Raw genomic sequence first — 55766 nt, 5'->3', positions numbered from 1 at the left:
GCAGGTGCCGGTCCCCCTCGACGGTCAGCAGGCCGTCCCGCTCCATCCGGGCGACCGTCTGGCTCACCGTCGGGCCGCTCTGGTGCAGCCGCTCGGCGATGCGGGCGCGGAGGGGGACGATCCCCTCCTCCTCCAGCTCGAAGATCGTCCGGAGGTACATCTCGGTGGTGTCGATGAGGTCGTTCACAGGTCTCCTCCGTGTCGAAACCCATGGTACGGGGGGAGAGCGCGTGCGCCCGCTCACGCGGCGGCACCGTCGTCGGCACGGCACCACCGTCCCGGCGGTAGCGTCGCCCGCGACATCGCCGTCGGCGTCGAGGAGTGTCCCGTGAGTGACTCGGTCGCGGTCGTCTGGGACGACGCGCTGCTCGGCTACACGATGGGCGGGGACCACCCGCTGCACCCGGTCCGGCTGGACCTCACCATGCGGCTGGCCGACAGCCTCGGCGTCCTGGCCACCGACCGGCTGCAGGTGCTGCGGCCCACGGCCGCCGACGTGGAGCTGCTCACCCGCGTGCACGACCCCGCCTACCTGGACGCGGTCAAGCGCGCGCCGTCCGACCCGGACGTCGGCCACGGTCTCGGGACGGCCGACAACCCGGTCTTCGAGGGCATGTACGACGCCGCGGCGTTGATCACCGGCGGCAGCGTGCTCGCCGCGGAGCAGGTGCACAGCGGGCGGGCGCAGCACGCGGTCAACATCTCCGGCGGGCTGCACCACGCGATGCGCGACCGCGCCTCGGGCTTCTGCGTCTTCAACGACGCCGCGGTGGCGATCCAGTGGCTGCTGGACCAGGGGCACCAGCGCATCGCCTACGTCGACCTCGACGTCCACCACGGGGACGGCGTGCAGGCGGCGTTCTACGAGGACCCGCGGGTGCTGACGGTGAGCGTCCACCAGACGCCGCTCACCCTCTTCCCCGGAACCGGCTTCCCCGAGGAGACCGGCGACCCGGACAAGGCGCTGGGCAGCGCGGTCAACCTCGCCCTGCCCAACGGCACCGACGACTCCGGCTGGCTGCGGGCCTTCCACGCGGTCGTGCCCAGCGTGCTCAAGGCCTTCCGGCCCGAGATCCTGGTGACCCAGTGCGGCTGCGACGCCCACCACGAGGACCCGCTCGCCGACCTCGCGCTCACCATCGACGGGCAGCGAGCCAGCTACAAGGCGGTGCACGACCTCGCCCACGAGATCTGCGACGGCCGCTGGATCGCTCTCGGCGGCGGCGGGTACGGCCTGGTGCGCTGCGTGCCCCGGGCCTGGACCCACCTCATCGCGGAGGCGGCCGACGCCCGGCTGGACCCGCAGACCGAGATCCCCGAGTCCTGGCGGGAGGACGTCGTCCGCCGCGGGCTGCGGGCGCGGCCGCCCACGCACATGACCGAGGGTGGCTACACCGGCTTCGCGCACTGGGACCCGTTCACCGAGTCCCGCGTGGACCGGGCCGTCACGCGGACCCGCACCGCCTCGTTCCCCTACTTCGGCCTGGATCCGGACGACCCCCGTGACTGAGCAGAGCACCCGGCCGGCGCCGCCGGAGGACGGTCCGCCGCCCCAGCCGCCCGCGCACTGGGAGGCCGACATCATCGCCGCCGACGGCGGCACGGTGCACCTGCGCCCGATCTGTCCCGAGGACGCCGAGGGCCTGGTCGGGCTGATGGACCGCAGCTCGGATCAGACCCGCTACTACCGGTTCTTCGGGCCGATGAAGCGGCTGTCGGACAAGGACCTGTACCGCTTCACCCACGTCGACCACGACGCCCGCGTCGCCTTCGTGCTGGTGCTCGGCGACCAGGTCATCGGCGTCGGCCGGTACGACCGCTATCCCGGCACCGACGACGCCGAGGTCGCCTTCCTCATCGAGGACGCCCACCAGGGCCGCGGGCTGGGCTCGGTGCTGCTCGAGCACCTGGCCGCGGCCGCGCGGGAGCGGGGGATCGAGAACTTCGTCGCCGAGGTGCTGGCGCAGAACAACCGGATGGTGCGGGTCTTCCTGGACGCCGGGTACACCCCGAGGCGGTCCTACGAGGAGGGCGTCGTCCACCTCACCTTCCCGATCGCGCCGACCGAGACGGCCCTGCAGGTCGCCTACGAGCGCGAGCAGCGCAGCGAGTCCCGGTCCATCGCGCGGCTGCTCACGCCGTCGTCGGTCGCCGTGGTGGGCGCCAGCAACGACGATGGCAAGATCGGCAACGCCGTCCTGCGGCACCTGCTGGACCTGGGCTTCGAGGGCCCGGTCTACCCGGTCAACCCGGGCACCCGGCACGTGCGCGGGGTGCCGGCCTACGCCGGCATCGAGGACATCCCCGTCGACGTCGACCTCGCCGTCCTGGCCGTGCCCGCCGACGAGGTGGCCGAGGTCGTGGAGGCGTGCCGGCGCAAGCGGGTCCGGGGGCTGGTGGTGATCTCCGGCGGGTTCGGCGAGTCCGGCCCCGAGGGGCGGGTCCGCGAGCGGCAGCTGGTCGCCGCGGCGCGCGCCTCGGGCATGCGGGTGGTCGGCCCGAACTGCCTGGGCATCGTCAACACCGACCCGGCGGTGCGCTTGAACGCCAGCCTGGCGCCCCGGGTGCCCGGCCGCGGGCGGGTGGGCTTCTTCGCGCAGTCCGGCGCGCTGGGCTCGGCGCTGCTGGAGCAGGCGCGCACCCGCAACATCGGCCTGTCCAGCTTCGTCTCGGCCGGCAACCGCGCCGACGTCAGCGGCAACGACCTGCTGCAGTACTGGGCCACCGACCCGGCCACGGAGGTGGTGCTGCTGCACCTGGAGAGCTTCGGCAACCCGCGCAAGTTCGCCCGGCTAGCCCGCCGGGTCGGCCGCACCAAGCCGGTGGCCGCGGTGAAGAGCGGCCGGCACGTGCGGATGACCGAGGGGCTGGCCGGCACGTCGGTCGCCGTGCCCGAGGAATCGGTGGCGGCGCTGTTCGCCTCGGCCGGCGTCATCCGGGTGGAGACACTGGCGCAGCTGTTCGACGTCGGCACGCTGCTGGCCCACCAGCCGCTGCCGGCCGGCGACCGGGTCGCGGTGGTCGGCAACTCCACCGCGATGGGTTGGCTGGTCAGCGACGCGGTCCTCGAGCAGGGGCTCGAGCTGGCCCACGAGGCGCCGACCGACATCGGCGCGGACGGGACGGCGGAGGAGTTCCGCGCCGCCCTGCAGGGCGCGGTGGACGACGACGGCGTGGACGCCGTTGTCGCGGTGTTCCTGCCGCCGCTGTCCCGCGGCTCGGCGGAGTTCGGCCGGGCGCTGCGGGAGGTGGCCGCCCCGGCGGACAAGCCGATCGTCGCGACGTTCCTCTCCAACGAGGGCGTCCCCGCCGAATTGGCCCTGATCGGGGAGGACGGCACGCCGGCCCGCGGCTCGGTGCCGTCGTTCTCCACACCCGAGCGGGCGGTGATCGCGCTGGCCAAGGTGGCGCGGTACGCCGCCTGGCGGCGCCGTCCGGTCGGTGAGGTGCCGGAGCTGGAGGGGATCGACGAGCAGGCCGGACGGGACGTCGTCCGGTCGGCGCTGGCGTCGGCACCCGAGGGGCGGGCGCTGACCGACGACGAGCTCATCGCGCTGCTGGCCGCCTACGGCATCCCGCTGCTGGGCACCCGCACGGTCACCGACGTGGAGGCCGCGGTCGCCGCGGCCGAGGAGATCGGCTACCCGGTGGTGCTCAAGTCGACGGCTCCCTGGCTGCGGCACCGCTCCGACCTCGGCGGCGTGCGGCTGGACCTCGCCGACGCCGAGGCGGTGCGCGCGGCGTTCGCGGCCATCCCGGCGGGCGACCCGGTGATCGTGCAGGAGATGGCCGCGCCCGGGGTCGCCACGGTCGTAGGGATCGTCGACGACCCGTCCTTCGGCGCGCTGGTCAGCTTCGGCCTGGGCGGCGTGGCCACGGACCTGCTGGGCGACCGCGCGTACCGGGCCCTGCCGCTGACCGACCTGGACGCCGCCGAGCTGGTGCGTTCGCCGCGGGCGTGGCCGCTGCTCGACGGCTACCGCGGCTCGGAGCCGGCCGACGTCGCCGCCCTGGAGGACCTGCTGCTGCGCGTCGCCGCGCTGGCCGACGACCTGCCCGAGGTGCTGCAGCTGTCCCTGGAGCCGGTGATCGTCGGGCCGCCCAACCCCTGGCACGGCGGCCGGTCGCTGGTCGTCGCCGGCGCCGCCGCCCGCATCGGCCCGCCCACCGCCCGCGTCGACCCCGGGCCCCGCCGGATGCGCACGCCCGGGGTCTAGGGACGCCGGGGGACCCGTCCTGCGACCAGGTGCCCGCGCAACGGGGCGAGGAGGGCGCCCGTGGCATCGGTGAAGGGCCCCAGCACCTCCCGGGCACCCGCCCGGATCCGGGCGTACACGTCCTGGGGCAGCAGCTCCGCCAGTGGCGACGCCTCGACCTCGGTCGCCGCGAGGTCCTCGGGGGAGTCGAAGCGGGCGGTGCCCAGGTGGGTCCACGTGTCGGTGACGGCGAGGCCGGCTCCGGTGAGCCAGGCGACGAGTTCCCGGACGTCACCGCACGACCAGTAGCTGCCGAGGAGCGACCGGGCGGTCGGGCCGGCGTGCCCCACCGCCATCTCCACGAAGGGCCCGTAGGCGGGCTGGGCGTCCAGTGCCGCGGGGACGCAGACGGCCACGGTGCCGCCCGGCCGGGTCACCCGGGCCATCTCGCGGAGCGCCGCGGCCCGGTCCGGGAAGAACATCAGCGCCATCTGGCACAGGACCGTGTCGAAGGTCCCGTCGGGGAAGGGCAGCTCGGCGGCGTCCGCACGGCGCCACTCCAGCTCCGGCCGGATCCGCCGGGCGACGGCGAGCATCCCGTCGTTGAGGTCCACGCCGACGACCCGGCCGTCGCCGCCCTGCCGGTCCGCCACGGTCCGGGCGACGACGCCGGTGCCGCAGGCGACGTCGAGGACGGACTGCCCCGGGGCGACGCCCGCGACGGTGACGAGCAGCGGAGCCCACTCGGCGAAGATCGCGGGCACGAACCGGGACTCGTAGACCTCGGCGGCCTCGGTGGACACCTGGAAGCGCTCGGCCTCGTCCGCGGTGGTGCGCCGGGTGCTGGTCATGGCCTCTCCCTCCGTTGCCGACGTCCCGGAGCCTCCTGCGGCGCCCTCCACGGGTCATGGGTGCACGCACCCAGGGCCACACGTGAGTACGGGGGCAGCGGGAGGGACGGCGGACGGGGCCGGGGTGGGATCCTGGGGACATGGCGGCAGGGATCCCTGCTCTGCTGACCGACGGCGAGGCGGCGCTCGAGCGCGGCGACTGGTCGACCGCCCGGTCGGTGTTCTCCGGTGCCGTGGCACTGGACGACACGCCGGACGCCTGTCATGGCCTGGCGCGGGCGCTGGAGTGGGCGGGCGACTTCGAGGCGGCCATCCACTGGTACGAGCGGGCCTACGCCGGCTACCGGGCGCGCGGCGAGACGCGGCGTCCAGCCCTCATCGCGGGCCGCGAGCTGGCCTTCCTGCACGCCGCCGTCCGCGGGAACGGGGCGGCCGCTGGAGGGTGGCTGGCCCGGGCGAGGAGCCTGGCCGCGGAGGCGGGGAACTGCTCCGAGGTGGGCTGGGTCCGGCTCGCCGAGGCGCTGGCCACGGACGACCCGGACCAGGTCGACGCGCACGCGCGGGCGGCGGCCCGCATCGCCCGGCGCCTCGGGGACGAGGACCTGTGGTTCTGTGCGCTGGCCTACCGCGGGATGGGGCTCGTCCTCAGGGGACGGGTCCCCGAGGGCATGCGGTGCGTGGACGAGGCCGCGGTCGCCGCCACCAACGGCGAGGTGCGCGACCACCTGGTGATCGGCGAGATCTTCTGCAAGATGCTGCTCTGCTGCGAGGTGGCCCTGGACGTCCGCCGGGCCCAGCAGTGGCTGGCCGTCGGCGACGCGGCCGGGCGCGCCTCGAACGACCTGTGGGTCTCGGCGATCTGTCTGATGCACCACGCCGGCGTCCTCATCGCTGCGGGGCGGTGGCCCGAGGCGGAGCAGGAGCTGATGACGGCGCTGCGGATCCACGAGACCGGGATGCGCGCCCTGCGCTCCGGGGTGTGCGTACGGCTGGCGGACCTGCGGGTCCGGCAGGGGCGGCCCGCGGAGGCGGCCGAGCTCCTGGTCGGCAACGAGTTCGACGTCCAGGCGGTCCTGCCCCTGGCCCGGATCCACATGGTCCGGGGGGAGCGGGAGATGGCCGCCGCCGTCCTGCGCCGGTCGCTCGACGGCGGGACGGTCCTGCAGGTGCCGGGCCTGGCGCTGCTCGCCGAGGTCCAGGCCGACTACGGACGGCCTGCGGAGGCCGAGGCGGTGCGGGACCGGCTCCGCGCCCTGGCCGCCGGGAGCCGGCTCCCGCACGTCGCCGCCTTCGCCGAGCAGGTGGCGGCGGTGCTCGCACGCCCGGACGGCCGGACCGCCGTCCTGCCGCACCTGGAGGCCGCACTGGTCGGCTTCGCACGGGCCGGGTTGCCGTGGGAGGCCGCGCGGGCCCGGCTGGCCATCGCCCGCGAGGTCTGCGGCACCGCGCCGGAGGTGGCCGTCGCCGAGGCGCGGGCCGCGCTCGGCGTGTTCCGCGGGCTCGGCGCCCGGCACGATGCGGACGAGGCCGCCGAGCTGCTGCGCAACCTGGGCACCCGCACCGCGGCCGGCCGGCAGCCCGGTGGTCCGCTGACCGAGCGGGAGCGGGAGGTGCTGCAGCTGGTGGTCGAGGGGTTGTCGAACCAGGAGATCGCCGCCCGGCTGTTCCTCAGCAAGCGGACCGTGGAGCACCACGTCGGGAGCATCCTGGCCAAGCTCGGCGTGGCCACCCGGGCCGAGGCCATGGCCCGCGTCGCCCGGTCCGGGATCCCGTGACACGGTGACGTCGCGGCACGCCGGACACGCCGAGAGCCGGCCACCCGGAGGTGACCGGCTCTCGTCCTCGGCCCCTGCAGAGGGGGCCTTGATCAGGCGAGGTAGTCGCGCAGGGCGTCGGCGCGCTGCGGGTCGCGCAGCTTGGCCATCGTCTCGCGCTCGATCTGGCGCACCCGCTCGCGGGACAGACCGAACTGCTTGCCGATCTGCTCCAGCGTCCGCGGCTGGCCGCCGTCCAGGCCGAAGCGCAGCACGACCACGTCGCGCTCCCGGTCCTCCAGCGTGGAGAGCACGGTCCGCACGTCGCCCTTCATCATCTGGAAGGCCACGGCGTCCTCGGCGACCGCGGCGTCGGCGTCCTCGATGAAGTCGCCGAGCCGGGACTCCTCGTCGGCACCGACCGTCTGGTCCAGCGACACCAGGTCGCGCGAGTACTCCAGCAGCTCGGTGATCCGCTCCGGGGTCATGTCGAGCTCGAGGCCCAGCTCCTCGGCGGTGGGCTCGCGCTCCAGCTCCTGGTGGATCCGGCGCCGGGTGCGCACCACCTTGTTGACCTGCTCGGCGAGGTGCACGGGCAGCCGGATGGTGCGGCCGGAGTCGGCCATCGCCCGGGTGATGGCCTGGCGGATCCACCACGTCGCGTAGGTCGAGAACTTGAAGCCCTTGGTGTAGTCGAACTTCTCGACGGCGCGGATCAGGCCGACGTTGCCCTCCTGGATGAGGTCCAGGAACGTCATGCCGTGACCGGTGTAGCGCTTGGCCACCGAGACGACCAGGCGCAGGTTGGCCTCGAGCAGGTGCCGCTTGGCGGCCTTGCCGTCGGCGGCCAGCGCCTTGTAGTCCCGCTGGAGGGCCGGGGTCAGCTGTCGCTCGGACAGCAGGCGCTCGGCGTACAGACCGGCCTCGATGCGCTTGGAGAGCTCGACCTCCTGCTCGGCGGTGAGCAGCGCCGTCTTGCCGATGGTGTTGAGGTACACCCGGACGAGGTCGGTCGAGACCAGCCCGCTGGTGTCCGGCTCGCGCCGCGGCGAGCGGACCTCGAGGGTGTCGGTGGTGGAAGACTGCAGCAGCGTCACGATCTGTCTTCGTCCTTGCCTTCGGGTCGGATGCACACCGTCGGTGGTCGATGGGCGACGGTGCACCCGGGCGTCGGGGGGTCGGGCCGCTCCTCCGGCTCTGGTCAGCCGATGAGCCCCCGCTCTGTGTGTCCCTGTGGTACGCCCTGTCCAACGGCCCCGAGGGGGCCGGGTGTTCCTCGGATGCCCGTTTCACAGCAAAAGCACAGGGCGTGTGTCGCGTCACGCTCGTGTACCCAGCCCGGAGGCGGCTCAGACCTCGAGCAGCAAGGTCATCGGGCCCTCGTTCACCGACGAGACGAGCATGCGCGCCCCGAACACGCCCGTGGCCACCTCGCTGCCGCGCCGCCGCAGCTCGGCGACCACCTCCGCGACCAGGGGCTCGGCCAGCTCGCCCGGCGCCGCGTCGGACCAGGAGGGACGGCGGCCCTTGCGGGTGTCGGCGTAGAGCGTGAACTGGCTGACGACGAGCACCGGCAGGCCCAGGTCGCCCACCGAGCGGGCGCCGTCCTCGGTGGGGAAGACCCGCAGTTCGTGCACCTTGCGCGCCAGCGTCCGGGCCCGCTGCGCGTCGTCCTCGAGGCCCACCCCGACCAGCGCCAGCAGGCCGCGGCCGATCTCGCCGACGACCGCGCCGTCCACCGTCACCGCCGCCGTCGTGACCCTGCTGACCACCGCGCGCACCGGACCATCCTCCGGCCGGGCAGGACGGGCGTCGGCGCAGGGTGTGCCGGGTCCGGCCCGGCTCAGGACAGCTGCTCGGCGAGGTCGGTCAGGCCGGTGGCGCGCAGCGAGGGCGGGGTGAGGGACTCGGGGTAGGGCGCGCCGGTGCGGTTGATCCACGCGGTGGTGAGCCCGGCGCGGGCGGCGCCGTCGATGTCCCACGGGTGCACGGCGACCATCAGCATGTCGGCCGGGTCGGTGCCGCAGGTCCGGACGGCGTACTCGTAGGCGGTGCGCGCCGGCTTCCAGGCGCCGGCGTCCTCCACCGACAGCAGCGCCTCGAACCGGTCGCGGATGCCCGCGCCGCCCAGCAGCCGCTCCGGGACCTGGACCGATCCGTTGGTGAGGGTGACCAGGCGCCGTCCGGAGGCGTGCAGCGCCCGGACCCCGTCGGGCACGTCGGGGTGGACCGCCAGTTCGGCGAAGCCGCTCATGACGTGCTCGACGGCCGCGTCGGTGTCGCGGTCCAGGTCCACGCCGTGGAGCACGGCGCGCAGCGCGTCCCTCGCGAGCCCGGCGAAGGGGCGGGAGGCGCCGGCGGCGGTGAGGGCGAACCCGTCCCGGAGCAGGGTGGCGAACCATGTCGTGGCCAGGTGCGCGGGGGCTCCGACGTCGGCGAAGCGACCGGCCATCGGGCTCATGTCGGACAGGGTCTCGTTGACGTCGAAGACGATCACGGACGGGGAGGTGGCCATCGCGGGCTCCCGGGAGGTCGGTGGTGGCGGAGGGGCACGGTCGTCACGCGTCTTGCGCTGGTCGGATCCTGCTCGGTGTCGTGCCCGGCCGGCCGCCGGACGACGCCCGGGGCATCTCCGGCGGCCGACCGGGACGTCCGGATCGGATCGCAGGCGCGGCCGGGAGGTCCAGCTCGGTCTGGACCGGGTGGTTGACGTGGTTGGTGAACAGGTTGAGCGCGATGTGCACCGACGCCTCGGTCAGCTCGGTGTCGCTCCAGCCGGCGTCCAGCGCGGCCTGCCAGCTGCGGTCCCCGACCGGTCCGACGGCGCCCGCGGACTCCCGGACCAGCGTCAGGAGCGCGGCCAGCTCTGGGTCGTCCCGGTACGAGCCGCTCCTGATGGCCAAGGTCTGCTCGGTCGTCGGGCCGGCCGCCTGCGCTCCCAGGGTGGGCGGACTGGCAGGAGGAGCACCGGTCGACGTTCCCACCACGAGGGCGATGGCCTCGCGGGTCGCCGCGTCGAGGGTGCCGTCCTCGGCGATCACCCGCTGGAGCGCGGCACAGGCGTTGAGGACGACGGGGGAGTGCGCCAACTCGCCGTGGGTGTTGAGGACCGTGCCGAACTGCTCCTGCAGGGCCTTCAGCGCGTCCCGGCTGGGCTCCGGAGGCGCTGTCGACGGTGGGGACGGGGATGCGGGCCATGCGGTCTCCTCGGTCTCGGGAGGTCAGGAGGGGAGGGCAACCCGGCGAGGGGTGCCGGTTCATCCCGGCGCACGAGGGGAGCCGGTCGGGAAGCCGTGACGGTGGTCACCGGGATCCCGAACCGGACGGCGCCCCGCCGGCCCAGGACGGAAGACCGGGATGCGGATGCGGGCGGTGCGGGAACGCTGGGACCGGCTCACCCGGCTCGTGCACCCGGAGACCGAGCGGGTGCTCCACGAGCGGTGGGCGTAGCTGCCCGAGGCCGTGCGGACGCCGGCACAGCTGCTCGGCCGACACGCGGTCGGCTGCGAGGGCACGCACGGCGTCTTCCCGCGGTGCAACCCCACCTGTACCACTCCGCGGACGCCAACAAGGTCCGGGTGGACGGCGGCCACACGGTCGCCGAGGTCGACGCGCAGATGGCCTACCTGCGGCAGCGGCGGGGCCCGTACGCGCACGCCCAACTGATCGGGGGGCGAGGTGAGTCTGCTGCACCCGGACGACTACGCCGCGGCGCTGCTGCGGATGCGGGGTCCGGCCGGCGACGTCCACCACCGCGCCGGCCGCGCATCCGCACGTCGACGTGCGCGGCGAAGCTGACCCGCTGCAGGCGCAGCCGCCGCCGGTCGCCGAGCAGGAGGGCCCCGGCGGCACTGTCAGCTCGGTGACAGAGCTGCGCTCCGGGGGTGAGCCGGCCGATCTGTCACGCCGCTGACACCCGAGGGCGCGGGGTTCCGGTGCCGGGGGAGACGCTGGCCGCACCGACGACCAGCACGGACAGGAGCCCCTGATGGCAACGCTGCGCACCGACATCACCATCGACCGCCCCGCCGCCGACGTGTGGTCCGTGGTCAGCGACGCCGGCCGGATCTCGGCGTGGTTCCCGGCCGTGCTCACGTCCTCGGCGAGCGGGAACGGGCGCAGCTGCGAGCTGCAGGGCGGGGTCCCGCTGGAGGAGGAGATCGTCGCCAACGACCCGGCCCTCCGCCGGTTCCAATACCGCATCGTCGGCGGCGGGGTGCCGGCCGAGTCGCACCTTGGCACCGTCGACGTGCTGGAGCTCGACGACGGTCGGAGCCTCGTCGTCTACAGCACCGAGATCACGCCCGACGAGCTGGCCGGCACGATGGGACCGGCCATCGAGGGCGGGGTCCGGGGGCTGAAGGAGTACTGCGAGAGCCGCTGAGCTCGGACGTCCAGAGGTACCGGCAGGCGCCGACGGTCTCACTTGGGGCGCGGCGTGGCAGCGTCGTCGTGGTGGGCCCGGCACCGGGTGCCGAGGTGAGCGGCGAGGGTGGCGGCGAAGCCCTCGGCAACGGCGAGCTGCTCGCGGAGCGCGGTGACGCGGGCGGTGGCGGCCTCGTGGAACATGCGCAGCCGGTCGAGCAGCTGGGCCGGGTCACCGGCCCCCGCGTCCAGGTCGGCGAGCAGGGTGAGCAGCTCGCGCATCTCCTCGAGCGTGAAGCCCAGCGGCTTCATCCGCTTGATCACCTCGAGGCGGGCGACGTCGTCATGGCTGTAGAGGCGGAACCCGCCCTCGCTGCGGGCGGTGGGGACGACCAGCCCGTTCTCCTCGTAGAAACGGATGGTGCGCAAGCTCAGCCCGGTGCGCTCGGCGACCTGGCCGATCTGCAGGAGCCCGGTGCGCGTCATCGGCATCAGTGCGCCCTGGCCAGCTGGCCGGTGTGCCGCTCGTACCGGTCGGCGGAGTGCCCGCTCAGGCCGACGATCCTGACGGTCTTGCCGCGGGTCTCGTACTTGTGGGTGATGGCGTCGAGGGTGGCGACGGTGGAGGCGTCCCAGACGTGGGCGTCGGAGAGGTCGATGACCACGTCGTCGGGGTCGTTCGCGTAGTCGAACTGGGTGTAGAGGTCGTTGCTGGAGGCGAAGAACAGAGCGCCGGTCACCGAGTAGACCCGGGAGCCGCCGTCGGGGCCGGTGACGCTGGTGACCTCGGCCAGGTGGGCCACGCGGCGGGCAAAGAGCACGCACGCGACCAGCACGCCCGCGCCGACCCCGATCGCGAGGTTGTGGGTGAGCAGCGTGCCGGCCACGGTCGTGAGCATCACCGCGGTCTCGCTCCTCGGCATCCGGTGGATGGTCCGCAGGCTGTGCCAGTCGAAGGTGGCGATCGACACGAAGACCATCACCGCGACCAGGGCGGCCATCGGGATGATCGCGACGACGTCGCCGAGCGCGACGACCAGCACGAGGAGGAAGGCCCCGCTCAAGAAGGTGGACAGCCGGGTGCGGGCGCCGGACTTCACGTTGATCATGGTCTGGCCGATCATGGCGCAGCCGCCCATGCCGCCGGAGAAGCCGGAGGCGATGTTGGCGACACCCTGGCCCCAGGACTCGCGGGTCTTGTCCGAGTGGGTGTCGGTGAGGTCATCGACGAGCTTCGCGGTCATCAGCGACTCCATCAGCCCCACGAAGGCGATACCCAGCGCATACGGGGCGATGACCGTCATCGTCTCCCAGGTGAAGGGCACCTCGGGGAGGGCGAGGAACGGCAGGCTGTCGGGGAGCTCGCCCTGGTCGCCGACGTCCGGGATGGCGATGCCGGCGGCCACCGTCAGGCCGGTGAGCACGAGGATCGACACCAGCGGCGCCGGGACGACGGTGGTCAGCTTCGGCAGCGCGAAGATCGCGACCAGGCCGGCGATGACCAGCGGGTAGACCAGCCGGGGCACATCGATCAGGTGCGGCAGCTGCGCGGTGAAGATCAGGATCGCCAGTGCGTTGACAAAGCCCACCATCACGCTGCGCGGGATGAAACGCATCAGCCGGGCGACACCGGCCGCGGCCAGCAGCACCTGGAACACCCCGCCGAGGACGACCGCGGCGAGCAGGTACTCCAGACCGTGCTCACGAGCGAGCGGCGCGACGACGAGCGCGATGGCGCCGGTGGCCGCAGTGATCATGGCCGGGCGACCACCGGTGAAGGCAATGACGACGGCCATGACGAACGAGGAGAACAGGCCCACCCGCGGGTCCACCCCGGCGAGGATGGAGAAGCTGATCGCCTCGGGGATCAGCGCCAGCGCGACGACCAGGCCGGCGAGGACCTCGGTGCGGGCCGCCGTCGGGGACAGCCAGGCGGGGCGGCGCAGGCGCGGCTCGGGCAGGGCGGGCAGGACTGAGGACATGGATCCGTCTCGTTCGGCGCCTGTGGGCGCAGATGGGTGGCACTGGAGGCAGGGCTGGGTCAGGGGCGGGGCACCGGTGCGCCTGCGGGGAGTGGCGCGCTGGTCCGGCAGCGGGTCCCGTGGGGATGCGCCCATCGGAGATCCTCGGCACTGGTGACCGCATCACCGCTGTCGCCGACAGTCTGCCGGAACTCATCCCTGACGTGAGGGTCGGGTGGTGAGCCGTTCGTCACTGTGGCGGAGGCGTCCGGTGGGACGGGGCCGTCGGCTCCGGTGGCTCCAGCACGCCCCATGAGGGGGCAGGTCGGTCCGCGGCACCGTCGGCAACCGTGCCCCACTGCAGCGGAGGACACCAGCAGCAGGCTGCGACGTCGACCGCCGGCGGCCGGACGATGGAGGACGGCCGCCCGACAGTCGGTACCCACGGCAGGCTCACCGGTCGGCGCCCGGACCTGCCCGGCCGGTGGCGTGCACGGGAGGGCGGTGCGTCTCGTACATGCGCACGGCCACCACGGCGCCGGAGGCGGCGGTGAGGGCGGCGACGGTCCAGATGGCGGTGAGCATGCCGTAGGCGTCGGCGAGGACCCCGGCGAGCAGCGCACCGACGGCGAACCCTCCGTCGCGCCAGAGCCGGTAGACGCCCACGGAGCGGGCCCGCCAGGCCGGATGGGCGACGTCGCCGATGACCGCCAGCAGCGTCGGGTACACCATGGCGGTGCCGACGCCGAGCAGCACGGCGGCGAGCGCCCAGATGCCGACGGTGGTGCCGAGGGCGATCAGGCCGATGGCGGCGGCCTGCACCCACATGCCGGTGACGATGAGCCACTTCCGGCCGACCCGGTCCGACAGTGCCCCGGTGACCAGTTGCCCGACACCCCACACGGCCGGGTACAGCGCGGCCAGCGCACCGATCTGGCCCACGGTGAGACCGTGACCGGCGAACAACAGGGGAACGAGGCCCCAGGCCAGCCCGTCGTTGAGGTTGTTGACCAGGCCGGCCTGGCTGGCCGCCGACAGCGCCCTCTCCCGGAACGAGGTGAGGACGGCGACCTGCCGGGTGGACAGCTTCCCGTGCAGGTCGCCGGTGGAGACGTGCTGTGCCACCTCGAGCCGGGCGTGGCCGCGGGTCTCCTCCACCGCCAGGCCGGACAGGCCCAGCCCGAGGGCGATCACTGCCGCGCCGAACAGGAACGGCGCCGGGCGCAGCCCGTGGGCCGCGGCCAGCCAGCCGGTGACCAGCGCCGCGACGGCGACGGCGCCGTAGCCGGCGGCCTCGTTCAGACCCATCGCCAGCCCACGCCGGGCGGGGCCGACCAGGTCGATCTTCATGATCACCGTCGTGGACCAGGTCAGCCCCTGGTTCACGCCGAGCAGCACGTTGGCCGCGACGATCCACCACCAGCTCGGGCCCCAGATGAGCATGGCCGGCACCGGCAGCGCGATGAGCCATCCGGCGACCAGCACCGGCTTGCGGCCGAACCGGTCCGACCACGTGCCGGCGAAGAAGTTCGTGCCCGCCTTGACCGCGCCGAACGCCACGATGAACAGCAGCCCGGAGCTGAACCCCGACAGGCCGAACGTCCGCTCGGCCAGCAGCGGCACCACGGTGCGCTCCTGACCGAGCGTCGCACCCACGAGCGCGTTGACCGCGACGAGCAGGGAGAACTGGGCGAGGTTCGCGCGCAGCCCCAGCCGCACCGCCGGCGCGCCGCCCGCCGTCGAGGCGACAGCGGCGTCGCCGGCGGAGGCCGTCATGCGGTCGTCTCGAGGGCGTTGCCGGTGGCCTTCGCCCAGTCCTCGGCGCCGCCGGTGAGCACCGCGACGCCGCGGTGGCCGGCGCGTTCCAGCACGCTGGCGGCCGTGGTGGCGCGCTCGCCGTGCGCGCACATCGTCACCACCGGCCCGGTCGGCAGGTCGGCGCTCGGCAGCGCGCCCAGCTCGACGTTGCGGGCAGCCGGCAGGTGTCCGCGCGTGTACTCACCGGTCTGCCGCACGTCGACCACCCGGGCGGGATCGACGTGCTCGGCGTCCAGCAGGGACGTGGTGGCGACCGGGTGTCCGGCGGCGGCCCAGGCCGCGACGCCGCCGGCCAGCTCGCCGAGCAGGGTGTCGTAGCCGATCTTGCGGGCCTGCCAGACGATCTCGTCGGGGTCCTGGTCGTCGTTGCGGACGACGATCAGCGGCGTGGCCGGGTCCGGGACCAGCCAGCCCAGCCAGGTCGCGAACACCGACCGCAGCGGGATGGCCAGCGCGCCGGGGAGGTGCCCGGCGGCGTAGTCGGCGGGCGGGCGGACGTCGACGACGTCGGCGCCGGCTGCCTGGGCCACCTGGTCGGCGGTCAGCGGCGGCAGGGCGGCGTCGGTCGGGGGCAGGGCCGGGCCGCGCCGGTTGACCTCGGCCAGGCGCAGGAAGTACGGCGGGAAGCTGCCGAGGCCGGACAGCAGCCGGGCGACGAAGGTGTCCTCGTCGGCGGCGGCCAGCAGCGGGTTGGTGGCCTTCTCCCGGCCGATGGTGGTGGTCCGCTCCGCGCCGGGCGGTGCGGAGCAGAAGGAGCCGGCCCCGTGCGTGGGCCACACCGCCGTGTCCTCGGGCAGCGTCGCGAGCCGCCTCAGCGAGGCGTACTGGGCGCGGGCCAGCGGCTCGGTCTGCTCCGGGGAGACGAGGTCGGTGCGCGCGGCGGCGCCGACGAGGAGCGAGCCGCCGGTGAACACGCCCAGCGTCCGGTCGCCGTCGGCCAGCAGGTAGGCGACGTGCTCCCCGGTGTGCCCGGGCGTCGCCCACGCCCGCAGCGTCAGCCCACCCAGGTCGACCTCGTCGCCGTCGTGCAGGCCGGTGTGCGGGAACTCCCGGCCGCCGGTCGCCGAGGCGAACACCGTGGCGCCGTCGCGGGCGGCGAGACGGGTGGCGCCGGACAGGAAGTCGGCGTGCAGATGGGTGTCGGCCGCGGCGACCACCTTCAGTCCGCGCTTCGCCGTGGCGGCGTCGACCGCCCGCAGGTCCCGGCTGGCGTCGACCGCGAGCGCGCGGCCGTCGCCGAGGTCGATCAGGTAGCTGCTGTTGCCCAGGCCGTCGTCGACGACGGGGACGACCGGGACGGCCGCGTCGGACATGGACGGACTCCTTCCCGAGTGGATGGACCTACGTGGGGTCAGTGGGCTTGCGGGCCAGGAAGGAGTAGCCGTGGACCGCGTACGCGCGGGCATTCGGCTCTCCTCCGGCGCCGCCGAAGGTGTCGACGGGGTCGCCGATGGCGATGTCGGTGAAGCCGGTGTCGGTCAGCATCTCCTGCCAGCCCGCACGGGGCAGCCCGCCGGCTATCTAGCCGGTCCACAGGTCGATGTCCCGCAACGCCCCTTCTGGTACCGGCCGGCCGTTGGCGATGTCGGCGAACTGCAGGCGGCCTCCGGGCCGGAGCACCCGGCGGATCTCGGAGAGGACGGCGTGCTTGTCGGCGCAGAGGTTGATGACGCCGTTGGCGATGACGACGTCGGCCCACGAGTCCTCGACGGGCAGCGACTCGGCCAGGCCGGTGCGGAACTCGACGTGGTCCAGGCCGAGGGCGGCGGCGGTCCCGGTCGCCTTCTCGAGCATCTCCGGGGTCATGTCCACGCCGACGACCCGACCGCCGGGGCCGACCTGCCCGGCGGCGAGGAAGGAGTCGAACCCGGCGCCGCAACCGACGTCCACGACCCGTTCGCCGGCAGCGAGCGGTCGCAGCGCGAAGGGGTTGGCCACGCCGGCGAACGACTCGACGGCCCGGTCGGGCAGGGCGGCCACGGCGTCTTCGTCGTAGCCGAGCCGCCGCGCCAGTCCCCGTCCGGTGTGGAAGTGGAAGGTCCGCGTCGGATCGGTGGCGACCTCCCGGTACTTGTCCCTGACCTGTTCGCGCAGGGCGACGGGATCCACCAGCAGATCCGGTGTGGTCGACATGGCCAGCCCCATCTCCGGCCGACCCGGACGGGCCGGTGCCGGCGCCTTCCTCAAGCGATGGCTTGAATGGTTCTCCGGCTGGGTACGCTCGTCAAGCGTTCGTTTGAGGAAGGTGGGTGCCGTGGGTGACCGGGCGGCGAAGGACGCGCTCTTCGACGGGCTCTCCGCGCCGGCGAGAGCGCTCGGAAACGGCCGCCGGGCCGAGATCGTCGACCTGCTGGCCCAGGGGGAACGGTCGGTCGAGGAGATCGCCGAGCAGATCGGGCAGAGCGTCGCCAACACCAGCCACCACCTGCAGCAGCTGCTGCGCGGCGGTCTGGTGCGCACCCGCCGGGCCGGCACCCGGATCTACTACCGGCTCACCAGCGACGCCGTGGCTGCGCTCTGGGCGGCACTGCGGGAGGTCGCCGCGGCCCACCGGACCGAGATCGACCGGCTCGCCGAGGCGTACCTCGGCGACCGCGCCGAGCTGGAGACCATGACCCGAGCCGAGCTGCGTCGGCGGCTGCGCGACCAGGACGTCGTCGTCCTCGACGTCCGCCCGGCGCCCGAGTTCGCCGCGGGCCACATCCCCGGGGCGTGGTCGATCCCGATCTCGGACCTGCGGCACCGGCTGCGGGAGATCCCGACCGACACCGAGGTGGTCGCCTACTGCCGGGGCCCGTACTGCGCCTACGCCGACGAGGCGGTCCGGCTGCTGCACCACCGCGGACGGCGTGCCCTGCGACTGGAGGACGGGTTCCCCGAGTGGGCGCGCGACGGCATGCCCGTCGAGGGCCAGGGCGTCGGGTAGGGCCCCGTGTGCGCTCTCCTGCGGGGCTCGACCTAGCGGGACGGGTGACCGGTCCTCGCGGCGCGGTGCGTGACGGCGGGCCCGCGCTCGCCGGTACCGCTCACCAGCACACCCGCCCGGGGTCCGATGAGGCGGGATGGCGCGGGTGCCGACCCTCCGCATCGCGCAGGACACCGCCGCCGACGAACTGCTCGGCCGCGACCCGCTCGCCCTGCTGCTCGGGATGTCGTTCGGCCGGCACCTGGGCCAACGGAGCAGCTGAGGTCGTCCGCGCCGGCGCCTGCACCCGGCAGGGCGCGCCGCGAAACGCCTGTCAGAGGCCGAGATACCGGGCGACGGCGGCCTCGACCTCCTCGAGTTCGTCGCGATGGAGGAAGAACGCGGGCTCGGCGTGGGCGAAGCGGACGTCGATGCTGCGCAGCTGATCCACCAGGAACCGTGTGGGGACCCCGCCCAGCTCGATCTCGGGCCGGAAGACGGCCGGCTGGGCCTGCGTCGACGTCGGGACGATCGTGGCGACGTTCCACGCCATGTCGGTCGGACTCAGGACCAGGCCGTACCGCCGACCGCGTTGCTCGTGGCCGCGACGGGCTTCGCCGAGGCCGACCCGGTAGACGGCGCCGCGGATCACCAGGCGTCGGTCTCGTCGGACAGATCCTCGTCCACCAACCGCTCGGCATCGGCACGCGCGCGCGCGAGCCACGCTTCACGGTCCAGCAGGCGCAGTGCGCGGCGGATGACGTCCGCCGTGCGCTCGTCGCCCCGCATCGCCTCCCGGATGATCCGCTCGTCGTCCTCCGTCGGGCGGAATCCGATGGTCTTGCTCACGCGGCGATGTTAGACATCTGTCTCACTGCAGTGCAACAGGCTCCGGCGACCGCAGCCCAGCGCAGGACGGCAAAGGCCTCGTCGAGCGGGTCGGCGAGCGGCATGGCGCGGTCGGAGGCACCCACTCCCCGAGGGCGATGTCCAGGCAGGCGAGGGCGCCGTGCACGAGCACCTGCGCACTGCCAATCCCGGAGGAGCTGGGCATCGGGCTGGTCGCCTGTTCGCCGCTGGCTCGGGGCTTCCTCAGCGGCGCGGTCCGGTCGCGGGAGCACTACGCCGCGGACGACTTCCGGCAGCGGCTCGCGTGGTGGAAGCCGGAGAACGTCGGCACCGACGTCGAGCTCGTCCGGGAGCTCACCGAGCTAGCGGCGAGCAAGGGCGCCACGCTGTCGCAGCTCGCGCTGGCGTGGCTGCTGGCCCGCAAGCCCTACATCGTGCCGATCCCGGGATCGCGCAACCCCGTCCGCGTCGCGGACAACACCGCCGCCGCCGAACCCGCACTCGCCGACGACGACCTGGCCCGCATCGACCAGATCGCGCCGAACGGAGGTGTGGGCGGCCGCCGGCGTGAGCACCTCCACGGTCGCCAGAAGGCGCCCGAGGAGGGTGCGGTGGAGGTCCCACCTCGTGCCGCCGGGTGCTGACCGGGTCCGGCCGGGAAGGGCCCGAGCGTGCGGCGGACCGTGGGCCGTGGGATCGGACCCGCTGGACGATCGAGCCCGGATGGCTCTGCGACACGATGTGGGCGTGCCGACCCTGCCCCTCACCCGGGACACCGCCGCCGACGAGGTGCTGGGCCGGGACCCGCTCGCGCTGCTCCCGGGCATGCGCGTCGACCAGCACATGCGTCGACGAAGCGGTGACGCCCGACGCTGACCGGCCTGCCGGCGCCCCTGCTGATGATCGCGGGGTGGTGACCGCACGGGGCCGCGCGGCGACCCGCACGTCGCGACAGGCAGGGAAGTCGGCGTGAGCACCAGCGGCTCTCCGACTCCCTACCGACCTGTCGATCCAGCCCCGACGGTGCTCCTCCTGCGCGAGGGCGCGGCGCGACGGAATCCACTCCGCTCGATCACCGGCGGATGTCGCTCGGCCCGGCCGAGGTGGTGACGGCTGACAGCAGTGCGCGGATGCCGCGGCCGACGTGACCCACGTACCCACGACCGCCGGGGTCGTTGGCGATCTGCTCGGAGGCGAGGCCACTGATCAGTCCGCGGACGAGAGCGATGTCGGCCGGGTCGCTGACGCCGGCCGCCAGGAGCCGGTCGACCAGCGTGCCGAGGACGCCGAGTGCCACGTCGTGGCTGGCGTCGCTGGGCGCGAAGCCGGGAACGGTCCGCTGCAGCATCAGGTGGTAGCGGGCGGGGTGCTCGACGCAGTACCCGACCACGGCCTCCGCCACCGAGACGACTGCGTCGATCGGGTCCTCGCGCCTCGGCACGCGATCGAGGACGGCGCGCAGGTCGGAGAACCCGTCGGCGAACAGTGCGTCCAGCAGTGCCTGCTTGGTCGGGAAGTAGTAGGTCAACGACTGCTGGCGCAACCCGACCGACCGCGCCACCTCACGCACGCTGAGCGCCGCGGCGCCCTCACGCGCCATCACCGACCACGCCGCGTCGAGGATCTGGCGCTCGACCGCCGCGCGCCGGTCCGCCATCCGGCTCACGTGCGTATCTGTCATTGACAGGTGATCCTGTCAGTGACAGAGTCCTCGGTCAATCCCGGCTCGTCGAGCGTGAGGAGATCCCGATGAGCGTCGTGCCCGAGCAGGACACGGACGGCACGCCCGTCGCCGCCCCGCTCACCCCGCTCCTGCGGGAGGCGATGGTGAGCTGGGAGGTGCTCGAGGAGCAGTACCGCCCGCTGCTGAAGCTGGTGGACACCGTTCTCGGGGTCGTGCCGAACTGCGACCGCTATCTGGAGATCTGGCCACCCGCGTTCCGCACCTACAACATCCTGGTGCCGAACTTCCTCAATCTGCCGGTGCCCGTCATGGGGCTGGGCGGGCCACCTCCGGCGGTCGTGGGCCTGGCGATGTACGTCGCGAGCCGCACCGCGGAGTGCCCTTACTGCTCGGCGCACAGCTGCTCGTTCGCGATGCGTCGTGGGGCCTCGCCGGAGCAGGTCGCGGCTGCTCTCCTCCCCGAGGCCGCGTCCTTCGATCGCGGGGAGCTCGCGACGATCGCCGTGGCCCGGTCACTCGCACGCATCCCCTGTGAGCTGACCGCCGAGGAGCGAGCCGAGCTGCTCGACGTCTACGGCGAGCGGAACGCCGAGTGGATCGTGCTCGGCGCGGCCATGATGGGCTTCCTCAACAAGTTCATGGACGCCATCGGCGTCGAACTCGAGGAGTCGGTCGTCGCCGAGGTCGCGCACACGCTGGGCCCCCACTGGTCGCCCGGCAAGGCAGGTGCGCTGCTCGACCCCACCATCCCTCCCCGTCCCGCGCCGCCGGTCGACGGGTGGGGGACCAAGCTGCGGCTGCTGCCGTTGCTGCCCGGCGCCATCCGGCTCGATCGCCGGTGGCAGCGTGGGGTGCCGAGCCGGTGGCCGGCGGTCGGCGAGTTCCTCCGGGAGCGGACCGGGCACGAGTTCCCCGTGCTGGCGCGCCTCCGGTCCGGCCGTGTCCGCCGGAGCATCGCCTCGATGCTGCGGGAGAACCTCGACCCTGCGACGTCCGTCGTCGGCATCGACGCCAAAGTGCTCGTCGGAGCCGTCTTCGCCGAGATCGTCCAGGACGAGCACCTCGCAGTCGGCATCCGCGCTCTGGGCCACCGCGCCGACGTCGGTGGTCAGCGACTCGCCGACGCAGTTGCCATCGCGCGCGGCGACGACACGAGGCTCCCTGCGGGTGACCGGACGACGGCGGCGGTGCTGAGGTTGGCCCGGGCGGCCTCGTCCAGCCCCGCGTCCGTCGATGCGGCGACCGTCGCGGCTTGTCGGGACGGCGGGCTGTCGGCGGAGGCCGTCGTCGAGGTCGTCACCTGGATGTCGGTGTTGCAGATGCTGCACCGGGTCACCTGCTTCGCCATGGACGCCGACTGACACGTGCGGTGTCGCCGAGGCGCACACGTCCCTGAATGGCGACGAACTCCGCAACGCTGCACGCCCATCGCACCGGCGCCGGCCGACACTGCCGGCTCGACGGGAGGAGACCGCTGTGGCCGAGCGTCGACGCCACGACTCGGTGACCGTGACCATCGCGGCGCCACCGGACGAGGTGTACGAGCTGGTGGCCGACATCTCCCGTATGGGGGAGTGGAGCCCCGAGTGTCGCCAGTGCGCCTGGACCGGCGGCGCGACGGGCCCGGCCGTCGGTGCCCGGTTCAAGGCCCGCAACAAGGGCCGCCGCGGTCCCGGGTGGTTCAACACGCCGGTGGTCATCGTCGCCGAGGTGGGCCGTGAGTTCGCGTTCAACCGGAACGGGCCGGGCATCGGCTCCTACACCTGGCGGTACGTGCTCGAGCCGACCCCGAGCGGAACGCGGCTGACCGAGTCCTACGAGGTGGAGCGCCCGCTGCCGAAGGCGATGTCCTGGCTGACGGAGAAGTGGACCGGCAGCGCGGACCGCGATGCGGACCTGCATGAGGGCATGCAGACAACGCTCTCCCGCATCAAGGCGGCCGCCGAAGCGCGCTGACCCGGAGTGCACACCCGTGGCGACCCTGCCAGCTCCCGCCCTCCCGCGAATGTGCAGTGGCGGAGCCCGCGCACCGTCACCGTCATGACGACGAGGACATCCCGGGGACGACGGGACGCCCATCGACGGCCGCGACCCGCTCGCCCTGCTGCTCGGGATGCTGTCCGACCAGCACGTGCGTCGACGAAGCAGCTGAACGCAGGAGCACCTACGCCCACATCCACCGCATCCGGCGTCCCCTCGTGGGCTCTCGTGTCACCTGCGCCAGAACAGGTGGTGCGTCACGCCGCTCGGGCTGGGCACGACGTCGAGGTGGAAGCGGTCGAGCAGCTCGTCGGGTGAGGTCCAGAGCCGGACGCCGGCGCCGAGCTCCACCGGCGAGACCGCCACGTGCATGGTGTCGACGAGGTCGGCGTCGAGGAACTGCCGGATGACGGTGGCCCCGCCGCCGAGTCGGACGTCCCGGCCCTGGGCCGCCTCCCGTGCCAGGTCGAGGACCGTGGCCGGGTCGGCGTCGACGAAGTGGAACGTGGTGTCGGAGAGCGTGAACGACGGGCGCGGGTGGTGGGTCATCACGAACACAGGGGTGTGGAACGGCGGCTCGGCGCCCCACCAGCCCTGCCACTCGTGGTCCTCCCAGGGGCCACGCTGGGGACCGAACTTGTTGCGACCCATGATCTCGGCGCCGATGTTGTGGGCGAAGTCCCGGGTGAAGTAGTCGTCGAGCCCGCGGCTGCCTCCGGGATCGGTGCGGTTGGGCCAGCTCGCCGTGGCGCCGGCCCAGGCGAACAGGTCCCCGGGGTCGGCGTGGCCGAACGGTCTCTCCAGGCTCTGGTGTTCACCGGCCCCGAATCCGTCACTCGAGACGGTGAAGTTCTGGACTCTGAGCAGCTGGTCCACGTGGCTCCTCCTCGTGCGGCCGATGACAGGTGGACCGTCGGTCAGCGGGGAACTCATCGCCGGGCGGGGATGCGGTTCGCAGGGGTACCGGGCTGCGGCCGGCGATGGCGGAGCGGAGAGCTCAGGATGCGGCCTGCACGGCGGGAGAGACGCCGTGTCGGCCGCTGGAACTGTCCGGCCGTCCGGCCTGCACCTCGACCGGACCGCGTGGCAGCGGTGGCCGTCGTCCGCGACCGGGCGGTGCGCTCCGGTCCGCGGCCATCGCAGCCACCGTGTCGGCGGCGGAGGGGTGGGCTGCGCCTGAGCGCTCCAGTACCCGGCCCGCGCGGCGAAGCGGTCGGATCGGCGCCGGCGCGGACCGGGTGCTGGTGTGCCCGGACGGGTTGGGCCGCTCGGACGTGCGCGCCACGATGCAGACCGACGAGGGGGCTCCACCTACGCCCAGCACTCCGGCCTGGTGAGCTCACCCCGGCGATCCTCGCGAGCATGGGCGGCGGGGCGCCGACGAACTCGGACGAGCACTACCAGTCCTCGACCGATCCCCGCTTGGAGACAGGGGACGAGCGCTACGCGGGGTCGACCAGGCCGTGTTCCTGGCCGGCGGGTCCTGCCCGGAGCCCGGGTGCAGTACCGGGTCCACCGGGTCACGAACGTGAACCGACGACCGGGCCCACGGGCGTTGCGGCGCTCGGCAGCACGCGTCGGCGTCTCGGACCACCGCATGGTCCGCGGTCGAGCTCGTTCCTGCCCGGTGGAACCGGGGGACGAACGGGGGGCGTTGGTCCCTACACCGCACAGGCCCTGCGGGCCACAGTCGGCGGAGCGAGCAGCTGACGACCGTCTCGTCCGACCAGAGTCCGACAGCGCCGATCGGAGCCAGCCATGCCCACGACGATGCGGAGAGCGACCGGCCACCTCCGGGCGATGGCACTGGTCAGCTGCGTGGTCGGCCTGGTGGTCACGGGCATCCCGTCCGCCGCGGCGACGGCGCCGGAGGTCATCGTCCTGCCGGGCGCCACCTCGGCGGAGGGCATCGCACACGGCGGGGGCAGCACGTTCTACGCGGGCGACCTGTTCGCCGGCGACGTGTTCCGCGGCGACCTGGAGAAGGGGACCGCCGAGCTCTTCATCGACGCGCCGGAGGGGCGGTGGGCGGTCGGCATGGACGCCGACACCCGGCACGACCTGCTGTACGTGGCGGGCGGCGGCACCGGTCAGGCGTACGTCTACGACCTGCGGACCGGGGTCACCGTCGCCACCTACCAGTTCGCTCCGCCGTCCCCACCGGACGCCGATCCCCCCACCACAGTGGTCAACGACGTCACCCTCACCGAGTCGGGCGCGTGGTTCACCGAGAGCCGCCGGGGCGTCCTGTACTTCGTGCCGATCGACCGCCACGGCCGACCGGGAGCAGAGTTCCGCACGCTGACCCTGCGGGGACCGGCGGCCGAGACACCAGGCCCGTTCAACCTCAACGGCATCGCCGCCGTCCGGCACGGCGGCACGCTCGTCGTCGCGCACGCCGCCAACGGCGCGCTGTACACGGTGGATCCGGCGAGCGGCGACAGCGCCCGGATCACCGGGGTCAGCGTGCCGACCGTCGATGGCATCGTGCTGCACGGCCGACGGCTCTGGGCGGTGCAGAACAGCAACCAGGTCACCGAGGTGCGGCTGAGCGGGGATCTGACGGCCGGATCGGTCGTGGAGGTCATCACGAGCGACCTCTTCCAGGTCCCGACGACCGCGATCCGGCACGACAGCCGGCTCGCCGTCGTGAACGCGAAGTTCGACACCGGCCTCCCACCGACCGCCGAGCAGTACGAGGTCGTGCTCGTCGACGACTGACCCGGTCTGCGTCGGCCCGGGGCCGCCGTCGACGGTGGCCGGCAGGGATCACGGGGAGAGGTCTCCGGCGGCCGGGAGGCCGCGTCCCGTGCGTCCTCCCCGAGCTGACTGGCCGGAGCGCGATCGCCGCCGTGCTCACCGGGCTGCAGGTCCCGACCGCGCGGAGGCAATCGCCCGACCCCGGGCGACCGGCACGGGCCTCGGCCAGCGGCTGTACCCGCCACGTCGGTGATCCGCGCGGGAGGTCGTCCGATCGACACGGGAGCGGGTGCCGCTGCAGACCCGCCCCCTGCCGCGGCGGCCTGCGTCCCGCCGACCCATCCTGGCCCGGACCGGTTGCTCAGCGCCCCGTGAACCGGACGTCTCAGATCGAGGAGCGGGTGGACACGGCTACCGGCAACCGGCAGGGGGCAGACGTCGCCGTCCGTCCAGTGCGGCAGGATCGGGGACGTGCCGACCCTCCGCCTGACCCAGGACGCCGCGGCCGACGAGCTGCTCGGCCGGGACCCCCTGGCCCTGCTGCTCGGGATGCTGTTCGACCAGCAGTTCCCCATGGAGCGGGCCTTCTCCGGGCCGCGCCTGCTGGCAGACCGGATGGGCGTCGACACGCTCTCGGCGGCCGACATCGCCGACGCCGACCCCGAACACCTCGCGAAGGTCTTCCAGGGCCCGCCGGCGGTCCACCGCTACCCCGGCTCGATGGCCGCCCGCGCCCAGGCGGTGTGCCGGCTCCTGGTCGAGCGCTACGACGGCCGCGCGGAGCGGCTGTGGGCCGACGTCCCGGACGGCGCCACCCTCCTGGAGCGCATCGGCCAGCTGCCCGGCTTCGGGGCGCAGAAGGCGAAGATCTTCGTTGCGCTGCTCGGCAAGCAGTACGGCGTCACCCCGCCGGGCTGGCGGGAGGCCGCAGGCGACTACGGCCAGGAGGGGGCCCGGCGGTCGGTCGCCGACATCACCGGACCGGAGTCCCTGGCCGAGGTGCGGCAGTTCAAGCAGGAGGCCAAGCGCGCGGCGAAGGGCGCCGTGACCTCCTGAGAGACCACGTCGGGGCGCCTGCATCGTGCGCGATCCGGTGGCACGATGGGCGGCAGACCCCGGGCTGTGCGGGGGACCCAGGCGCCGTCGGGACGCCGGGCGCCGCAGCCCGTGGAGCCGATCCGCCGAGACCCGTGAGGGCGGCGGAGGGGAGGAAGCCCGTGGCCTCGAGCCAGCAGCCCGCGCGATCCCGCCGGCCGGAGCCGGTGCTCATCACCGAGGCGGAACCGAGCCTGGCCGAGCAGCACGCCGCGCGGAAGAAGCGCTACGTGATCACCATGGCCGTTCGCGGCGTGAGCCTGGTGCTGGCCGCGGTCTTCTACCAGACGCTGTGGCTCGCGCTGATCTTCGCCCTCCTGGGCACCGTGCTGCCCTGGATCGCGGTGATGATGGCCAACGACCGGCCGCCGAAGAAGAAGCTCGACGCGCACCGCTACACCCCGCCGCGGCCGGACCGCATCCTGGAGAACCCCGCGCGCCCGGGCCGGGTCATCGAGCACTGAAGGGCCCCCTCTGCCCCCACCGTGGAAGGGTCCCTTCCTCCCCACCCTTCGCGAGCTCAGGGTGGGACCCGGGACGGGGCCGCGGCGGGCCCTGCAAGGGGTTCCAGCACCTCACCAGGGCCTCAGCGGGCACCGGGCGTGGCCACCACGGCCGCGGCCCGCGCCAGGCCCGCCTCCAGGGCCGCGACCGGGTCGCCGTCCCGGTCGGCCAGCCAGACCGACAGCAGCCCGGCGGTGAACGCGTCTCCGGCGCCGGTGGTGTCGACCACCCGCGCCGGGTGCGCCGGCCGGTGCACCAGCACGTCGCCCGCCGCCCACAGCGCGCCGTCGGCGCCCAGCGTCACGACCGCGACCGGGTGGCGGGTAGCGAGCGCCCGGGCCGCCGCTGCCGGGTCGGCGCGGCCGGTGAGCAGCCGCGCCTCGTCCGCGTTGGGCAGCACCAGCGTGGCCGCCGCGGTGTCGGCCAACCAGCGCTCGACGCCGTGGGCGGCCAGCGGTCCGGTGGACGCCGGGTCCACCGAGGCGGTGCACCCGGCGGCGCGGGCAGCGGCCACGGCGGCGAGGACGGCGGCGCGCGGACCCGGGGTGAACAGGCTGTAGCCGGAGACGTGCAGGTGCCCGCCCCGCGCCGGTACCGGGACGTCCGCCGCCTCCAGGGCGAGGTTGGCGCCGCGGTCGGCCAGCATGCTGCGCTGCCCTCCGGGTTCGACCAGGCTGACGATCGTCCCGGTGGCCGCACCCGGCACGGTGCGCACGGCCGGTGTCACCCCGGCGGCGGCCAGCTCGGCGACCAGGCCGGTGCCCGAGGCGTCGTCCCCCACGCAGCCGGCGAAGGTGACCGGCGTGCCGAGCCGGGCCAGGTGGACAGCGACGTTCGCGCCGGCCCCGCCGCCGCGGCTGCGGATCGTCGCCGGCCGGTCCGACCCGGGCGCCGGGTCCCCGTCGAGCAGCACGACGACGTCGGTGACCAGGTCGCCGACCACCACGACGTCCGGCACGGTCAGCAGGGGAGCGCGGCCAGGGCCGCGGCGATCCGGCCGGCCAGCTCCGCGTTGCGCAGCACCAGGCGCACGTTGACCGCGAGCGTCGCGCCCTCGCTGACCCGGTGCAGGTGGTCGAGCACGAAGGGCGTCACCGCCTTGCCGCGCACGCCGGCCCGCGCGGCGGCGGCCAGCGCGTCGGCGATCACCCGGTCGTGCAGGGCGGGGTCGAGCTGCTCGTCGTCCGGCAGCGGGTTGGCCACCACCACGCCGCCGGGGGTCAGGCCCCGCCGCGCGGCGAGGACGGCGGCGGCCTCCTCGGGCGAGGACACCGCCCAGTCCACCGTCGAGCCGGAGTCGGCGACGTAGAAGCCGGGGAAGGTCGTCGTCCCGTAGCCCACCACGGTGACCGACAGCGACTCCAGCCGCTCCAGCGTCGCCGCGACGTCCAGGATGGACTTCACCCCCGCGCACACCACCAGCAGCGGGGTGCGCGACAGCGTGGTGAGGTCGGCGGACTCGTCGAAGGTGTCGGCCGCCTCGCGGTGCACGCCACCGAGCCCGCCGGTGGCGAAGACGCCGATGCCCGCGGCGGCGGCCAGCAGCGCGGTGCTCGAGACCGTCGTCGCCCCGCTGCGGCCCAGCGCCAGCGCGACCGGCAGGTCGCGCACGGCCAGCTTGGCCAGGTCGGGGTCGGCGCACACCCGGTCGAGCTCGGCAGCGGTCAGCCCGACGTGCGGCACGCCGTCGAGGACGGCGATGGTCGCCGGGACCGCGCCCCCGGCCCGGACGGCGGCCTCGACCTCGTCGGCCGCGGCGCGGTTGTCCGGCCGGGGCAGGCCGTGGGCCAGCAGCGTGCTCTCCAGCGCCACGACCGGCCGGCCGGCCGCCAGCGCGTCGGCGACCTCGGGGGAGAGCACGGGGGCCGGGGACGACGGGACGGCGGCCGGACCGGGGGAGGGGAGCTGCACCCTGCCATCATGGGGGGCGGGGGAGTCGCGCTCCGGAGGCGCCTCCCGGACCGTCCCCGACCCGAGGGAGCACCCGCGTGAGCAGCACCGACATCCTCGAGAAGCCCGACGTCCGCGAGGGCGACACCGGCAACGCCAACGAGGTCTTCCACTACGTGCGCAAGAACAAGATCGCCGAGAGCGCGGTCATGGGCACGATGGTCGAGGCCCTGTGCGGCGAGGTCTTCCCGGTGACCAAGAGCCCCAAGCCGGGCAGCCCGGTGTGCCCGGCCTGCAAGGAGATCTACGAGCAGCTCCGCAAGGACTGAGCCGGCCGCCGTCCCTCGACGACCACGAGGTCCGGGGAGCGACACGCCGTCCGGAATCGGTGGGTCGCTACCGCAACTCCATGATCGTCGCGATGCCGGTCCGGGGGCTCACAGCGGTTCTCGGGTTCTTGGGGGTGGTCGACCGGCGAGATCGGCGATCTCGCACGCTCCGAGGCCGGTCACCGTGCGAGACCACCGATCTCGCCGCTGCGACGGCACGAACCGTCAATCGACCTGCTCCCGCGCACGCTGCAGCTTGGCGGCCCGCCGCCGCTGGCTGCGCCGCTGGTGCCGGCGCAGCGGCGCGGGCCAGCGGGCCTGCACCGTCGCGTTCAGCTCGGCGCCGAGCAGCACCGACATCCCGAAGAAGAAGCAGAACAGCAGCACGGCGATCGGGGTGGCCAGCGCCCCGTAGGGCAGCGTGGTGGTGAGGATGTCGGCCACGTAGGCGCGAGTGGCCAGCGCGGTGACGACGAAGAAGGCGACGGCCAGCACGGTGCCCGGCAGGTGCCGGTGCCACGGCAGCCGCCGCGGCAGCACCACGTGGTAGAAGCTGGTCAGCGCCAGCAGCAGGCCGACGAGGACCACCGGCCAGTACACCGCGTTGACCAGCACCGTCGCGGTGGCCTGCCAGTCGGTCGGCAGCAGCGAGACCAGCACCCCCCGGCCGAGCACCAGCAGCGGCAGCGTGAGCACCGCCAGGAGCAGGCCGACGACGAACAACCACAGCGCCATGAGCCGGGTGCGGACCGGGCCGCGCACGTCGCGCTGGTCGTAGGCGATGACCACCGTGTTCATGAACGTGGCCGTCGCCGAGGAGCCGGCCCACAGCGAGAGCAGGAAGCCCACGCTCACCAGCTCCAGCCGCCCCGAGCCGAGGATGTCGTCGAGGGTGGGCTGCACCAGCGAGGCGACGACGTCCGGCGTCAGCACCTCCGTCGAGGCGCGGAGCAGCTCCGCCTCGATCCGGGCCACCGAGTCCTCGCCGATGAGCGTGCCCAGGTAGCCCAGCGTGCCCAGCAGCCCGATCAGCAGCGGCGGCACGGAGAGGATCTGCCAGAACGCCGCCTCCGCCGACAGCCCCAGGATGCGGTCGTGCCAGGCCTTGGCGACCGTGCGCCCGAGCACCTGCAGCGGGACGCGCAGCGGAGCGGGCCAGCGGTCGAGCCGTCCCTGGGCCGGCCCGGCACCGTCCACGGGGACGGCGGTGGCTCCCGCCGGGACGTCGTCGTCGGCGCCGTCCTCGGGGGAACCGGTGCCGGCGGATCGGCCCCCGGGCAGGACGGTGCGCACCGCTCCAGTGTGCACGCAGGTCAGCGCGGGGACCGGCCGACCGGGCCGGGCGCCGTCACCCGCCACCCGGGCGGGCGACGGGGCGGGCCGGGGTGGTCAGCCGCCGGGAGCGGGCGCCGGAACCGGGACCGTGCCGTCGGGCGCCGGCGGGGCGGCCGGGTCGGCCACCGGCACGCAGACGACCCGCGGCTCGGCGGCGTACCGGGTGCGGAAGTCCTCGCGCCTGACCTCCGCACCGCTGGCCGGGTCGTTGAACACCCGGGTGACGGTGATGTCGAAGCCGGTCGAGCCGCCCTGCGGGCTGCAGCTGCCGTCGTCCGGCTTCTCCTGCACGACCGGCTCGCGGAGGTTGTAGCGGTCGCTGCTGATCGACTCGATGTCGTACCGCTTGGTCCCGTAGAAGGTGACGGTGAGGGAGTTCGGCGTCCACTGGGTGTCGACGTAGACGCCGGTGTCGCCGTCGTTGCGCCACTTCAGGTCGATCGAGTCGTAGTAGACCGTCGCCTCGCGGCCGGCCGGGTAGCGGCTGATGTAGAAGCTGTGCGGCTTGTGGTAGACGTCCTCGAGGCCGGCGAAGAAGACCGCGTTGAACATCGTGGTGGCGACCTGGCTGACACCGCCGCCGACGGCCGTGGCGAACTCGCCGTTCTGGATGACGCCGGCCTCGACGTAGCCCTGGGCGGCGGTGCGCGGGCCGGTGTGGCCGTTGAGGCTGAAGGTCTCGCCGGGCCGGACCAGCGCACCGTCGATCTCCGCGGCGGCCACCCGGATGTTCGTGCCGCTGGCGGCGCTGGTGAAGTTCGTGGTGAAGCTGCTGATCTCCTCGCGGATGCCCAGCGCCTCGGCGTCGGCGGTGGTGAACTCCGGCGCGAGGGGGCCCAGGTCGGCGGTGACCGTGCGCGGCGCGGGTTGCGGCAGGACCTCCAGCAGATGGGTGGAGAGCGCGGCGGGGTCGATGCCGGTGCCGTCGACCGAGGGGACGATCGAGACACTGCCCCCGGACAGCTCGAAGCGCGCGTCCTCGGCGGGGGTGCCGAACTCGGCGAAGTCGTCGCCCATTGCCTCCTGCAGCGCGGCGGGGTCGATCGCGACGGCCAGCCCGCCGTCCTCCTGCGGCGTGAAGGTCAGGGACGCGGCGATCGCGCGCTCGGGCACCTCGACGGAGGTGGCGCCGTCCTGGCTGGACACCGTGACCGGGGCCGCCAGGCCGGGGGTGACCGTCTCGTCCAGGACCCGCTGGGCCTCCGCGGTGTCCACCGACACCTCGGTGACGTCGACGGGGAGCTCGATGGGGGTGGTGGGGTCGCCGCCGGAGGCGAGCGCGGCGGTGACCGCCTCGGCGGAGCCCTCGCGGTCGAGGGTCCGCCCGGGCACGGGCTCGACGAGGCGGGGCGTCGTCCCCTCGATGGCGATGGTGGCGTCGACCGGGGCGCGGTCGACCTGCTCGGCGATCCCGTCGATCTGGGCGGCGAGCGCGGTGTCCTCGCCGGTGATCACCGGGTCGACCTCGCGCTCGGCCACGAGGCTGACCAGGCGGGTCCAGGGGTTCAGCGGCTGGTCGGCGGCGGCGTCGACGGTGCCCTCGACGTCGAGGGTGATGCCGGCGGTGGCGGGCGAGAGGGTGGCCTCCACGTCGTCGGCCAGCACCACGTGGTCGGCGACGACGCGGGGGGCGAGGTCGGTCTCCAGCCGATCGGCGGCCGCCGCGGGGGAGAGGCCGCCGAGGTCGACGCCGGCCACGACGGTGTTGCGGGGGACGTCGCCGCCGGTGACCACGAGGTCCAGCCCGTAGCCGGCGGCCAGGACGCCGGCCGCCGCGACAGGGGTGACCAGAGCGGGGCGGCGCCACCAGGAGCGGCGGGGCTGCGGCGTGCCCGCGTCCGGGCTGTCGCCGTCCGGGCCGTCGGAGCTGCCGTTCCCCACCCCGCCGGCGTCCGGGGTCCCCGCCGGCACGGGGGCCAGCACGCCGGTGCGGTCGTCGGGGTCGGCGGGCGGCGGGAGCAGGCCGGGCGCCGCACCGGGGGCGAACCGGATGTCCTGCGTCTCGCCGTCCTCGACGGCGGGCTCCGACGGAGCCGGCGTCTCGTCGTCGGCCTCGGGCGCTGGCGCTCCGGGCGGGTCGGCAGGGGTCGCCGGGCCGGGCACCTCGGGGCCGATCGGGCCGCGGTCGCGCGGCACGGGGCGGGTCTCGTCGGAGAGGCCGACGTCCTCGATGGGGGCGGTGTGGTCCGGCTGGTCCGGGGACTGCTGCGCCGGCGTCTGCCCGGTGGGGGTCTGCTGGGCGTGCGGCGCGGGGGACTGCGGGGGCATCGCGGGATCTCCGGGTTGTCGTCGACCGGGGGATCCCGGAAACGACGGAGCCGCCGGCGCCCTGTCCCCATCAGGTGGGGACGGGACGCCGGCGGCGGCGTCGGGTGAGGGCTGCATCGCTGTCCGCGACGATAGCGCCTCCGTCAGTGGCTGAGGCGCTGTTCGCCGTCAGTCTCGATGATGTCGACGGCGATGTCGCGGAGCTTGCCCTCGTACTCACGGGCGTGGTGCCCGCAGAAGACGAGGTCGCTGCCGCTGGCGAGGACCACCCGCACCTTGGCCAGTGCGCCACAGCGGTCACAGTGAAAGGGAACGACGAGGTCGTCGGCGGGCGGGGTCGTCGTCAGCGTCTGGGTCATCTGGGTCATCACTCGCTCTCTACCGCACGGACCCGCGGCTGCGGATCGGCCTCCTGCACAGCGCCAGGATGTCCCCCTGTGTTCCCGTTCCGTCCGTTCCGACGGTGGACTCGCCGAAGACGGTGAGGCCGGTGCCGGTGGTGCGGGTGGTGCCGGGTCAGCAGGGACGTCACTGGGTGGTGCCGGTCTGTCGTGTCGTGCTGTTGTCGTCGTTCGCGTGCGCCGGTCGTCATCCGGCTGGTGGGTCCGCTGCTGTCTTGACAACCCCCACGCTACGCCGTCTACCCGGCGCGTGACGCCGTACACCGATCGCCCGGCTCATCGGGGTGAGATCGTGACCATCCCGAGATGAGTCGACGGCCCCCGACCCGTCCGGGTCGGGGGCCGTCGAGCACCCTCTGGCCCCGTCCCGAGGCTCGCCCCCCGAGCGTGCGAGGGGTGAGGAGGACGGGGTCCTCTTTCAGTCCAGGTAGTCGCGCAGCACCTGGGAGCGGCTGGGGTGGCGCAGCTTCGACATCGTCTTGCTCTCGATCTGCCGGATCCGCTCCCGGGTCACGCCGTAGACCTGGCCGATCTCGTCGAGCGTGCGCGGCTGGCCGTCGGTGAGGCCGAAGCGCAGCCGGACGACGCCGGCCTCCCGCTCCGACAGCGTCTGCAGCACGCTGGTCAGCTGGTCCTGCATGAGCGTGAAGCTCACCGCGTCGACGGCGACGACGGCCTCGGAGTCCTCGATGAAGTCACCGAGCTGGCTGTCGCCCTCGTCGCCGATGGTCTGGTCGAGGCTGATCGGCTCCCGGGCGTACTGCTGGATCTCCAGCACCTTGTCCGGGGTGATGTCCATCTCCTTGGCCAGCTCCTCCGGGGTGGGCTCGCGGCCCAGGTCCTGGAGCAGCTCGCGCTGGATGCGGCCGAGCTTGTTGATGACCTCCACCATGTGCACCGGGATGCGGATGGTGCGGGCCTGGTCGGCCATGGCGCGGGTGATCGCCTGCCGGATCCACCAGGTGGCGTACGTGGAGAACTTGTAGCCCTTGGTGTAGTCGAACTTCTCGACGGCGCGGATCAGGCCGAGGTTGCCCTCCTGGATGAGGTCCAGGAACGCCATGCCGCGGCCGGTGTACCGCTTTGCGAGGGAGACCACGAGGCGGAGGTTGGCCTCCAGCAGGTGGTTCTTGGCGCGCTCGCCGTCGCGGACGATCCAGTTGAGGTCGCGGCGCATCTGCGGGGAGAGCTTCTGGCCCTCCTCCTCGGCCTGGCGCAGCCGCTCGGCGCCGTAGAGCCCGGCCTCGATGCGCTTGGCGAGGTCGACCTCCTCCTCGGCGTTGAGCAGCGCGACCTTGCCGATCTGCTTGAGGTAGGCGCGGACGGAGTCGGCCGAGGCGGTGAGCTCGGCGTCCTTGCGGGCCTGGCGGAGGGCCTCGGACTCCTCCTCGTCGTCCCACTCGAAGTCGCCGCCCTCGGCGGCCTCCTCGGGAGTGGCGGCCACCTCGGAGTCGGTCGGGGCCTCGGCGACGCCGTCCGGCGTGGCCACGATCGTCTCGTCGATCGTGAGGCCCTCGCTGCCGGCGTCCACCACGGCGACCGCGCCGGTGTCGGTGGCCACGGCGGTGAGCACGGCGCCCTCACCGCCGCCCGGGGAGGGCGTGATCGTCGGCTTGCGGGCGCCCTTGGCGGCGGTGGGCTTCGCCGCACTCTTGGCCGTCCGCTTGCGAGCGGGGGCCTTGGCCGGTGCTGGCTGGTCGGCGGGCACTCAGGTTCCTTCCCGTGCTGGGTGCGTTCCCCGGGGGGCCGTGTGGTCCCCGGGCAGCGGCCTCGGCCGGCGTCCGGAGCGCGAGAGGGCCCGACGGACGTCCGGGGTTTCACCGGTGCGCAAGTGGGGGATGCCTCTCGGCTGGGAGCGACGGGAGCGTGGCGTTTCCATTGTAACGACGCGTTTCCCCCGGTCCACCGTTTCGCCGGGCGCGGTGCCCCCGACCTGGGGGACTGCACCGAGGCGCAGGGGCGTTCTCACCCTCCGTGGTGACGCCGCGCCGTGCCGGGACGGTCACTGCCCGATGCGTTCCTCGGCGGCCAGCGCCGCGCCGACGATGCCGGCGTCGTTGAGCAGCTGCGCCGGGACGACGGGGGTGCGGGTCGACAGCAGCGGCACCCACTTGTGCGCCTTCTTGCTCACCCCGCCGCCGACGATGATCAGGTCCGGCCAGACGGCGGCCTCCAGGACGTCGAGGTAGCGGTCCACCCGCTTGGCCCACTGCGGGTAGCTGAGGTCCTCGCGCTCGCGGGCCGACGCGGAGGCGCGCTTCTCGCCGTCCTCGCCGTCGACCTCGATGTGGCCGAACTCGGTGTTGGGCACCAGGACGCCGTCGGTGAACAGGGCGCTGCCGATGCCGGTGCCGAAGGTCAGCATGAGGACGACGCCCCGCTTGTCGCGGCCGGCGCCGTAGCGCATCTCGGCGAAGCCGGCGGCGTCGGCGTCGTTGAGCGTCTGCACCGTGCCGGGGATACGGGAGGCCAGCCCCTCGGCCAGGTGCGTGCCCAGCCAGCTCTTGTCGACGTTGGCCGCGGTGTGCACGACCCCGCTCTTCAGCACCCCGGGGAAGGTGACGCCGATGCGCCCCTCCCACCCGAAGGAGTCCACGATCCGCGCGACGACGTCGTACACGGGGTCGGGAAGCGAGGGCTGCGGCGTCTCGATGCGCACCCGCTCGCCCTGCAGCTGGCCCGTGTCGAGGTCGACCAGGCACCCCTTGATCCCGCTGCCACCGATGTCCACGCCGAAGCCGAGCACGCGGTCAGGGTAGTGATCGCCGGAGTCCGCGCCAGACCCGCTCGTGCAGGATCGGGCCATGACCACCGCGCCGGAGCCCGCCGCCCTGCTCGACCTCGCCGTCGCCACCGCCCGCGAGGCCGCCGACCTGGTCGCGCGCGGCCGCGCCTCGGCCGGTGCGCAGGTCGACGTCAAGTCCAGCCCGGTCGACATGGTCACCGCTGTGGACCGCGCCTGCGAGGAGCTGGTCACCCGCCGGCTGCTCGGCGCCCGGCCGGACGACGGGCTACTGGGGGAGGAGGGCGGCGAGCGCAGCGGCACCAGCGGGGTGCGCTGGGTCGTCGACCCGATCGACGGCACCACCAACTTCGTCTACGGCCTGCCCGCGTACGCGGTGTCCATCGCCGCCGAGGTCGACGGGGAGGCGGTGGCCGGCGTGGTCCTCAACGCGGCCACCGGCGAGCTGTTCTCGGCGACCGCCGGCGGCGGCGCGCACCTGACCGTCCCCGGGGCCGACCCGGTGCGGCTGACCGGCAGCCGCCCGCCCTCGCTGGACCGGGCGCTGGTGGCCACCGGCTTCGGCTACCGCGCCGAGCAGCGCCGCGCCCAGGCCGCGGTGGTCGCCGAGCTGCTGCCGCGGGTCCGCGACATCCGCCGGCACGGCTCGGCCGCCCTGGACCTGTGCACCGTGGCCGCCGGCCGGGTCGACGCGTACTACGAGATGCACCTCAACCGCTGGGACGTCGCCGCGGGCGCCCTCGTGGCGGCCGAGGCCGGCGTGGTCGTCACCGGCCTGCCGGACCGGCCGTTCGCCGAGCCCCTGGGCATCGCGGTGGCGCCGTCGGTGGCCGACGAGTTCCTCGCCCTGCTCGACCGGCTGCACACCCGCTAGCCGGTCGTCGCTCCCGGGGTCCCACGACGCGCCGCCCGGGCGCCCGCCGTCGCCTGCCCGATGTCGATCCCGGGGGTGTTGCGGCGTCGATCGGCGTGTGCGCGCGCCGCCTGCAACGAGCCCATGATCAACTCCTGCGGCGGGCCGTTCAGCAGGCAGCGGCGGCGCTGGCGCCTGCGGCGAGCGCGGCCTCGACCTCCTCCGGCGGCGCGAGGCCGGCGAAGTCGGGGCCGATCACGAAGTCCACCGTGGCGGTGGCCCGGGTGTCGAGGAAGTCGCCGGCTCCGGGGAGGAACAGCGCGACGTAGGCGGCGGCCTCGTTGCCGCGCGGGCCGTGGCGCAGCTCGCCGACGCCGGTGACCTCGCGCTCGGTCGGGTCGTTGGCGATCTCCTCGACGACGAAGCCCCGCTCCTGCAGGGTCGCCGCGACCTCCTGGGCCAGCCCCCCTCTGTCGGTGGCGTTGAACACCCGGAGCGTGACCGTGGTCGGGTCCAGGGAGGGCGGTGCCGCCGAGGCGCTGGCGCAAGCCTGCTCCTCCTCGGCCTCGAGCTCCCCCTCGGTGTCGAAGACGTTCCACCACACGACCAGCGCGGCCAGGGCGAGGACCAGCAGGAAGACCAGCGGCGGGATCGGCCGGCGGCCGCTGCGGGGACGCACCGCGGAACGGTCGGTGGGCGGCGCGCTCACGGGCTCTCCTCGGTCACTGGTGGACGGCCGGAGTGTAGGGCCGGGCGCGCTGTCTAGATCACACCGTCGTCGAGTGCGGCGCGTCCCCGCTCCACGCACGGGTCGATGCGGTCGGCGTACCCGGCGGTGTCCTTGCCGGCCATGGCGCCGGCGGCCGACCGGGCCACGATCCCGGCGACGATCGCGGCGAACTTGAAGTACGCGAAGGCGACGTACCAGGGCAGGTCGGACAGGTCCAGGCCGCTGCGGGCGGCGTAGCGTGCCGCGACCTCCGCGCGGGTCGGGAAGCCCTCGAGGGAGGTGACCGTGCTCTGCCCGGCGACGGCCTCCTCCCCGGCCTGCGGCCAGTAGACGTGCAGCATCCCGAGGTCGGCCAGCGGGTCGCCGAGGGTGGACATCTCCCAGTCCAGCACCGCCCGGATCCGGCCGGGGATCTGCGGGTCGAGCAGGCAGTTGTCCAGCCGGAAGTCGCCGTGGACGATCCCGTTGCGCTGGGTGGTGGGAACCGTCTGCGCCAGCCGGGCGGCGAGGGCGTCCAGCCCCGGGCGGTCGCGGTCGCGGGTGGCGTCCCACTGCTGGGTCCAGCGCCGCACCTGCCGGGCCATGAAGCCCTCGGGCCGCCCGAAGTCGCCCAGGCCGACCGCCTCGTGGTCGACGGCGTGCAGGTCGGCCAGGACGTCGACCAGCCCCTCGCCGATCGCGCGGCGCTGGGCCGGCTCGTCGGCGTAGCCGGCCGGGATCTCGTCGACGACGTGCAGGCCGACGACCCGCTCCATCACGTAGAAGGGGGCGCCGAGCACCTCGGTGTCGGTGCACAGGTGCAGGGTCCGCGGCACCGGGACGGCGGTGGGCACGAGCGCGGACACCACCTTGTGCTCGCGGGCCATGTCGTGCGCGGTGGCGAGCACCGCGCCGGTCGGCGGGCGCCGCAGGATCACCGCGTCGTCGTCCGCCCCGTCCTCCGGGGTGACCACGTAGGTGAGGTTGGACATGCCCGCCGCGATCAACTCCACGCGTACCCGGGACCACCGCTCCTCCCCGAGGACGGAGGCCAGGTAGGGCCCGACGACGGCCGGATCAGCACCCACGGGAGTCGACACGGGCGCAGGGTAACCTCTGGCGCTCCGCGCTCCGTCCGATCCTCCCGGTAGCCAGGTGGCGACACCCTCGCGACCCTCGCGCGCCGGGCACAAACGGCGACCGCGCGACGTTGGGGGGTCCGCCGGTCAGACCGTGCCGGCTGTCCCGCCGTCCGCCGGTGGGTCGGGCGGCACGGGCGCAGGAGCACCGGCCGGTGTCCGCCTCCGCGGTCACCGGTCCTCGGACCCCCGGTCGCCGACGGCGGCCGGACACCACGGCGGCGCCGCAGGCCGGCGCCGCGAACGATGCGGGCGCCGCGCCCGCGACGACCCCGGAGGAGGGGCACTTCCCATGGCCACCGACTACGACGCCCCGCGCCGCAACGAGGCCGACGAGCTCGGCGAGGACTCGCTCGAGGAGCTCAAGGCCCGCCGCGCCGAGGCGCAGTCCTCGTCGGTCGACGTCGACGAGACCGACTTCAACGAGAACCTCGAGCTCCCCGGCGCCGACCTGTCCAACGAGGAGCTCACCGTCCGTGTGCTGCCCAAGCAGGAGGACGAGTTCACCTGCTCGCGCTGCTTCCTGGTGCAGCACCGCAGCCGGCTCGCGGCGACCAAGGGCGACCAGCTCTTCTGCCGCGACTGCGCCGCCTGACGAAGGACCCCGCTGCCCCCCACCCCTCGCAGGCTCGGGGCGGGACCCTGCAGCGGGGCCATCCCTGGGCACGCCGGGAGAGGCGTGCGAGCGGAGGAGAGCCAGTGACGGACCACCGAGAGCGCACCGGACCGGTGCGGGACGTGCCGCCGCCGCGCCCGGTCGTGCCCGCAGCGACCGGTGGCGCCACGGCCCCCACCGCGGAGGAGGGCCCGCTCTCGCGGGCCGGCCGGCTGCTGGCTGACGCCGTCTCCGGCCTGCTCGGCGGGACGACGGAGCCGACCTCCGAGGGGCGCCGCTCGACCGCGGCGACGGTGCGCGACGTCGTCGCCGCGGTCGCGGCCGCCGGGGTCCGCGCCGGCCGCGACGCCACCCGGCCGGCCGCGGACGGCGGTGGGCAGCCGCGCACCCCCGGCGACCTCCTGGGCGACCTGCTGACCACCACCGCCCCGCGGCTGCCCATCCGCGACGCCGCGCGGCTGCGCGCCGCCCACCCCGGCGCGACCGACGAGGAGATCGCCGACGCGCTCGTGGCCCGGGCCGCGACGCTCACCTCCGGCATCGGCGCGGCGATCGGCGGGCTGTCCGCGGCCCACTGGGTCGCGCCGCCGTCGCTGCTGGCGTTGCCGCTCGAGCTGGGTGCGGAGACGGTGCTCACCGCCGCCGTGGAGGTGGTCCTGCTCGGTGAGCTGCACGAGCTGCACGGGCGCCCCGCGGCGGGCGACGCCCGGGCCCGCGCGCTGGCCTACCTGTCCAGCTGGACGCAGCAGCGGGCGGTCGACGACTCCGCCGTCCCCGGGCTGGGTGCCGTCCTGGGCACGGCCGGCCTGCGCACGCTGAGCCGCCGGGTGACCCGCCGGATGGCCCGCAGCGTCCCGGGGGCGGCCCCGTTCCTCCTCGGCGCGGCGCTGGGCGGCCGCGCCAACCGGAAGGCGACCGAGGCGCTGGCCCGGCGGGTGCTCGCCGACCTGCGCCGCCCCCGCCGCTGACACGAGGCCCGGCCCTGTCGGCCCCGTCCAGAGGCTCGCCGCCGGCCCCGTCCAGAGGCTCGTCCCGAGCCTGCGAGGGATGAGGAGGACGGGGTCCTTCTCCGAGGCGTGGGGAGGAGGGGGTCCTTATAGGGTCGCGGACGTGCCCGACCCCTCCCTCCCCGTCGTCCGCGAGGTGGAGGTCCCGGTGCGGCTGACCTCCCCGGAGGACGCCGTCCCCGCCTATGCCCTGCCCGGTGACGCCGGGGCCGACCTGGCCATCGCCGAGGACCTCGAGCTGGCGCCGTTCCAGCGGGCGCTGGTGGGCACCGGCGTGGCGGTGGCGATCCCGGAGGGGTACGCCGGCTTCGTGCACCCGCGCTCGGGCCTGGCCCACCGGATGGGGCTGTCGCTGGTGAACGCGCCGGGCACCATCGACGCCGGCTACCGCGGGGAGATCAAGGTCAACCTGGTGAACCTCGACTCCACGCGCCCGCTGCGACTGCGCCGGGGCGACCGCGTCGCGCAGCTGGTGGTGCAGCCGGTCGTGCGCGCCCGGTTCGTGCCGGTCGAGCAGCTGCCGGAGAGCGTGCGGGGGGCCGGGGGCCACGGGTCGACCGGCGGGCACGCCACCGTCTCGGGAAAGGGAACCGACTGACATGCCGTTCGGACGGCGACGCAACCGGATCGACCGCAGCCTGCGCGAGCGCGGGGTGCCGCCGGAGCCGCAGCACAAGGTCCGCGAGGTGGCGGAGACCACCGGCCCGTGGGACGCCGCGGACGCCCCCGACGACGGCACCCCGCGCATCGACCTCGGCTCCCTGCGGCTGCCCGCCGTCCCGGGCACGGAGCTGCGGGTGGACGTCAACGCCCAGCAGAAGGTCATCGGCGCCACGCTGCGGTACGGCGACTCGCTGCTGCAGGTGGCGGTGTTCGCCGCGCCGCGGGCCGGCGGCATCTGGGACGACGTCCGCGCCGACCTGGCCCGCAGCGCCTCAGGCCAGGGCGGGTCGCTGCACGAGGTCGACGGGCCGTTCGGTCCGGAGCTGGCCGGCTTCGTGCGGGCCAACCCGCCGGCGCAGCCCGGTCAGCCGGCCCCCGCGCCGGTGCGCCGTCCCGCCCGGTTCGTCGGCGTCGACGGCCCCCGCTGGTTCCTGCGCGGCATGATCAGCGGCCCCGCGGCGGAGCGCCCGGAGGCCGCCGCCGCGCTGGAGCAGGTGTTCCGCCAGATCGTCGTCGTCCGCGGGTCCGCGCCGATGCCGGTCCGCGAGCCGCTGCCGCTGACCCTCCCGCCGCAGGCCGCGGCGCAGCTCGCCGCCCAGCAGACCCCCCGCCCGCCGGGGGCGCCACCGTCCCCGCCCGGCGCGTGAGGGCCGTCCGCACCGCCTACGGGTCGCACCCCGACCAGTTCGTCGAGCTGACCCTGCCCGCGGGGACCGGCCCGGCGCCGGTGGCCCCTGCTCCCGTCGTGGTCGTGCTGCACGGCGGCTTCTGGCGGGCGGCGTACGGCGTCGAGCTGGCCCGGCCGCTGGCCGCGGACCTGGCCGCCGCCGGCTTCGCCGCGGTCGCCGTCGAGTACCGCCGGGTCGGGGCCGGCGGCGGCTGGCCGGCCACCCTGGAGGACGTCGCCGCGGCCCTGGACGCGCTCCCGGACCTCCCGGACGGCGACCGGCTCGACCTCTCCGGCGTCGCGGTCGTCGGGCACTCCGCCGGTGGGCACCTCGCCGCGTGGGCCGCCGGCCGGCCGTCGCTGCCCGCGGGCGCGCCGGGCGCGCGACCGCGGGTCCGGGTGGCCGCGGCCGCGCTGCAGGCGGGCGTGCTCGACCTGGCGCGCGCGGCGGCGCAGCGGCTGGGCGACGGGGCGGTGCAGGACCTGATGGGCGCCGAGCCGCAGCAGGCGCCCGAGCGCTATGCGGCGGCCGACCCGGTGGGGCTGGTCCCGGCCGGCGTCGACCTGTTGTGCGTGCACGGCACCGGGGACACGACCGTCCCGGCCGAGCAGAGCACCCGCTACGCGCGGGCCGCCGAGGCGCGGGGCGTGGCCGTCGACGTGCGGCTCGTCGCCGGTGACCACATGGTCCTGATCGACCCGGCGGGGGCGCCGTGGGCACTGGTCCGCGACTGGCTGCGGTCGCGCGCCGGGGTGCGCTCCGGCAGCTCTACGCTGGATCCGTGACGCAGACACGCCAGGGCGGTTGGTTCACGCGGACGCTGCAGCGGCTGACCGCCGACGACCAGGCCATCGACGCCGAGGAGCTGCGCGCGGGGTCGGCGAACGCCGGCTGCGAGGCGGTCAGCTCCTGTCGCAAGGGGGCCGTGGTCACCGTGACCGGCCGGCTGAAGTCGGTCGTCTACACGCCGCGGGAGACGGTGCCCACCCTGGAGGCCGAGCTGTTCGACGGCTCCGGGTCGGTCACCCTCGTGTGGCTCGGCCGCCGGCGGATCCCCGGCATCGAGCCCGGCCGCACGCTCACCGCGCACGGCCGCTTCGCCTCCTTCGACGGGCGGCAGGTCATCTACAACCCCCGGTACGAGCTGAGCGCCGGGTGACGGCTGCGCCCGAGGGGGACGGGCGTCGCGGTCCGGCACCGTCCGGGGACGACGCCGCGGCCGGGCCGCCCGGCGTGGCCTTCGACCGCCACCTGGTCCTGGAGCAGCTCGGCGGCTGGCGCGGCATGCTTGACGCCACGCTGCCCACCGTGGCGTTCATCGTGGCCAACTCGCTGGCCGGGCTGCGCGCCGGCATCGGGGCCGCGCTCGGCGCCGCCGTCCTGCTCTTCGGGCTGCGCCTGGTGCGCCGGGAGAGCGTGCAGCAGGCCGTCAGCGGGCTCTTCGGCGTCGCGATCGCGGTGGCGATCGCCGCGGCGTCGGGGCAGGCCCGCGACTTCTTCGTGCCGGGCCTGATCCGCAACGCCGCGCTGGGCGTGGTGCTGATCGGCTCCATCGCCGTCCGCTGGCCGCTGGTGGGCGTGGTCGCGGAGTTCCTGGCCCCCAGCCACCTGGGCTCCATGGCGTCGCACTCGCTGCCGGGCCTGCGCCGCCGGATCGACCGGGTCAACGCCACGCTGCACCACCGGCCACCGCCGCACCCCGCGACCGGCGCGCGCCCGGCCGACCCCGCGCCGGAACGGCACTGGCGCGACGACCCGCGCATGGTGCGCGCCTACTCGTGGCTGACGCTGATGTGGGGCGTCGTCTTCCTGGTGCGCGTCGCCGTCCAGTGGGTGCTCTACCGTGCCGACGAGGTGGAGCTGCTGGGCACCGCCTCGCTGCTGCTGGGCCTGCCGGTCACCGCCGTCGAGGTCGTGGTGACCCTGTGGGTGGTGTCCCGGCTGCACCGGCACCGCGCGGACGTGGCCGACCCGCCGGCGGAGGCCGGCGGCGAGCGTCCCGCCGCGTAGCCGGGCTCAGAGGGGCTGCGTGGCGGCGAGGACCTGCTGCAGCTGCTCCTCGACGTCGGCGTGGGTGATGAACAGCAGCTCGTCACCGACCTCGAGCGGCTCGTCCGGGGTGGGGGTGATCACCCGGTCGCCGCGCAGGACGGCGGTCAGCACCGTCTCCCGCGGCAGGGGCACCTCGCGCAGCGGCTTGCCGGCCCACGGGGTGTCCTCGGCGAGGGTGATCTCCACCAGGTTCGCCGCGCCCTTGCGGAAGCTCATCAGCCGGACGAGGTCGCCGACGGTCACCGCCTCCTCGACCAGCGCGGCCAGCACCCGCGGGGTGGAGACGGCGACGTCGACGCCCCACGCCTCGGTGTAGAGCCACTCGTTGCGCGGGTCCTTGACCCGGGCGACGACGCGGTTGACCGCGAACTCGGTCTTGGCCAGCAACGACACGACGAGGTTGGCCTTGTCGTCACCGGTGGCGGCCACGACGACGTCGCAGGTGGCCAGCTGCGCCTCCTCGAGGGAGGAGACCTCGCACGCGTCGGCCTGCACCCACTCGGCGCCGGGCACCGCCCGCGTGCGGACCTTGCGGCCGTCCTTCTCGATGAGCATCACGGCGTGGCCGTTGGACAGCAGCTCCCCGGCGATCGAGCGCCCCACGGCGCCCGCGCCCACGATCGCGACCCGCATCAGTGTCCCCCTCCGGTGGGGCCCTGCTCGACGACCTCGTGCACCCGCGGGGTGATCTCGTCGGTCGAGGCGACCACGAGCTGGTCGCCGTCCTGCAGCACGGTGCCCGCGGTGGGCAGCTGGGCCCCGCCGTAGCGGACCAGCCAGGCTGCCCGCGCCCCGGAGGCGGCCTCCAGGTCGGCCAGCCGGCGCCCGACCCAGGGCTCGGTGACGGTGACCCGCATGAGCAGCACCTGCCCGGTCGGCTCGCGCCACAGCTCGCTGACCTTGACCGAGAGCAGCTCGCGCAGCAGCCGGTTCACCGTCCACGGGACGGTCGCGACGCTGGGGATGCCCATCCGCTCGTAGACCTCGGCGCGCTTGGAGTCGTAGATGCGGGCGACGACGTGCTGGACGCCGAAGGTCTCCCGCGCCACCCGCGCGCTGATGATGTTGGAGTTGTCGCCGCTGCTCACCGCGGCGAAGGCGCCGGCGGAGTCGATGCCGGCGTCGAGCAGTGTCTGTCGGTCGAAGCCCAGGCCGGTCACCTGGCGGCCGCCGAAGTCCGGGCCCAGCCGGCGGAACGCCTCGGGGTCCTGGTCGATCACGGCCACGCTGTGGCCGACCTCCTCCAGCCGGCGCGCGATCGCCGACCCGACGCGGCCGCAGCCCATCACGACCACGTGCACGGAGAACTCCCCAGAGGTGCGGTGCGCGGGCGTCGTCCCGCCCGCGTGTGTCCGGCCGCGAAGCTACACCCGGCCGCCCGCCGGGCCGCGGTCCGCAGCGCCACAACTCACTCTCCCGGCGGGGGCGGGAGGGCTCCGCGCGTCCGTACCATCGCCGCCGTGCCGACCTTGTCCGACCTCGGACAACTCCCGAAGCGCCTGGTCCTGGGCCGCCCCGTCCGCAGTGACCGGCTGGGGGAGTCCCTGCTGCCCAAGCGCCTGGCGCTGCCCATCTTCGCCAGCGACCCGCTCTCCTCCGTGGCCTACGCCACGCAGGAGATCCTCATCGTGCTGACCCTGGCCGGGACGGCGTTCCTGTTCCTCGCGCCCTGGCTGGCGATCGCCGTCGTCCTGCTGCTGGGGACCGTCGTCCTCTCCTACCGCCAGGTGGTGCGGGCCTACCCCTCCGGCGGGGGCGACTACGAGGTCGCGATGAAGAACCACGGGCAGTTCGCCGGCCTCATCGTGGCCAGCGCGCTGCTGGTGGACTACGTGCTCACCGTGGCGGTGTCGGTCGCCGCCGGCACCGACAACATCATCTCGGCGTTCCCGGCGCTCGACGAGCACCGCGTCGCCATCGCCGTGGGCCTGGTCGCGCTGCTGGCCGCGGCGAACCTGCGCGGGCTGCGCGAGTCCGGCCGCACCTTCGCCCTGCCGACCTACCTGTTCATCTCCGGCATCATGGTGATGGTCGTCACCGGGCTGGTCCGGCACCTGTTCGGCGCCGGCCTCGACGCCGAGAGCGCCGGCTACTCGATCACCCCCGAGCCGGGTTTCGAGCAGCTCACCGGCCTGGCGCTGGTCTTCTTCGTGCTGCGCGCCTTCGCCTCCGGGTGCACCGCCCTCACCGGGGTGGAGGCGATCGCCAACGGCGTCCCGGCGTTCAAGCCGCCGAAGAGCCGCAACGCCGCCACGACGCTGGCGCTCATGGGCGCCATCGCCGCGACGATGTTCTCCGGCGTCACCGCGCTGGCCCTGGCCGCCGACGTGAAGTACGCCGAGCACCCCTGCGACCTCGTGGGCTTCACCGCCTGCGCGACCGAGCCGCAGCGGACGGTCGTCGCGCAGGTCGCCGCGGCGGTGTTCGGCGGGCCCACCTCGCCGGGCTTCTTCTACATCCAGGCGGTGACCGCGCTGGTCCTCATCCTGGCCGCCAACACCGCGTTCAACGGCTTCCCGCTGCTGGGCTCGGTGCTCGCCCAGGACCGCTTCCTCCCCCGGCAGCTGCACACCCGCGGCGACAAGCTCGTCTACAGCAACGGCATCCTGCTGCTGGCCGGCTTCGCCGCGCTGCTGATCGCCGCCTTCGGCGCCGACGTCAACCGGCTGATCCAGATGTACATCGTGGGCGTCTTCACCAGCTTCTCGATCGGCCAGTGGGGCATGGTCCGCCACTGGAACCGGGAGCTGCGCACGCAGACCGACGCGCAGGCCCGCCGCCGCATCCGCCGCTCGCAGGCGATCAACGCCGTCGGCGGGACGCTCACCACGGTCGTGCTCCTGATCATCGTCGTCACCAAGTTCACCCACGGGGCGTGGCTGGTCCTGCTCGTGATGCCGGTGCTCTTCCTGCTGATGAAGGCGATCAACCGGCACTACTCGCACGTCGCCGAGCAGCTGGTGCCCGACACCGACTCGCGGATGCTGCCCAGCAAGGTGCACGCCGTCGTGCTGGTCTCCAGGGTGCACAAGCCGACGCTGCGGGCGCTGGCCTTCGCCCGCGCCACCCGGCCGGACCACCTGACCGCGCTCACGGTCAACGTCGACGACGCCGAGACGCGGGCGCTGCAGCAGCAGTGGGAGCGCTACGACATCCCCGTCCCGCTGACGGTGGTGGAGTCGCCGTACCGGGAGATCACCCGGCCGGTCGTGGACTTCGTCAAGTCCATCCGCCGGGACAGCCCGCGGGAGCTGGTCGTCGTCTTCGTGCCGCAGTACGTCGTCGGCCACTGGTGGGAGAACGTGCTGCACAACCAGAGCGCGCTGCGGCTGCGCGCCCGGCTGCAGTTCCAGCCCGGCGTGATGATCACCTCGGTGCCCTGGCAGCTGGAGAGCTCGATCGGCCGGGAGGACGCCGGCCTGCGCGCGACCGGCCCGGCGCCGGGCGACATGCGCCGCGGGCTGAGCGACGAGCCGGAGCAGACCCCGTATGGCTGAGCGCCGGCCCCGCGCGCACGCCCCGCGGCCGGACCGGGGCCTGGGCTGGACGGGGCGGGAGTTCGAGGTGACCGTCGGCGCGGTCGCGCACGGCGGGCACTGCGTCGCCCGGCACGAGGGGCGGGTCGTGTTCGTGCGGCACGCGCTGCCCGGCGAGCGGGTCGTCGTCCGGGTCACCGAGGACCGCCAGCCCGGCTTCTGCCGCGCCGATGCCGTCGAGGTGCTCGAGGCCGCCGCCGACCGCGTGGAGCGGCCCTGCCCGTACAGCGGCCCTGGGCGCTGCGGGGGCTGCGACTGGCAGCACGTCCGGCACGAGGGGCAGCTGCGGCTCAAGGCCGCGGTGGTCCGCGAGCAGCTGACCCGGCTGGCCGGGCTGCCCGGGGACGACGCGGTCGTGCGGGACCTCACCGTCGAGGCGCTGCCCGGCGGGCCACTGCGCTGGCGCACCCGCGCCCGGTTCGCCGTCGACCGGACCGGGGCGCCGGGGCTGCGCCGGCACCGCTCCCACGACCTGGTGCCGCTCGACGACTGCCCGATCACCGTGGTCCCGGCCGCGCGCGCCGTCCTGGACCGCCGCTGGCCCGGGGCCGGCGCGGTGGACGTGGCCGTCGACTCCGCCGGCACGGTGACGACGACCCGGCTGGACCGGCGCGGCAAGCCGCAGTCGACGCGGGTGCTGCGCGCGGGGGAGGACGTTCCGGCCGAGCCCGCCGGGCGGGCCGCGCGGACCGCCGCCGGGCGGGACTGGGAGGTCGAGGGCACCGGCTTCTGGCAGGTGCACCCGGCCGCCGCGGACGCGCTGACCGACGCGGTGGCCGGGTTCGCGGCGGTCCGGGTGGGGGAGACGGTGCTCGACCTCTACGCCGGGGCGGGCCTGTTCGGCGGCGCGCTCGCGCCCGCGGCGGGGCCGGCGGGACGGGTGGTCTGCGTGGAGGCCGACGAGGCCGCCTGCGCCGCCGCCGAGGCCAACCTGGCCGCGCTGCCGCAGGCCGAGGTCTGGCAGGGCGAGGTGGACGCCGAGGGGCTCGCCGGGCTGCTCGCCGAGCTCGGCGGCGCCCCGGACGTCGTCGTCCTCGACCCGCCGCGGGCCGGGGCCGGTGCCGCGGTGAGCCGGGTGCTGGCCGCGGCCGGGCCGCGCGCGGTCGTCTACGTCGCCTGCGACCCGGCCGCACTCGCGCGCGACGTCGCCGCCTTCTCCGAGGGCGGCTACCGGCTCACCGGGCTGCGCGGCTTCGACGCCTTCCCGATGACCGCGCACGTGGAGTGCGTGGCGCTGCTCGAGCGCGCCTGACCGGCCAGGTCAGTCCCGGCCGCGCTTGCGGCGGTCGCGCTCCTCGTCGTCCTCGGCCTCGGCCGTCGTGGCCTCGGCGGCCTCGGTCGTCGGCGCCGCCTCCTCCGTCGGCGTCGACTGTGCCGCGGAGGTCGAGGGCAGGGTCTGCGGGATGACGGGGACGACGGGCACGAGGGCCGGCGCGGACGGCGTGGGGTCGGCGGGGGCCGGTGGGGCGGCGGCCGCGACCTGCGGAGCAGCGGCCTGCGGAGCAGGAGCCTGCGGGACCGGGACCTGGGCCTGGGGAACCGGGGACGCCGCGGTCGAGGGGGATGGGGCGGCCGCCGGCGTCGGGACCAGCGCCGGAGCGGGGGCCGGCGGGCCCGCGGCGACGGCCGGAGCGGGGACCTCGGCGGCGGGCGCCGTGGCCTCGCCGCCGGCGGGGGCGTGGGCGGGCGCGGGCACCGGGTCGCCGCTCTCGGCGGCGCGGAGGGCGTTCCCGACCTCGCCGGCGTACGCGGCGTCCCCGATCTCACCGGCGCGGACGGCGTCCCCGACCCCGGCGGCGGACCCGTCGGCCGCGCTGTGGACGGCCGCGCTGCCGGGCCCGGGGGCGCCACCGTCGTCCGCCGCGATGGCACCCAGCCCGGCGGCCATGCCGATGAAGGAGAGCATCCCGAGGGCGGTGGCCGCGTACCGGGGCGGCTGGGAGGCCCTGGTGCGGGTCTTCGACGGGCGGAGCATGCGGGCGGTCCCCTCGGCGGGTGCGTGCGGTGGCTGGCGAGCGGCTGCGAGACGGTTCGCACACTCAGTGCACTGGTCCGGACGCTCATGGTGACGGTATCCCGGGTCGCGCCGTGACGGAAGGGTCCGGACGGAACCGGATCGGCCGGTCCGGGGCGGGACCGGGCGACCGGCTACCGTGTCGATCGTGACCACCTGGGAGTACGCCTCGGTCATCACGGCCAATGACGCGCAGTCGCAGCGGGCAGGGGTGAGCGTCAAGCTCCCCGGCGGACAGCTGGAGCGCCAGTCCGGGGACACCAGCTCGGTGCTGAACCGGCTCGGCAGCGAGGGCTGGGAGCTGGTCAACTACCACTCCAGCGGCGCCGGCACCTGGGGCTTCGAGCAGTTCTGGCTGAAGCGCCCCACCTCCTGACCCGCACGGTCCTCCCGGCGAGATCGGCGGTCTCGCACGGATTCCGCGCGCCCCCGCTCGGCGAGATCCCCATCGCGGCGCTGACCGGCACGGCGGGTCGAACGCGTGTTCGATCGATGCGGCAGACTGGCGCGGTGGACGCGACGCTGCCGCCGGGCTGGCCCGCCGCCGTGCGGCCGCCCGGCGCACCGGACTGGGAGCTCACCGCCGTCGCCTGGCTGTTCGACCTGGTGCCGCCGGACTACCGGGCGCACGAGGTGCTGCGCCGCTACCCGGTGCTGCTCGCCCGCTTCGCCCGGGACCACGTGGCGGCCGGGCTGGAGGCGGCCCGGGCCGGCTGGCGCACCGTGCGGGTGGAGCTGGCCGACGACCTCCCGGCCGACGCGATGGAGGCGGCGATCGCCGCCTACGAGCGGGAGGGTGCGCGGCTGGCCTCGGCCGCGCGCGGGGTGGACGCGGTGGCCGGTGCGCTGCGTGGGGAGCGCTGGGTGCCCCGGCTGTGAGCCTGCATCCGGGTGCGGCGCTCGACCGGAAGTGCCGCTGAGACGCGGTTACAGTTGGTCGGCGGCACTCGCGACGCCGCACCTGCCGCCGATGGAGAGGACGCACCCCCCTCGTGTCGCTCCTGCGATCGCTCCGCACCCCTGACGACCTGAAGGCGCTCCCGGCCGAGCAGTTGCCGGCCCTGGCCGCCGAGATCCGCGATGCGTTGGTCACCAGCGTGGCCCGGACCGGCGGGCACCTCGGGCCCAACCTCGGTGCGGTCGAGCTGACCATCGCCCTGCACCGGGTGTTCGACTCCCCGCGCGAGCCGATCGTCTTCGACACCGGCCACCAGAGCTACGTGCACAAGATGCTCACCGGCCGGGTGGAGGACTTCCAGCGGCTGCGCCAGCGCGGCGGCCTGTCCGGCTACCCGAGCCGTGCCGAGAGCGAGCACGACTGGGTGGAGAACAGCCACGCCTCCACGTCGCTGTCCTACGCCGACGGGCTGGCCAAGGCCTTCGCCGTCCGCGGCGAGCAGCGCCCCGTCGTCGCCGTCATCGGCGACGGCGCGCTCACCGGGGGCATGGCCTGGGAGGCGCTGAACAACATCGCCGGCGCCCAGGACCGCCCGGTGGTCATCGTGGTCAACGACAACGGCCGCTCCTACTCGCCGACGATCGGCGGGGTCGCCGACGCGCTGGCCACGCTGCGGCTGCGCCCGGGCTACGAGCAGGCGCTGCTGCAGGTGCGCCACGCGCTGCAGCGCGCCCCGGTGGTCGGCTCGGCGCTCTACGACGCGCTGCACGCCATCAAGAAGGGCCTCAAGGACGTCCTCTCGCCGCAGGGCATGTTCGAGGACCTCGGCCTGAAGTACCTCGGCCCGGTCGACGGGCACGACATCCGGGCCATGGAGTCCGCGCTGCGCCGGGCCCGTTCCTTCGGCGGTCCAGTCATCGTGCACGCGGTCACCACCAAGGGCTTCGGCTACCCACCGGCCGAGACCGACCAGATCGACGCCTGGCACGCCACCGGCGTCTTCGACCCCGACAGCGGGGCCAGCACCGTCAGCGCCGGCCGCGACTGGACGACGGCCTTCTCCGACGAGCTGGTGCGCATCGGTGCGGAGCGTTCCGACGTCGTCGCGATCACCGCGGCGATGCTGCACCCGACGGGCCTGGCCGCCTTCGCCGAGCGCTTCCCGGAGCGCACCTACGACGTCGGCATCGCCGAGCAGCACGCGCTCACCTCGGCCGCGGGCCTGGCCATGGGCGGGCTGCACCCGGTGGTCGCGGTCTACTCGACCTTCCTCAACCGGGCGTTCGACCAGCTGCTCATGGACGTCGCGCTGCACCGCCAGCCGGTCACCGTCGTCCTGGACCGGGCCGGCGTCACCGGCAGCGACGGCGCCTCGCACAACGGCATGTGGGACATGTCGATCCTCTCCGTCGTCCCCGGGCTGCGGCTGGCCGCGCCGCGTGACGAGCCGACGCTGCGGGAGGCGCTGCGGGAGGCCGTCGAGGTGACCGACGGGCCGAGCGTCGTCCGATTCCCGAAGGGCACCCCGCCGGTCGACGTCCCGGCGCTGGAGCGGCGCGGGCCGGTCGACGTGCTGCGCCGCGGGGATCGGCAGGAGGTGCTGCTGGTCGCCGTCGGCTCGATGGTCCCGATGTGCCTGGCCGCCGCCGACCGCGCCACCGACCACGGCATCGAGGTGACCGTCGTCGACCCGCGCTGGGTGCTGCCGGTCGCGCCCGAGCTGGTCGACCTCGCGGCCGCGCACCGGCTGGTGGTCACCGTCGAGGACGGCGGCCGGGCCGGTGGCGTGGGCACCACGCTGAGCCAGGCGCTGCAGGACCGCGGGGTCGACGTCCCGCTGCGGGCGCTGGGCCTGCCGCAGGCGTTCCTCGAGCACGGCAGCGTCGGCCAGGTGCTGGCCGACGCGGGCCTGACCGAGCAGGACGTCGCCCGGCGGATCGCCGAGTGGACCGCGGTGCTCGCGGAGCGCAGCGAGGGCAGCGTGGCCGAGGTGGTCGAGGAGCGGCCGTGATCGCCGAGCTCCAGGTGGCCCCCTCGCCACCGGGTACCGCCGACGACCCGCACGCGTACGTCGAGGCCGCCGTCCGGGTCATCCAGGCCTCCGGGCTCCGCCACGAGGTGGGCGCCCTCGGCACGACCCTCGAGGGGGACGACGACGCCGTCTGGGCGACCCTGCGCGCGGCGCACGAGGCGATGCTGGCCGCCGGCGCGACGAGCGGGCTCTCGCACGTCAAGATCGCCTCGGTGGCCCGCACGATGGAGAGCCTCACGCACAAGTTCCGGTGACCGCCGGGAGCGAGGACCGCTGATCTGCCGCCGGCCTCGGCGCCGTCCTGGCTCACCGTCGTGCCTCCTGGCTCACGGTCGACGGTGAGCCAGGAGGCCGCACGATCAGCTCAGCTGATCACGCGTGGCGGCCGGGTCGGTTCAGTGGCTGTGCCCGTGGCCGTGCGAGTGGCCGTGGGTGTGGTGCCCGGCGCCGGCGTGGTCGTGCTCCTCCTCCGGCGCCTCGACGACGGCGGAGTCGGTGGTCAGCACCATCGCGGCGATCGAGACGGCGTTGCCCAGCGCGGCCTTGGTGACCTTCACCGGGTCGATGACGCCCTGGGCGGCCAGGTCGCCGTACTCGCCGGTCGCGGCGTTGAAGCCCTGGCCGACACCGGCCTCGCGGACCTTGGCCACCACGACCTGGCCCTCGAACCCGGCGTTGTCGGCGATCCGGACCAGCGGGGCGTCCAGCGCCCGGCGGACCACACGGGCACCGGTCAGCTCGTCACCGCTGAGGTCGAGGGAGTCGATCGCCGCGGCCGCGTGGACCAGCGCCGAGCCGCCACCGGGGACGACGCCCTCCTCCACCGCGGCGCGGGTGGCGGCGATGGCGTCCTCGATGCGGTGCTTCTTCTCCTTCATCTCGACCTCGGTGGCCGCGCCGACGCGGATCACGCCGATGCCGCCGGCGAGCTTGGCCAGCCGCTCCTGCAGCTTCTCGCGGTCCCAGTCGGAGTCGGTCGCCTCGATCTCGCGGCGGATCTGCGCCACCCGGTCGCCGATGGCCTCACCGGTGCCGCCGCCGTCGACGATCGTCGTGTCGTCCTTGGTGACGGTGACCCGGCGTGCGGTGCCGAGCACCTCGAGGCCGACCTGGTCGAGCTTGAGGCCGACGTCCTCGCTGACCACCTGGCCGCCGGTGACGACGGCGAGGTCGGTCATGAACGCCTTGCGGCGGTCGCCGAAGTAGGGCGACTTGACCGCGACGACCTTGATCGTCTTGCGGATCGAGTTCACCACGAGGGTGGACAACGCCTCGCCCTCGACGTCCTCGGCGACGATCAGCAGCGGCCGGCCGCCCGTGGACAGCACATTCTCCAGCAGCGGCAGCAGGTCGGCCAGCGCGCTGATCTTGCCCTGGACCAGCAGCACGAGGGCGTCGTCGAGGACGGCCTCCATCGCCTCCTGGTCGGTGACGAAGTAGGGCGAGAGGTAGCCCTTGTCGAACTGCACGCCCTCGGTCACGTCGAGCTCGGTGGAGAGGGTGTTGCTCTCCTCGACCGTGATGACGCCGTCCTTGCCGACCTTCTCCATGGCCTGGCCGATCAGCTCACCCACCTCGGCGTCCTGCGCGGAGATGGTGGCCACGCCGGCGATGGCCGCCTGGTCGGAGACCGGGATGGCGACCTCGTCGAGGGCCTGGGTGACCGCGTCGGCGGCGGCGCGCATGCCGGCGCCCAACGCCGTCGGACTGGCGCCCGCGGCGACGTTGCGCATGCCCTCGTGCACCAGGGCCTGGGCCAGCACGGTGGCGGTGGTGGTGCCGTCGCCGGCGACGTCGTTGGTCTTGGTGGCGACGTTCTTGGCCAGCTGGGCACCGAGGTTCTCGTACGGGTCCTCGAGCTCGACCTCGCGGGCGATGGTCACGCCGTCGTTGGTGATGGTCGGTGCGCCGAACTTCTTGTCGAGGACGACGTTGCGCCCGCGCGGGCCGAGGGTCACCTTGACCGCGTCGGCGAGCTTGTCCACGCCGCGCTCGAGCGAGCGGCGGGCGTCCTCGTTGAACTTGATGATCTTGGCCATGGGGCCCTTCCGATCCGGGAACGACGGGGTGGGACGACGACCGCCCCGGGACCCGGTCAGTTCGGGTCGCCGGGGCGGTCGTGTGGGTGCCTAGCGGGGAAGTGCGGTCACTTCTCCACGACGGCGAGCAGGTCGCGGGCGGAGAGCACCAGGTACTCCTCGCCGGCGTACTTGACCTCGGTGCCGCCGTACTTGGAGTAGATGACCACGTCGCCGACGCTGACGTCGAGCGGGACGCGGTTGCCGTTGTCGTCGACGCGACCGGGGCCCACGGCCACGACCGTGCCCTCCTGCGGCTTCTCCTTGGCGGTGTCCGGGATGACCAGGCCGGAGGCGGTGGTGGTCTCGGCCTCGTTGGCCTGGACCACGACACGGTCCTCGAGCGGCTTGATGTTGACCTTGGTAGCGGTCGTCACGAGGTGACGCCCCCTTCGGGATCGGACGGCTGGTGGGTCGTGCACTGATGCTGTGGCACGGTGCTGCGGAGCCTGCCGTCGCGGGGGTCAGGCACCGGATGCCCGTGTCGATTGGCACTCTACCCAGGAGAGTGCCAGCCACTCAACCGGGTCCCCTGAGCCGGTGACGCGCCCGTGCGCCACCCTGTCCTGCGTGTCCGACGACGCGCTGGGGCAGCTCCGCTGGCTGCGCACCCCCGAGGGGACGGCGGCCGCGGCGCGGGCCGCCGCGCTGCTCGCCGAGGGCACCGACCTGCTGACCGGCCTGGCGCGGCTGCGGGCGGAGGTGGGGCCCGAGCACGCCGGCCCGGCCTGGGAACTGGCGCGGCTGCGCGCACGGGCGCGGCCGGTGTTCGGCGCCGACGCCGACGTCCTGCTCCTCACCGCCGACACCCTCGAGCAGGCCGGCCGCCCGGCGCTGGCGGCCCGGCGGGCGCAGCGCCTGCTGTCCGGGGAGGCGGGTGGGTGGGGCCTCGACAGCGTCGTCGACCTCGGCTGCGCCTCCGGCACCGACACCGTCGCACTGGCACGGGCGGGGGCCACCGTGCTCGCCGTCGACACCGACCCCGTCGCCCGTGAGCTCACCGCCGCGAACGCCGAGGCGCTCGGGGTGGCCGACCGGGTGTGGGTGGTCGCCGGCGACGCCGTGGAGCTGGTCGACGCGGCGCGCGGCGGCGAGGTGGCCGGCTGCGGCGCCGCGGTCCTCGACCCGGCCCGGCGGGCAGGGGGACGGCGGCAGCTGGACCCCGACCGCTGGTCGCCGCCCTGGTCGACGGTCGAGGCGCTGCTGGAGAGGGTGCCGCACGCGGTGGTGAAGGTGGCGCCGGGCCTGGACCACGAGCGGGTGCCGGCCGGGGTGGAGGCCGAGTGGGTGTCGGCCGGCGGCTCGATCGTCGAGGCGCTGCTGTGGGGCCGCGGGGTCTCGACGGTCCGGCGACGGGCGTCCCTGGTGCGCGACGGCGCGGTGCTCGAGCTGACCGCGGACGCCGACCCCGGTCCCGCGCCGTCCGGACCGGTGCGCGGGTGGCTGCACGAACCGGACCCGGCCGTCATCCGCTCGGGCCTGGTGTCGCTGGTCGCCGCCGACCTCGGCGCCACGCTCGTCGACCCGACGATCGCCTACCTGACCTCCGACACCGGGACCGACAGCCCCTGGGTCTCCTCGTACCGGGTCGACGAGGTGCTGCCGTTCAACCTCAAGAAGCTGAAGGCGCTGCTGCGCGCCCGCGGCGTCGGCCGGGTGGTGGTCAAGAAGCGCGGCTCGCCGATCGAGCCGGAGACCCTCGCCCGGCAGCTGCGCGGCCCGGGCGCGGGGACGGCGACCGTCGTCGTCACCCGGGTCGCCGGCACCCCCACCGCCCTGGTGTGCGACGTCCGCTGAGGTGGGGGTGGGGGGGGGGCGGGCCGCCGGCGGGGGTGGACGACGCACGGGCTGGGGCGGGGGGCACCCCCGCCGG

General features: G+C 74.6%; 57 protein-coding genes and 1 pseudogene (1 of these 58 running past the window's edge). 29 read left to right on the top strand and 29 right to left on the bottom strand.

From position 1 onward, the window contains the following. A protein-coding gene (locus ACI78Z_RS16025) for a metal-dependent transcriptional regulator (RefSeq protein WP_457037529.1) crosses the window boundary here: on the bottom strand, positions 1–187 show its beginning. Its footprint begins 521 nt before the window's first position; 187 of the gene's 708 nt are visible here — the first part of the coding sequence; the start codon lies at positions 185–187; the stop codon falls past the left edge of the window. A gap of 141 nt (positions 188–328) precedes the next feature. Here ACI78Z_RS16025 and ACI78Z_RS16020 point away from each other — a divergent pair, with 141 nt between their 5' ends. Beyond that, positions 329–1510, top strand: a complete 1182-nt coding sequence (locus tag ACI78Z_RS16020) for an acetoin utilization protein AcuC (RefSeq protein ID WP_457037528.1) — start codon at positions 329–331, stop codon at positions 1508–1510. Next, positions 1503–4217: a bifunctional acetate--CoA ligase family protein/GNAT family N-acetyltransferase gene (locus tag ACI78Z_RS16015; RefSeq protein WP_457037527.1), complete on the top strand. Its 2715-nt coding sequence runs from the start codon at positions 1503–1505 to the stop codon at positions 4215–4217. The genes ACI78Z_RS16020 and ACI78Z_RS16015 overlap by 8 nt, the downstream gene beginning before the upstream one ends. Here ACI78Z_RS16015 and ACI78Z_RS16010 read toward each other — a convergent pair. Continuing rightward, a complete protein-coding gene (locus tag ACI78Z_RS16010) occupies positions 4214–5047 on the bottom strand; it encodes a class I SAM-dependent methyltransferase (RefSeq protein ID WP_457037526.1) in 834 nt (277 codons plus the stop codon). The genes ACI78Z_RS16015 and ACI78Z_RS16010 overlap by 4 nt on opposite strands. A gap of 140 nt (positions 5048–5187) precedes the next feature. On the opposite strand from ACI78Z_RS16010, the gene ACI78Z_RS16005 reads away from it, so the two are divergent. Beyond that, positions 5188–6822, top strand: coding sequence for a LuxR C-terminal-related transcriptional regulator (locus tag ACI78Z_RS16005; RefSeq protein ID WP_457037525.1), 1635 nt, complete (start codon positions 5188–5190; stop codon positions 6820–6822). Positions 6823–6914: 92 nt separating this feature from the next. Here the strand turns inward: ACI78Z_RS16005 and sigB are convergent, their stop codons facing one another. The 4 genes from sigB to ACI78Z_RS15985 form a co-directional block, all read right to left on the bottom strand. Beyond that, the gene (gene sigB / locus ACI78Z_RS16000) at positions 6915–7898 is read right to left on the bottom strand and encodes an RNA polymerase sigma factor SigB (RefSeq protein ID WP_457037524.1); all 984 of its coding nucleotides are present in this window, start codon (positions 7896–7898) and stop codon (positions 6915–6917) included. Between the two features lie 252 nt (positions 7899–8150). Then, complete coding sequence (gene dtd / locus ACI78Z_RS15995) at positions 8151–8582, bottom strand: D-aminoacyl-tRNA deacylase (protein ID WP_457037523.1); 432 nt, start codon at positions 8580–8582, stop codon at positions 8151–8153. 62 nt (positions 8583–8644) lie between these two features. Continuing rightward, positions 8645–9316: a haloacid dehalogenase type II gene (locus ACI78Z_RS15990; RefSeq protein WP_457037522.1), complete on the bottom strand. Its 672-nt coding sequence runs from the start codon at positions 9314–9316 to the stop codon at positions 8645–8647. A gap of 43 nt (positions 9317–9359) precedes the next feature. Beyond that, positions 9360–9890, bottom strand: a complete 531-nt coding sequence (locus tag ACI78Z_RS15985; RefSeq protein WP_457037521.1) for a carboxymuconolactone decarboxylase family protein — start codon at positions 9888–9890, stop codon at positions 9360–9362. Positions 9891–10789: 899 nt separating this feature from the next. Here ACI78Z_RS15985 and ACI78Z_RS15980 point away from each other — a divergent pair. Next, on the top strand, positions 10790–11185 hold the full coding sequence (locus ACI78Z_RS15980) for an SRPBCC family protein (RefSeq protein WP_457037520.1): 396 nt from the start codon (positions 10790–10792) through the stop codon (positions 11183–11185). 38 nt (positions 11186–11223) lie between these two features. Here the strand turns inward: ACI78Z_RS15980 and ACI78Z_RS15975 are convergent, their stop codons facing one another. The 5 genes and pseudogenes from ACI78Z_RS15975 to ACI78Z_RS15955 all read right to left on the bottom strand — a co-directional run bounded on the left by ACI78Z_RS15975 (position 11224) and on the right by ACI78Z_RS15955 (position 17078). Beyond that, the gene (locus tag ACI78Z_RS15975) at positions 11224–11652 is read right to left on the bottom strand and encodes a MerR family transcriptional regulator (RefSeq protein ID WP_457037519.1); all 429 of its coding nucleotides are present in this window, start codon (positions 11650–11652) and stop codon (positions 11224–11226) included. Between the two features lie 5 nt (positions 11653–11657). Beyond that, positions 11658–13148 (bottom strand): SulP family inorganic anion transporter, encoded by a 1491-nt coding sequence (locus ACI78Z_RS15970; protein ID WP_457037518.1) that lies wholly within the window; start codon positions 13146–13148, stop codon positions 11658–11660. Between the two features lie 432 nt (positions 13149–13580). Continuing rightward, positions 13581–14903, bottom strand: coding sequence for an MFS transporter (locus tag ACI78Z_RS15965; protein WP_457037517.1), 1323 nt, complete (start codon positions 14901–14903; stop codon positions 13581–13583). Next, positions 14900–16258, bottom strand: coding sequence for an MBL fold metallo-hydrolase (locus ACI78Z_RS15960; protein WP_457037516.1), 1359 nt, complete (start codon positions 16256–16258; stop codon positions 14900–14902). Before ACI78Z_RS15960 ends, ACI78Z_RS15965 begins: the two co-directional genes overlap by 4 nt. Before the next feature lie 28 nt (positions 16259–16286). Beyond that, positions 16287–17078: pseudogene (locus ACI78Z_RS15955) on the bottom strand (methyltransferase domain-containing protein). 121 nt (positions 17079–17199) lie between these two features. Here ACI78Z_RS15955 and ACI78Z_RS15950 point away from each other — a divergent pair. Together ACI78Z_RS15950 and ACI78Z_RS15945 are read left to right on the top strand one after the other, a co-directional pair. Further along, positions 17200–17871, top strand: a complete 672-nt coding sequence (locus ACI78Z_RS15950; protein ID WP_457037515.1) for an ArsR/SmtB family transcription factor — start codon at positions 17200–17202, stop codon at positions 17869–17871. Positions 17872–18007: 136 nt separating this feature from the next. After that, positions 18008–18133, top strand: a complete 126-nt coding sequence (locus tag ACI78Z_RS15945; protein WP_457037514.1) for a hypothetical protein — start codon at positions 18008–18010, stop codon at positions 18131–18133. 51 nt (positions 18134–18184) lie between these two features. Here ACI78Z_RS15945 and ACI78Z_RS15940 read toward each other — a convergent pair whose 3' ends face one another. Both ACI78Z_RS15940 and ACI78Z_RS15935 read right to left on the bottom strand, forming a co-directional pair. After that, a complete protein-coding gene (locus ACI78Z_RS15940) occupies positions 18185–18502 on the bottom strand; it encodes a type II toxin-antitoxin system PemK/MazF family toxin (protein ID WP_457037513.1) in 318 nt (105 codons plus the stop codon). Next, the gene (locus tag ACI78Z_RS15935) at positions 18499–18699 is read right to left on the bottom strand and encodes a hypothetical protein (protein WP_457037512.1); all 201 of its coding nucleotides are present in this window, start codon (positions 18697–18699) and stop codon (positions 18499–18501) included. The genes ACI78Z_RS15940 and ACI78Z_RS15935 overlap by 4 nt, the downstream gene beginning before the upstream one ends. Before the next feature lie 137 nt (positions 18700–18836). On the opposite strand from ACI78Z_RS15935, the gene ACI78Z_RS15930 reads away from it, so the two are divergent. Further along, entirely contained in the window at positions 18837–19343 is a 507-nt protein-coding gene (locus tag ACI78Z_RS15930) for an aldo/keto reductase (RefSeq protein WP_457037511.1), read from the top strand. 103 nt (positions 19344–19446) lie between these two features. Further along, the gene (locus ACI78Z_RS15925; RefSeq protein WP_457037510.1) at positions 19447–19575 is read left to right on the top strand and encodes a hypothetical protein; all 129 of its coding nucleotides are present in this window, start codon (positions 19447–19449) and stop codon (positions 19573–19575) included. A 196-nt stretch (positions 19576–19771) separates the two neighbouring features. Here ACI78Z_RS15925 and ACI78Z_RS15920 read toward each other — a convergent pair whose 3' ends face one another. Continuing rightward, on the bottom strand, positions 19772–20380 hold the full coding sequence (locus ACI78Z_RS15920; RefSeq protein WP_457037509.1) for a TetR/AcrR family transcriptional regulator: 609 nt from the start codon (positions 20378–20380) through the stop codon (positions 19772–19774). Positions 20381–20448: 68 nt separating this feature from the next. On the opposite strand from ACI78Z_RS15920, the gene ACI78Z_RS15915 reads away from it, so the two are divergent. Together ACI78Z_RS15915 and ACI78Z_RS15910 are read left to right on the top strand one after the other, a co-directional pair. After that, positions 20449–21744 (top strand): hypothetical protein, encoded by a 1296-nt coding sequence (locus ACI78Z_RS15915; RefSeq protein ID WP_457037508.1) that lies wholly within the window; start codon positions 20449–20451, stop codon positions 21742–21744. 115 nt (positions 21745–21859) lie between these two features. Beyond that, positions 21860–22339: an SRPBCC family protein gene (locus tag ACI78Z_RS15910; RefSeq protein ID WP_457037507.1), complete on the top strand. Its 480-nt coding sequence runs from the start codon at positions 21860–21862 to the stop codon at positions 22337–22339. A gap of 255 nt (positions 22340–22594) precedes the next feature. Here the strand turns inward: ACI78Z_RS15910 and ACI78Z_RS15905 are convergent, their stop codons facing one another. Beyond that, the gene (locus tag ACI78Z_RS15905) at positions 22595–23239 is read right to left on the bottom strand and encodes a dihydrofolate reductase family protein (protein ID WP_457037506.1); all 645 of its coding nucleotides are present in this window, start codon (positions 23237–23239) and stop codon (positions 22595–22597) included. 882 nt (positions 23240–24121) lie between these two features. Between ACI78Z_RS15905 and ACI78Z_RS15900 the strand changes: the two genes are divergently transcribed. The 3 genes from ACI78Z_RS15900 to ACI78Z_RS15890 all read left to right on the top strand — a co-directional run bounded on the left by ACI78Z_RS15900 (position 24122) and on the right by ACI78Z_RS15890 (position 26622). Beyond that, on the top strand, positions 24122–25084 hold the full coding sequence (locus tag ACI78Z_RS15900) for a hypothetical protein (protein WP_457037505.1): 963 nt from the start codon (positions 24122–24124) through the stop codon (positions 25082–25084). A gap of 450 nt (positions 25085–25534) precedes the next feature. Next, entirely contained in the window at positions 25535–26119 is a 585-nt protein-coding gene (locus ACI78Z_RS15895; RefSeq protein WP_457037504.1) for an HhH-GPD-type base excision DNA repair protein, read from the top strand. Between the two features lie 161 nt (positions 26120–26280). Continuing rightward, positions 26281–26622, top strand: coding sequence for a DUF3099 domain-containing protein (locus ACI78Z_RS15890; protein ID WP_457037503.1), 342 nt, complete (start codon positions 26281–26283; stop codon positions 26620–26622). 122 nt (positions 26623–26744) lie between these two features. On the opposite strand, the gene ACI78Z_RS15885 is transcribed toward ACI78Z_RS15890, so the two are convergent. Both ACI78Z_RS15885 and ACI78Z_RS15880 read right to left on the bottom strand, forming a co-directional pair. After that, positions 26745–27620, bottom strand: coding sequence for a carbohydrate kinase family protein (locus tag ACI78Z_RS15885; RefSeq protein ID WP_457037502.1), 876 nt, complete (start codon positions 27618–27620; stop codon positions 26745–26747). Positions 27621–27622: 2 nt separating this feature from the next. Next, positions 27623–28573 (bottom strand): pseudouridine-5'-phosphate glycosidase, encoded by a 951-nt coding sequence (locus ACI78Z_RS15880; RefSeq protein WP_457037501.1) that lies wholly within the window; start codon positions 28571–28573, stop codon positions 27623–27625. A 77-nt stretch (positions 28574–28650) separates the two neighbouring features. On the opposite strand from ACI78Z_RS15880, the gene ACI78Z_RS15875 reads away from it, so the two are divergent. Continuing rightward, positions 28651–28881 carry a DUF3039 domain-containing protein gene (locus ACI78Z_RS15875; protein WP_457037500.1) on the top strand — a complete coding sequence of 77 codons (231 nt, stop codon included), beginning with the start codon at positions 28651–28653 and terminating at the stop codon, positions 28879–28881. Between the two features lie 225 nt (positions 28882–29106). On the opposite strand, the gene ACI78Z_RS15870 is transcribed toward ACI78Z_RS15875, so the two are convergent. From ACI78Z_RS15870 to ppgK, 5 genes are all read right to left on the bottom strand, one after another. Continuing rightward, positions 29107–30174: a YihY/virulence factor BrkB family protein gene (locus ACI78Z_RS15870; RefSeq protein ID WP_457037499.1), complete on the bottom strand. Its 1068-nt coding sequence runs from the start codon at positions 30172–30174 to the stop codon at positions 29107–29109. Between the two features lie 96 nt (positions 30175–30270). Then, the gene (locus ACI78Z_RS15865) at positions 30271–32484 is read right to left on the bottom strand and encodes a VanW family protein (protein ID WP_457037498.1); all 2214 of its coding nucleotides are present in this window, start codon (positions 32482–32484) and stop codon (positions 30271–30273) included. Positions 32485–32627: 143 nt separating this feature from the next. Continuing rightward, positions 32628–32852, bottom strand: a complete 225-nt coding sequence (locus ACI78Z_RS15860; protein ID WP_012949566.1) for a DUF7455 domain-containing protein — start codon at positions 32850–32852, stop codon at positions 32628–32630. A 451-nt stretch (positions 32853–33303) separates the two neighbouring features. Beyond that, positions 33304–34593: an RNA polymerase sigma factor gene (locus ACI78Z_RS15855; RefSeq protein ID WP_457037497.1), complete on the bottom strand. Its 1290-nt coding sequence runs from the start codon at positions 34591–34593 to the stop codon at positions 33304–33306. Between the two features lie 294 nt (positions 34594–34887). Next, positions 34888–35631, bottom strand: a complete 744-nt coding sequence (gene ppgK / locus ACI78Z_RS15850) for a polyphosphate--glucose phosphotransferase (protein ID WP_457037496.1) — start codon at positions 35629–35631, stop codon at positions 34888–34890. 58 nt (positions 35632–35689) lie between these two features. Between ppgK and ACI78Z_RS15845 the strand changes: the two genes are divergently transcribed. Continuing rightward, positions 35690–36502, top strand: coding sequence for an inositol monophosphatase family protein (locus tag ACI78Z_RS15845; RefSeq protein WP_457037495.1), 813 nt, complete (start codon positions 35690–35692; stop codon positions 36500–36502). Between the two features lie 148 nt (positions 36503–36650). On the opposite strand, the gene ACI78Z_RS15840 is transcribed toward ACI78Z_RS15845, so the two are convergent. After that, positions 36651–37190 carry a LytR C-terminal domain-containing protein gene (locus ACI78Z_RS15840; protein ID WP_457037494.1) on the bottom strand — a complete coding sequence of 180 codons (540 nt, stop codon included), beginning with the start codon at positions 37188–37190 and terminating at the stop codon, positions 36651–36653. Positions 37191–37243: 53 nt separating this feature from the next. Further along, positions 37244–38290 (bottom strand): phosphotransferase family protein, encoded by a 1047-nt coding sequence (locus ACI78Z_RS15835; protein ID WP_457037493.1) that lies wholly within the window; start codon positions 38288–38290, stop codon positions 37244–37246. Between the two features lie 331 nt (positions 38291–38621). On the opposite strand from ACI78Z_RS15835, the gene ACI78Z_RS15830 reads away from it, so the two are divergent. The 7 genes from ACI78Z_RS15830 (at position 38622) to ACI78Z_RS15800 (ending at position 43293) form a co-directional block, all read left to right on the top strand. Further along, complete coding sequence (locus ACI78Z_RS15830) at positions 38622–38924, top strand: DUF4193 domain-containing protein (RefSeq protein ID WP_012948011.1); 303 nt, start codon at positions 38622–38624, stop codon at positions 38922–38924. Positions 38925–39028: 104 nt separating this feature from the next. Next, positions 39029–39913, top strand: coding sequence for a hypothetical protein (locus ACI78Z_RS15825; protein ID WP_457037492.1), 885 nt, complete (start codon positions 39029–39031; stop codon positions 39911–39913). A 142-nt stretch (positions 39914–40055) separates the two neighbouring features. Beyond that, positions 40056–40550, top strand: a complete 495-nt coding sequence (gene dut / locus ACI78Z_RS15820; RefSeq protein WP_457037491.1) for a dUTP diphosphatase — start codon at positions 40056–40058, stop codon at positions 40548–40550. A gap of 1 nt (position 40551) precedes the next feature. Beyond that, positions 40552–41262 (top strand): DUF3710 domain-containing protein, encoded by a 711-nt coding sequence (locus ACI78Z_RS15815; RefSeq protein WP_457037490.1) that lies wholly within the window; start codon positions 40552–40554, stop codon positions 41260–41262. Continuing rightward, positions 41259–42068, top strand: a complete 810-nt coding sequence (locus ACI78Z_RS15810) for an alpha/beta hydrolase family protein (protein ID WP_457037489.1) — start codon at positions 41259–41261, stop codon at positions 42066–42068. Before ACI78Z_RS15815 ends, ACI78Z_RS15810 begins: the two co-directional genes overlap by 4 nt. Next, entirely contained in the window at positions 42065–42442 is a 378-nt protein-coding gene (locus ACI78Z_RS15805) for an OB-fold nucleic acid binding domain-containing protein (RefSeq protein WP_457037488.1), read from the top strand. Before ACI78Z_RS15810 ends, ACI78Z_RS15805 begins: the two co-directional genes overlap by 4 nt. Then, a complete protein-coding gene (locus ACI78Z_RS15800) occupies positions 42439–43293 on the top strand; it encodes a DUF3159 domain-containing protein (RefSeq protein ID WP_457037487.1) in 855 nt (284 codons plus the stop codon). The genes ACI78Z_RS15805 and ACI78Z_RS15800 overlap by 4 nt, the downstream gene beginning before the upstream one ends. A gap of 6 nt (positions 43294–43299) precedes the next feature. On the opposite strand, the gene ACI78Z_RS15795 is transcribed toward ACI78Z_RS15800, so the two are convergent. Both ACI78Z_RS15795 and ACI78Z_RS15790 read right to left on the bottom strand, forming a co-directional pair. Beyond that, positions 43300–43968: a potassium channel family protein gene (locus tag ACI78Z_RS15795; RefSeq protein ID WP_457037486.1), complete on the bottom strand. Its 669-nt coding sequence runs from the start codon at positions 43966–43968 to the stop codon at positions 43300–43302. Continuing rightward, entirely contained in the window at positions 43968–44636 is a 669-nt protein-coding gene (locus tag ACI78Z_RS15790) for a potassium channel family protein (RefSeq protein ID WP_457037485.1), read from the bottom strand. The genes ACI78Z_RS15795 and ACI78Z_RS15790 overlap by 1 nt, the downstream gene beginning before the upstream one ends. Before the next feature lie 159 nt (positions 44637–44795). Here ACI78Z_RS15790 and ACI78Z_RS15785 point away from each other — a divergent pair, with 159 nt between their 5' ends. After that, positions 44796–46832 (top strand): APC family permease, encoded by a 2037-nt coding sequence (locus ACI78Z_RS15785; protein WP_457037484.1) that lies wholly within the window; start codon positions 44796–44798, stop codon positions 46830–46832. Next, the gene (locus ACI78Z_RS15780; RefSeq protein WP_457037483.1) at positions 46825–48123 is read left to right on the top strand and encodes a class I SAM-dependent RNA methyltransferase; all 1299 of its coding nucleotides are present in this window, start codon (positions 46825–46827) and stop codon (positions 48121–48123) included. The genes ACI78Z_RS15785 and ACI78Z_RS15780 overlap by 8 nt, the downstream gene beginning before the upstream one ends. Before the next feature lie 9 nt (positions 48124–48132). Here ACI78Z_RS15780 and ACI78Z_RS15775 read toward each other — a convergent pair whose 3' ends face one another. After that, complete coding sequence (locus ACI78Z_RS15775) at positions 48133–48846, bottom strand: hypothetical protein (protein WP_457037482.1); 714 nt, start codon at positions 48844–48846, stop codon at positions 48133–48135. 187 nt (positions 48847–49033) lie between these two features. Between ACI78Z_RS15775 and ACI78Z_RS15770 the strand changes: the two genes are divergently transcribed. The 4 genes from ACI78Z_RS15770 (at position 49034) to ACI78Z_RS15755 (ending at position 52069) form a co-directional block, all read left to right on the top strand. Next, the gene (locus ACI78Z_RS15770; RefSeq protein ID WP_457037481.1) at positions 49034–49261 is read left to right on the top strand and encodes a DUF4177 domain-containing protein; all 228 of its coding nucleotides are present in this window, start codon (positions 49034–49036) and stop codon (positions 49259–49261) included. Between the two features lie 134 nt (positions 49262–49395). Beyond that, a complete protein-coding gene (locus tag ACI78Z_RS15765; RefSeq protein WP_457037480.1) occupies positions 49396–49764 on the top strand; it encodes a hypothetical protein in 369 nt (122 codons plus the stop codon). 113 nt (positions 49765–49877) lie between these two features. Further along, positions 49878–51794, top strand: a complete 1917-nt coding sequence (dxs, locus tag ACI78Z_RS15760) for a 1-deoxy-D-xylulose-5-phosphate synthase (protein WP_457037479.1) — start codon at positions 49878–49880, stop codon at positions 51792–51794. Continuing rightward, the gene (locus tag ACI78Z_RS15755; protein WP_457037478.1) at positions 51791–52069 is read left to right on the top strand and encodes a thiamine-binding protein; all 279 of its coding nucleotides are present in this window, start codon (positions 51791–51793) and stop codon (positions 52067–52069) included. The genes dxs and ACI78Z_RS15755 overlap by 4 nt, the downstream gene beginning before the upstream one ends. A 141-nt stretch (positions 52070–52210) precedes the next feature. On the opposite strand, the gene groL is transcribed toward ACI78Z_RS15755, so the two are convergent. Both groL and groES read right to left on the bottom strand, forming a co-directional pair. Continuing rightward, positions 52211–53854 carry a chaperonin GroEL gene (gene groL / locus ACI78Z_RS15750; protein ID WP_457037477.1) on the bottom strand — a complete coding sequence of 548 codons (1644 nt, stop codon included), beginning with the start codon at positions 53852–53854 and terminating at the stop codon, positions 52211–52213. 107 nt (positions 53855–53961) lie between these two features. Then, positions 53962–54270 carry a co-chaperone GroES gene (gene groES / locus ACI78Z_RS15745; protein ID WP_089303764.1) on the bottom strand — a complete coding sequence of 103 codons (309 nt, stop codon included), beginning with the start codon at positions 54268–54270 and terminating at the stop codon, positions 53962–53964. A gap of 193 nt (positions 54271–54463) precedes the next feature. On the opposite strand from groES, the gene ACI78Z_RS15740 reads away from it, so the two are divergent. Next, positions 54464–55690: a class I SAM-dependent methyltransferase gene (locus ACI78Z_RS15740; protein WP_457037476.1), complete on the top strand. Its 1227-nt coding sequence runs from the start codon at positions 54464–54466 to the stop codon at positions 55688–55690. Positions 55691–55766: the final 76 nt, after the last annotated feature.

It is taken from the genome of Geodermatophilus sp. SYSU D01176 (assembly GCF_054050015.1).
Note: the sequence above shows the minus strand (reverse complement) of the source record. Positions and strands in the feature narration are given on the sequence as shown.

What these genes read in the sequence shown, in the direction of transcription:
- ACI78Z_RS15915 (WP_457037508.1), top strand. Translation starts at nt 20,449, where the DNA reads ATGAGCGTCGTGCCCGAGCAGGACACGGACGGCACGCCCGTCGCCGCC.
- ACI78Z_RS15815 (WP_457037490.1), top strand. Translation starts at nt 40,552, where the DNA reads ATGCCGTTCGGACGGCGACGCAACCGGATCGACCGCAGCCTGCGCGAG.
- ACI78Z_RS15990 (WP_457037522.1), bottom strand. Translation starts at nt 9,316, where the DNA reads ATGGCCACCTCCCCGTCCGTGATCGTCTTCGACGTCAACGAGACCCTG.
- ACI78Z_RS15975 (WP_457037519.1), bottom strand. Translation starts at nt 11,652, where the DNA reads ATGACGCGCACCGGGCTCCTGCAGATCGGCCAGGTCGCCGAGCGCACC.
- ACI78Z_RS15795 (WP_457037486.1), bottom strand. Translation starts at nt 43,968, where the DNA reads ATGCGGGTCGCGATCGTGGGCGCGGGCGCCGTGGGGCGCTCGATCGCC.
- ACI78Z_RS15960 (WP_457037516.1), bottom strand. Translation starts at nt 16,258, where the DNA reads ATGTCCGACGCGGCCGTCCCGGTCGTCCCCGTCGTCGACGACGGCCTG.
- ACI78Z_RS15965 (WP_457037517.1), bottom strand. Translation starts at nt 14,903, where the DNA reads ATGACGGCCTCCGCCGGCGACGCCGCTGTCGCCTCGACGGCGGGCGGC.
- ACI78Z_RS15920 (WP_457037509.1), bottom strand. Translation starts at nt 20,380, where the DNA reads ATGACAGATACGCACGTGAGCCGGATGGCGGACCGGCGCGCGGCGGTC.
- ACI78Z_RS15845 (WP_457037495.1), top strand. Translation starts at nt 35,690, where the DNA reads ATGACCACCGCGCCGGAGCCCGCCGCCCTGCTCGACCTCGCCGTCGCC.
- ACI78Z_RS16010 (WP_457037526.1), bottom strand. Translation starts at nt 5,047, where the DNA reads ATGACCAGCACCCGGCGCACCACCGCGGACGAGGCCGAGCGCTTCCAG.
- ACI78Z_RS15945 (WP_457037514.1), top strand. Translation starts at nt 18,008, where the DNA reads ATGGCGCGGGTGCCGACCCTCCGCATCGCGCAGGACACCGCCGCCGAC.
- ACI78Z_RS15930 (WP_457037511.1), top strand. Translation starts at nt 18,837, where the DNA reads ATGTCCAGGCAGGCGAGGGCGCCGTGCACGAGCACCTGCGCACTGCCA.
- ACI78Z_RS15900 (WP_457037505.1), top strand. Translation starts at nt 24,122, where the DNA reads ATGCCCACGACGATGCGGAGAGCGACCGGCCACCTCCGGGCGATGGCA.
- groL (WP_457037477.1), bottom strand. Translation starts at nt 53,854, where the DNA reads ATGGCCAAGATCATCAAGTTCAACGAGGACGCCCGCCGCTCGCTCGAG.
- ACI78Z_RS15980 (WP_457037520.1), top strand. Translation starts at nt 10,790, where the DNA reads ATGGCAACGCTGCGCACCGACATCACCATCGACCGCCCCGCCGCCGAC.
- ACI78Z_RS15970 (WP_457037518.1), bottom strand. Translation starts at nt 13,148, where the DNA reads ATGTCCTCAGTCCTGCCCGCCCTGCCCGAGCCGCGCCTGCGCCGCCCC.
- ACI78Z_RS15865 (WP_457037498.1), bottom strand. Translation starts at nt 32,484, where the DNA reads ATGCCCCCGCAGTCCCCCGCGCCGCACGCCCAGCAGACCCCCACCGGG.
- ACI78Z_RS15860 (WP_012949566.1), bottom strand. Translation starts at nt 32,852, where the DNA reads ATGACCCAGATGACCCAGACGCTGACGACGACCCCGCCCGCCGACGAC.
- ACI78Z_RS15775 (WP_457037482.1), bottom strand. Translation starts at nt 48,846, where the DNA reads ATGCTCCGCCCGTCGAAGACCCGCACCAGGGCCTCCCAGCCGCCCCGG.
- ACI78Z_RS15780 (WP_457037483.1), top strand. Translation starts at nt 46,825, where the DNA reads ATGGCTGAGCGCCGGCCCCGCGCGCACGCCCCGCGGCCGGACCGGGGC.
- ACI78Z_RS15830 (WP_012948011.1), top strand. Translation starts at nt 38,622, where the DNA reads ATGGCCACCGACTACGACGCCCCGCGCCGCAACGAGGCCGACGAGCTC.
- ACI78Z_RS16005 (WP_457037525.1), top strand. Translation starts at nt 5,188, where the DNA reads ATGGCGGCAGGGATCCCTGCTCTGCTGACCGACGGCGAGGCGGCGCTC.